47 protein-coding genes and 1 tRNA gene (1 of these 48 running past the window's edge) are annotated in these 57,671 nt (G+C 61.9%); 20 read left to right on the top strand and 28 right to left on the bottom strand.

Annotated features, from left to right (window positions below; translation table 11 throughout):
- Window positions 1-946, bottom strand: partial view of a glucose-1-phosphate adenylyltransferase gene (gene glgC / locus KW821_RS17355; RefSeq protein WP_218292324.1) — the 5' portion only. Its footprint begins 329 nt before the window's first position; only the first 946 of its 1,275 coding nucleotides appear in the window; the start codon lies at window positions 944-946; the stop codon falls past the left edge of the window.
- Window positions 947-1,133: 187 nt separating this feature from the next.
- Between glgC and KW821_RS17350 the strand changes: the two genes are divergently transcribed.
- Entirely contained in the window at window positions 1,134-2,771 is a 1,638-nt protein-coding gene (locus KW821_RS17350) for an EAL domain-containing protein (protein WP_218292323.1), read from the top strand.
- Here KW821_RS17350 and KW821_RS17345 read toward each other — a convergent pair.
- From KW821_RS17345 to KW821_RS17285, 13 genes are all read right to left on the bottom strand, one after another.
- Window positions 2,734-3,228: a hypothetical protein gene (locus KW821_RS17345; protein ID WP_042653539.1), complete on the bottom strand. Its 495-nt coding sequence runs from the start codon at window positions 3,226-3,228 to the stop codon at window positions 2,734-2,736. The genes KW821_RS17350 and KW821_RS17345 overlap by 38 nt on opposite strands.
- A gap of 177 nt (window positions 3,229-3,405) precedes the next feature.
- The gene (locus KW821_RS17340) at window positions 3,406-3,768 is read right to left on the bottom strand and encodes a DUF2750 domain-containing protein (protein ID WP_042653538.1); all 363 of its coding nucleotides are present in this window, start codon (window positions 3,766-3,768) and stop codon (window positions 3,406-3,408) included.
- A gap of 292 nt (window positions 3,769-4,060) precedes the next feature.
- Window positions 4,061-5,365 (bottom strand): inosine/guanosine kinase, encoded by a 1,305-nt coding sequence (locus KW821_RS17335; RefSeq protein ID WP_042653537.1) that lies wholly within the window; start codon window positions 5,363-5,365, stop codon window positions 4,061-4,063.
- Between the two features lie 186 nt (window positions 5,366-5,551).
- A complete protein-coding gene (locus KW821_RS17330; protein WP_033130257.1) occupies window positions 5,552-5,944 on the bottom strand; it encodes an MAPEG family protein in 393 nt (130 codons plus the stop codon).
- Between the two features lie 103 nt (window positions 5,945-6,047).
- Window positions 6,048-7,022 (bottom strand): ferrochelatase, encoded by a 975-nt coding sequence (hemH, locus tag KW821_RS17325; protein ID WP_218292322.1) that lies wholly within the window; start codon window positions 7,020-7,022, stop codon window positions 6,048-6,050.
- A 105-nt stretch (window positions 7,023-7,127) separates the two neighbouring features.
- A complete protein-coding gene (gene adk, locus KW821_RS17320) occupies window positions 7,128-7,772 on the bottom strand; it encodes an adenylate kinase (RefSeq protein WP_042653535.1) in 645 nt (214 codons plus the stop codon).
- A 257-nt stretch (window positions 7,773-8,029) separates the two neighbouring features.
- Window positions 8,030-9,943 (bottom strand): molecular chaperone HtpG, encoded by a 1,914-nt coding sequence (htpG, locus tag KW821_RS17315; protein WP_218292321.1) that lies wholly within the window; start codon window positions 9,941-9,943, stop codon window positions 8,030-8,032.
- Between the two features lie 146 nt (window positions 9,944-10,089).
- The gene (gene recR, locus KW821_RS17310; RefSeq protein ID WP_218292320.1) at window positions 10,090-10,692 is read right to left on the bottom strand and encodes a recombination mediator RecR; all 603 of its coding nucleotides are present in this window, start codon (window positions 10,690-10,692) and stop codon (window positions 10,090-10,092) included.
- Between the two features lie 173 nt (window positions 10,693-10,865).
- Window positions 10,866-11,687, bottom strand: coding sequence for a formate dehydrogenase accessory sulfurtransferase FdhD (fdhD, locus tag KW821_RS17305; RefSeq protein ID WP_218292319.1), 822 nt, complete (start codon window positions 11,685-11,687; stop codon window positions 10,866-10,868).
- 12 nt (window positions 11,688-11,699) lie between these two features.
- A complete protein-coding gene (locus KW821_RS17300) occupies window positions 11,700-13,811 on the bottom strand; it encodes a sigma 54-interacting transcriptional regulator (RefSeq protein ID WP_218292318.1) in 2,112 nt (703 codons plus the stop codon).
- Between the two features lie 338 nt (window positions 13,812-14,149).
- Entirely contained in the window at window positions 14,150-14,548 is a 399-nt protein-coding gene (locus KW821_RS17295; RefSeq protein WP_218292317.1) for a hypothetical protein, read from the bottom strand.
- A gap of 82 nt (window positions 14,549-14,630) precedes the next feature.
- Window positions 14,631-16,775: a formate dehydrogenase subunit alpha gene (gene fdhF, locus KW821_RS17290; RefSeq protein ID WP_218292316.1), complete on the bottom strand. Its 2,145-nt coding sequence runs from the start codon at window positions 16,773-16,775 to the stop codon at window positions 14,631-14,633.
- A 74-nt stretch (window positions 16,776-16,849) separates the two neighbouring features.
- A complete protein-coding gene (locus KW821_RS17285) occupies window positions 16,850-17,446 on the bottom strand; it encodes a 4Fe-4S dicluster domain-containing protein (RefSeq protein ID WP_042653527.1) in 597 nt (198 codons plus the stop codon).
- Window positions 17,447-18,069: 623 nt separating this feature from the next.
- Here KW821_RS17285 and KW821_RS17280 point away from each other — a divergent pair.
- The 19 genes from KW821_RS17280 to hypB all read left to right on the top strand — a co-directional run bounded on the left by KW821_RS17280 (window position 18,070) and on the right by hypB (window position 39,983).
- Window positions 18,070-19,161 carry a DUF4236 domain-containing protein gene (locus KW821_RS17280; protein ID WP_218292315.1) on the top strand — a complete coding sequence of 364 codons (1,092 nt, stop codon included), beginning with the start codon at window positions 18,070-18,072 and terminating at the stop codon, window positions 19,159-19,161.
- A 623-nt stretch (window positions 19,162-19,784) separates the two neighbouring features.
- Entirely contained in the window at window positions 19,785-21,653 is a 1,869-nt protein-coding gene (gene kup / locus KW821_RS17275; protein ID WP_218292314.1) for a low affinity potassium transporter Kup, read from the top strand.
- A gap of 524 nt (window positions 21,654-22,177) precedes the next feature.
- On the top strand, window positions 22,178-22,840 hold the full coding sequence (locus tag KW821_RS17270; RefSeq protein ID WP_218292313.1) for a 4Fe-4S dicluster domain-containing protein: 663 nt from the start codon (window positions 22,178-22,180) through the stop codon (window positions 22,838-22,840).
- Window positions 22,840-24,729 carry a hydrogenase 4 subunit B gene (gene hyfB / locus KW821_RS17265; protein WP_218292312.1) on the top strand — a complete coding sequence of 630 codons (1,890 nt, stop codon included), beginning with the start codon at window positions 22,840-22,842 and terminating at the stop codon, window positions 24,727-24,729. The genes KW821_RS17270 and hyfB overlap by 1 nt, the downstream gene beginning before the upstream one ends.
- The gene (locus KW821_RS17260) at window positions 24,729-25,682 is read left to right on the top strand and encodes a respiratory chain complex I subunit 1 family protein (protein ID WP_042653521.1); all 954 of its coding nucleotides are present in this window, start codon (window positions 24,729-24,731) and stop codon (window positions 25,680-25,682) included. Before hyfB ends, KW821_RS17260 begins: the two co-directional genes overlap by 1 nt.
- Before the next feature lie 62 nt (window positions 25,683-25,744).
- Window positions 25,745-27,463, top strand: a complete 1,719-nt coding sequence (locus tag KW821_RS17255; protein ID WP_218292311.1) for an NADH-quinone oxidoreductase subunit C — start codon at window positions 25,745-25,747, stop codon at window positions 27,461-27,463.
- 9 nt (window positions 27,464-27,472) lie between these two features.
- Complete coding sequence (locus KW821_RS17250) at window positions 27,473-28,012, top strand: formate hydrogenlyase complex iron-sulfur subunit (protein WP_042653519.1); 540 nt, start codon at window positions 27,473-27,475, stop codon at window positions 28,010-28,012.
- Window positions 28,012-28,827, top strand: a complete 816-nt coding sequence (locus KW821_RS17245; RefSeq protein WP_033130241.1) for an NADH-quinone oxidoreductase subunit B family protein — start codon at window positions 28,012-28,014, stop codon at window positions 28,825-28,827. Before KW821_RS17250 ends, KW821_RS17245 begins: the two co-directional genes overlap by 1 nt.
- Entirely contained in the window at window positions 28,820-29,233 is a 414-nt protein-coding gene (locus tag KW821_RS17240) for a formate hydrogenlyase maturation HycH family protein (protein WP_218292310.1), read from the top strand. Before KW821_RS17245 ends, KW821_RS17240 begins: the two co-directional genes overlap by 8 nt.
- On the top strand, window positions 29,233-29,727 hold the full coding sequence (gene hycI / locus KW821_RS17235; protein ID WP_218292309.1) for a hydrogenase maturation peptidase HycI: 495 nt from the start codon (window positions 29,233-29,235) through the stop codon (window positions 29,725-29,727). Before KW821_RS17240 ends, hycI begins: the two co-directional genes overlap by 1 nt.
- Before the next feature lie 188 nt (window positions 29,728-29,915).
- Window positions 29,916-30,007: transfer RNA gene (locus KW821_RS17230), tRNA-Sec, on the top strand.
- 203 nt (window positions 30,008-30,210) lie between these two features.
- On the top strand, window positions 30,211-31,605 hold the full coding sequence (gene selA, locus KW821_RS17225) for an L-seryl-tRNA(Sec) selenium transferase (RefSeq protein WP_218292308.1): 1,395 nt from the start codon (window positions 30,211-30,213) through the stop codon (window positions 31,603-31,605).
- Window positions 31,606-31,609: 4 nt separating this feature from the next.
- On the top strand, window positions 31,610-33,550 hold the full coding sequence (locus KW821_RS17220; RefSeq protein WP_218292307.1) for a SelB C-terminal domain-containing protein: 1,941 nt from the start codon (window positions 31,610-31,612) through the stop codon (window positions 33,548-33,550).
- Window positions 33,547-35,946 (top strand): carbamoyltransferase HypF, encoded by a 2,400-nt coding sequence (gene hypF, locus KW821_RS17215; RefSeq protein WP_218292306.1) that lies wholly within the window; start codon window positions 33,547-33,549, stop codon window positions 35,944-35,946. The genes KW821_RS17220 and hypF overlap by 4 nt, the downstream gene beginning before the upstream one ends.
- 9 nt (window positions 35,947-35,955) lie before the next feature.
- Window positions 35,956-36,207: a HypC/HybG/HupF family hydrogenase formation chaperone gene (locus KW821_RS17210; protein WP_033130236.1), complete on the top strand. Its 252-nt coding sequence runs from the start codon at window positions 35,956-35,958 to the stop codon at window positions 36,205-36,207.
- The gene (gene hypD / locus KW821_RS17205) at window positions 36,201-37,313 is read left to right on the top strand and encodes a hydrogenase formation protein HypD (RefSeq protein ID WP_218292305.1); all 1,113 of its coding nucleotides are present in this window, start codon (window positions 36,201-36,203) and stop codon (window positions 37,311-37,313) included. The genes KW821_RS17210 and hypD overlap by 7 nt, the downstream gene beginning before the upstream one ends.
- Window positions 37,314-37,404: 91 nt before the next feature.
- Window positions 37,405-38,409 carry a hydrogenase expression/formation protein HypE gene (hypE, locus tag KW821_RS17200; RefSeq protein ID WP_218292304.1) on the top strand — a complete coding sequence of 335 codons (1,005 nt, stop codon included), beginning with the start codon at window positions 37,405-37,407 and terminating at the stop codon, window positions 38,407-38,409.
- 25 nt (window positions 38,410-38,434) lie between these two features.
- Entirely contained in the window at window positions 38,435-38,776 is a 342-nt protein-coding gene (hypA, locus tag KW821_RS17195; protein ID WP_033130233.1) for a hydrogenase maturation nickel metallochaperone HypA, read from the top strand.
- Between the two features lies 1 nt (window position 38,777).
- Entirely contained in the window at window positions 38,778-39,983 is a 1,206-nt protein-coding gene (hypB, locus tag KW821_RS21920; protein WP_218292303.1) for a hydrogenase nickel incorporation protein HypB, read from the top strand.
- A 338-nt stretch (window positions 39,984-40,321) separates the two neighbouring features.
- Here hypB and KW821_RS17185 read toward each other — a convergent pair whose 3' ends face one another.
- From KW821_RS17185 to tssI, 14 genes are all read right to left on the bottom strand, one after another.
- Window positions 40,322-40,957: an ATP-binding cassette domain-containing protein gene (locus KW821_RS17185; protein WP_218292302.1), complete on the bottom strand. Its 636-nt coding sequence runs from the start codon at window positions 40,955-40,957 to the stop codon at window positions 40,322-40,324.
- Between the two features lie 198 nt (window positions 40,958-41,155).
- Window positions 41,156-41,947 (bottom strand): ATP-binding cassette domain-containing protein, encoded by a 792-nt coding sequence (locus tag KW821_RS17180; protein WP_218292301.1) that lies wholly within the window; start codon window positions 41,945-41,947, stop codon window positions 41,156-41,158.
- A gap of 276 nt (window positions 41,948-42,223) precedes the next feature.
- Window positions 42,224-43,036 (bottom strand): ABC transporter permease, encoded by an 813-nt coding sequence (locus KW821_RS17175; RefSeq protein ID WP_218292300.1) that lies wholly within the window; start codon window positions 43,034-43,036, stop codon window positions 42,224-42,226.
- Window positions 43,026-44,036 carry an ABC transporter permease gene (locus KW821_RS17170; RefSeq protein WP_218292299.1) on the bottom strand — a complete coding sequence of 337 codons (1,011 nt, stop codon included), beginning with the start codon at window positions 44,034-44,036 and terminating at the stop codon, window positions 43,026-43,028. Before KW821_RS17170 ends, KW821_RS17175 begins: the two co-directional genes overlap by 11 nt.
- Entirely contained in the window at window positions 44,021-45,601 is a 1,581-nt protein-coding gene (locus tag KW821_RS17165; protein WP_218292298.1) for an ABC transporter substrate-binding protein, read from the bottom strand. The genes KW821_RS17170 and KW821_RS17165 overlap by 16 nt, the downstream gene beginning before the upstream one ends.
- A 105-nt stretch (window positions 45,602-45,706) precedes the next feature.
- Window positions 45,707-46,216: a hydrogenase-2 assembly chaperone gene (hybE, locus tag KW821_RS17160; RefSeq protein WP_218292297.1), complete on the bottom strand. Its 510-nt coding sequence runs from the start codon at window positions 46,214-46,216 to the stop codon at window positions 45,707-45,709.
- Entirely contained in the window at window positions 46,198-46,728 is a 531-nt protein-coding gene (locus KW821_RS17155) for a HyaD/HybD family hydrogenase maturation endopeptidase (RefSeq protein ID WP_218292296.1), read from the bottom strand. Before KW821_RS17155 ends, hybE begins: the two co-directional genes overlap by 19 nt.
- A complete protein-coding gene (gene hybC, locus KW821_RS17150; protein ID WP_218292295.1) occupies window positions 46,728-48,431 on the bottom strand; it encodes a hydrogenase 2 large subunit in 1,704 nt (567 codons plus the stop codon). The genes KW821_RS17155 and hybC overlap by 1 nt, the downstream gene beginning before the upstream one ends.
- Entirely contained in the window at window positions 48,428-49,615 is a 1,188-nt protein-coding gene (gene hybB, locus KW821_RS17145) for a Ni/Fe-hydrogenase cytochrome b subunit (RefSeq protein WP_042653504.1), read from the bottom strand. The genes hybC and hybB overlap by 4 nt, the downstream gene beginning before the upstream one ends.
- Window positions 49,608-50,627 (bottom strand): hydrogenase 2 operon protein HybA, encoded by a 1,020-nt coding sequence (hybA, locus tag KW821_RS17140; RefSeq protein WP_218292294.1) that lies wholly within the window; start codon window positions 50,625-50,627, stop codon window positions 49,608-49,610. Before hybA ends, hybB begins: the two co-directional genes overlap by 8 nt.
- Before the next feature lie 2 nt (window positions 50,628-50,629).
- Window positions 50,630-51,763 carry a hydrogenase 2 small subunit gene (gene hybO, locus KW821_RS17135; protein ID WP_042653502.1) on the bottom strand — a complete coding sequence of 378 codons (1,134 nt, stop codon included), beginning with the start codon at window positions 51,761-51,763 and terminating at the stop codon, window positions 50,630-50,632.
- A gap of 1,366 nt (window positions 51,764-53,129) precedes the next feature.
- Window positions 53,130-53,555: a hypothetical protein gene (locus KW821_RS17130; protein WP_218292293.1), complete on the bottom strand. Its 426-nt coding sequence runs from the start codon at window positions 53,553-53,555 to the stop codon at window positions 53,130-53,132.
- A complete protein-coding gene (locus tag KW821_RS17125) occupies window positions 53,545-55,923 on the bottom strand; it encodes a glycoside hydrolase family 104 protein (protein WP_218292292.1) in 2,379 nt (792 codons plus the stop codon). Before KW821_RS17125 ends, KW821_RS17130 begins: the two co-directional genes overlap by 11 nt.
- Window positions 55,924-55,932: 9 nt before the next feature.
- The coding region (gene tssI / locus KW821_RS17120) for a type VI secretion system tip protein TssI/VgrG (protein WP_218292291.1) at window positions 55,933-57,671 on the bottom strand (1,739 nt) is incomplete at its 5' end.

Raw genomic sequence — 57,671 nt, 5'->3', positions numbered from 1 at the left:
ACTTGGCGGGCGGGGTCATGGTCTGGCTGGTCCAGATGGGCCAGTTCTCGTCATAGATGTCGAGTTCGGGCACCACTGAGGCGAGATCCATGTTCGCCTCCCAGAACGAATCCAGGGTCCCCACGTCACGCCAGTAGGGTTTCTGCCCCTCCTTGGCCCCGACACAGGACATAGTGAAGGGGTGGGCGAAGGCCTTGCCCTCCCCCACGATGCGCGGGATCACGTCCATGCCGAAGTCGTGCTTGGACTCCTGATTGTGGATGTCCTCCTCCAGCAGCTGATACAGGTACTCCGCCTCGAAGATGTAGATCCCCATGGAGGCCAGGGAGACCTGATCGTTGCCCGGCATGGCGGGCGGATTAGCCGGCTTCTCCACGAAGGCGCGGATCTTGCGCTGCTCGTCGATGTCCATGACCCCGAAGGCAGACGCCTCGGCCCGCGGCACCTCGATGCAGGCCACCGTCACCTTGGCGCCGAGGCGCACGTGATCGAGCAGCATGGCGGCATAGTCCATCTTGTAGATGTGATCCCCCGCCAGCACCACTATGTACTTGGGACCGTAGTCGCGGATGATGTCGACGTTCTGGTAGATGGCGTCGGCGGTGCCGCGATACCAGTGCACCTCGTCCACCCGCTGCTGGGCGGGCAGCAGGTCGATGAACTCGTTCATCTGGTAACGCAGGAAGGACCAACCGGATTGCAGGTGACGCAGCAGGCTGTGGGACTTGTACTGGGTCACCACACCGACCCGGCGGATGCCGGAGTTGATGCAGTTGGAGAGTACGAAGTCGATGATGCGGAACTTGCCGCCGAAATGAACCGCCGGCTTGGCGCGGTTGTCGGTCAGCTGCTTCAAGCGGCTGCCGCGTCCCCCTGCGAGCACCAAGGCCATACTCTGGTTCAACAATTGCCGTGCTTTGGCAGTATTTTCGGGTTCTAGCAACATAATTACCTCGGCCTTGTTGGAGCTGTTTTCAACCCATCTTCGCCTTTTTTACGGGTTGTGAAAGTGTTTTCACTCACATTTAGTCGCTTTCCACCGGCGCTTTTCCAGGAGTTGCGTGAGTACTCATGCTTTGTCCCGCCAGCTTGGTTAGAATTTAGCCATCACAGACATCATCAAGGATGACACGATGTTGAATAAGTTCGAGGGGAACCTGCTGCTGGTCAGCGCCATGGTCTGCATGCCCCTGCTGCTGCTGCAAGGAATCTGGCTCGCCCCCCCGGTCCCGCCACTCACCCTGCTGCTGGTCATGGCCACCACTGTCATCGCCCTTGCCTTGCTGTTCCTGCTCATCCGCGCCGCGCACAAGGCGGAGCGAACGAGGCAGGAGCAACGCTGGCTGCAGGCACTGCAACAGCAGGATCCCGAGCTGCTGGAGAGTCCGCGGGCACAAGCGGCACTGCGCCAGCTGCTGGTCTCTTTCAGTGAAGCCGAACTCGATGCCCACCGCCAGATCAGCGAGCTGCACAACCAGGCCACCCAGGACGAGATGACCCGCTTGCGCAATCGCCACGCGTTCCGGCGCGATCTGACCGAGCTGTTGCAACAGGAGGATACCCAGACCGCGATCCTGGTATTGATCCGCGCCACCGAGCTTGGCAAGCTCAACGCCCAGCGCGGCTTCCAGTCCGGCGATGCCTACATCAAGGACATCGCCAACCTCATCACCCACACGGTGAGCCGCTTCCCCGGCCATCAGGTCTATCGCATCTCGGGGGCCGACTTCGCCGTGCTGGTGCCGCCGGTCGCCAACATACCGCCGCACCTGCTGGGGCGGGATCTCAAGCTCGCCTTCGATCACTATCAGCGGCAACACGGGCTGGAGAGCGCGGCCTATTCCGGGATGACCCGGCTGAGCAGCGAGCAGAAGATAGAGGCGATCCTGGCCCGGGCCGATCTGGCGCTGGCGCGCGCCCAGACGGAGGCGGTCAACGGCTGGGCCATCCAGCAGAATGACGACGTGGTCGAGTTGCAGGGCCAGCGCCACTGGACCCAGGTGCTGACCGATCTGATGGAGCAGGAGCATGTCAGCTTCACCTGCCAGCCCATCATGCCCCTGCACCCCGGCATGCTCGCCTACCACGACATCTATGCCCGCTTCAGCAGCGTCGATGGCACTGTGCTGCCCAGCGATACCCTGCTCGCCATGGCCCAGCGCCTGGACATGGTGATGCGGCTTGAGCAGATGGTGATCCTGAATATCATGCGCCAGTACCGGGCCTTCGGCAGCCACAACGGCCGCTGGGGCATCGGCCTCTCGGGCAACCTGCTGCAGAACAGCAGCTTCCTCATCTGGCTCGATCACCAGTTGCAGAAAGATCCCGACACCAGCGCCAACCTGGTGTTCGAGCTGGACGAGGAGCAGCTGGAGCGCAACTTAACGGGGGCCAGACGGCTGTTCGAGCTGCTCAGGCGGCACGGCAGCCGCTCCGCCATCTGCAACTTCGGCAAGGGGATAGGCTCGTTCAGCCTGTTTCGTGAACTCAAACCCGATTACATCAAGCTGGATCCCGCCCTCATCACCGAGCTGGAGCAGGATCTCACCAACCAGCAGTTCGTGCGGATGATCGTCGATGTGTCCCATCGCATGGGCTGTCTGGTGATCGCGGAGGGGGTGGAGCAGCTCGCTCAGAAGCAGCTGCTGCAAGGCATGTATGTGGACGGGCTGCAGGGCTATCTGATCGCCAAGCCCCAGGAGCTGAGGCCGGACATAGGTCAGCTCGGATTGTTTACTGAGGACGCTTCAACTTCAGCAAGGTCAGAATGATGTCGTTGAGCTGGCGGTAGCGCTCCAGCTCCTTCTGATCGTAGCGGGTCGCCAACATGGTCGGATTGTGGCGATTCTTGAGGTAGCGGTTGATCTGCAGGCGATTGAAACCGGCCACCCGATACACCTGTCCCAACAGGGCGTTGAGCTCATCGTCCGCCAAGCCAGCCCGGGTCAGGTAATCCTCCTGAGCCGGACTCTCCAACTGGCAACTCTGCTTGTCGATGTGGCCAGTCTCCTGCAGGTAGGCGAGCCACTGCTCGACATAGAGCGGCTTGCAACCGGCCAGCAGATTGAAGAAGCCCACCGCATCACAGCGGCAGCCGGTGAGCAGCACCAGCGCCAGCTCATCGCTGTCGCAGCTGAAGGTGACGGGCCCGCTCTGGCCCCAGTCCAGCGCCTGCACGCGGATCTCGGCCCGTGCTCCCGCTCGTCCGCTCACGTCGAATACAAACATGGCACCTCCCTTCTGGCAAAGGATTGATGATGGCTCATAGCGCCGTCAGCGCCAAGCCAAATCGCCTTTTCATTCAATATTCTGCAATGCGGGCCATAAAAAAAACCGACAGCCTCGCGGCTATCGGTTCTGGTGGCATTCCATGGTCCCAAATGCGGGCCATCAATGCAGAACTGTTCAGGCATCCAGTTCGATCAGGGCCTTGGCCAGCTCGATGGGTTCGAGCTCCTGGCCTTCCAGATCGGCGTTCCAGTTCGGGCCGACCAGCACGTCGTCCTCGTCCAGATCGTTGATCCAGATGTCGAGGAACTCTTCCAGCTCGATCACCTCAGGCTCGTAGTCAGCCCACTCGTCCACGCAGTGGCGACGGGCATCGGCCTCGGCGGACCAGAGCGGCATCACGTCGGCGTCTTCGAACTCGGCAGAGCGGCAGACCACCCAGTCCTCACCGTAGCGCAGACCCCACACCTGACCCGACTCGCGGACTTCTTCGATAAACAGCTGGAAATTGGCGTCAAGATTGTCAGTTAGTTTGCTCATGGGGGTCTCTCTCCTGCAGGCGGTCGGCCAATGCTGGCCAATAATGGGGCTGATGGTGTCCCAAAAGCCCCGCAGACTCAAGCCTTATCCCCAAAAAGGAGGGGATCAGGCCCATAGGGTACGATATTGGGCGATCCGGGCCCTCAACATGTCGCCGGCGTGGGCGAGATGGTCCACCGCCTGCCCGATCAGCCGGTGCCGGGCCGGGGGATTGGCCGCCAGAAAATGCTCCGGCCCCGACATGCACCAAGGCGCCCGCAGGCGCCTTGGTCTTCTTCAGCAAAAGCCGCGATCAACGCTCCCAGTACACCTCTTCCAGGCTGTCTTCCTTCTCGGGCAGACCGCGGGAGAGGCGCGGGCTGCTCTGGGCCAGCACCTCGTAGCTGACCCGGTTGGCGTACTTGCACACCTGGGCCAGGGAGGAGTAAGTGAGGAACTCGGACATGTGCTTGGCGGAGTTCGGCACATTCATGCGGTGATAGGCGTTGGCCACCATGTCGTGCAGCACGGCAGACAGGGCGCCATCCCCCGCGCCATTGGTGTTCTTGATCTTCTCAGGCCCGCCCATGTAAGGGGATATGTGGGAGTAGATGCGCGCCGGCTTGCGGCACTTGGCACGGGCCATGGGGCGGCTGAACTCATACATGTTGAACTCGGGGATGACTCCGGGCAGCAGGGTATGTGTGGTCTCGCGCTTGTAGTCCTCCTCGGTGTAGCTCGCCATGTAGAGGCCGATGGGGCCGGCGGTGCAGAGCACCATGTCGGCCCAGTCGAGGGCCTTGTCGGCGGCGCCGAGGGGATCCTTGATCCCGGTCAGGGCCTCGCCCTCGTCCTCGTTCATCGCCAGCACTGTCACGTTCTCGGCGATGAAGTCGCGCCACCACTGGGGATTGTCGGCGATGACGAAGCGGGTGCCCAGGGTCAGCACCACAGGCACCCCGGCCTCGCGGGCGTAGCGCACCGCGCTCATGGCGGCCTCTTTCATGGGGTCGCCATCGTCACCGCGCACCAGGTAGGCGGTGATCACCAGGGCGGAGGCCCCCTTGATCACCTCTTCCGGCACATGGTGCACATCCAGCTGGTTCATCTTGCCGGCGTTGATGCCGAAGCTGCGCTCGCCACACTCGGTGATGAAGGTGAAGCAGCGACCGACCGGGCCGTCGACCGGTTGCAGGTAGTCCAGGTTGACGCGGGAGGAGGTGTTGCACAGATAGCGGTAGGCGTAGCTGCCGATACGGATGTCCTGGCTCATCACCCCGAGCAGGATGGAGTGGGAATCGGCCAGCACAGAATAGTTGTGCATGGTGTTGCCAATGGTGCCACCGGCGAACTCACTCACCACCATGTTGTTGGTCTTGAGCTCTTCGTAGACCCGCTCGGCCACGTCATCGCTGATCACCACCGAGTGGCCCTTGCTCAGGCCATAACGGTTCAGGAAGTCCTCGTCCACATGAGCTTCGATGTCCACCAGGGTCTGATCGATGCCCACTACATAGGCCTTGCCCAGTTCGGTGAGCAGGGGATTCTGCGGGATCAGGGGATCACGCCTGTCGACCGGGAAGTAGTGTTTGGACTTGCGCTGACCGGGAAATTTCATGGCAATGTTCTGTGCTCTGGGGGGAAGAGGGGCGGGATTTTAACACAATCCGCCTCGCCGAAAAGTCGCCCGATTAAAATATGGGGTCAGTATAGACAAGGGCTGGCGAGGCAAACGTTTGATCTTGGAGCCAAAAAAAACCACCTCGCGGGGAGGTGGTGTTTCGCTGTCTGCCGGGGCCAGGCCTCAACCGAATGACAACCCCTGCACCAGGGCCAGCACCGAGAAGATCCCAAGCGACAACCAGAAGCACAGGGTGCCGAACAGCCGGGGCTTGTTCGGTGCCTCGGGCAGCTGGATGCCGATGGCGTGCAGTATCCGCCCCACCAGCAGCAGCGAGCCGCCGAGGTGCAGCCAGAAGGCACCGACCCCGGCCAGCTCGCACAGGGCCATCAGCAGCAGGGTGAGCGGCACGTATTCGGCGAAGTTGCCGTGGGCCCGGATCGCCGCCAGCATCTCGGGTGCGTCCCCTGCCCCTATCTTGACCCTGAACTGGCGCCGACGCTTGACCACCCAGCAGGAGAGCAGCAGGAACAAGAGCCCCAAGAGGCCGGCGTAGATCAGCGTGATATGCATCATCATGACACTCCTTATCGTTGGATCCTGAAAGCAATGTGGCTCATGCCGGCTCGCGGCAAATAATGGGCGACACCATCAGCCGTGCGCGACATGGAGCGCATCATCATGCCAGCTCGCGGCAGATGAGTGACACCATCATGCGGATATGGGCCTGATCGCTGTTGAGCGCGGGAATGTAGTGGAACTGCTCTCCCCCCCCATCGATGAAGAGGGCGCGGTTCTCGACCTGGATCTCCTCCAGGGTCTCGAGGCAATCGGCCGAGAACGCCGGGCAGATCACATCGAGCCGCTTGATCCCCTGCCCCGCCAGCGCCGTGATGGTGGCATCGGTATAAGGCTTGAGCCACTCCTGCTTGCCGAAGCGGGACTGGAAGCTGGCGCTCCACTGCTCGGGGGCCAGGTTGAGTGCCTCGGCCAGCAGGGTCGCGGTGCGGCGGCACTGGTGACCATAGGGATCCCCCTCGTCCTCGCAGCGCTGGGGGATGCCGTGGAACGACATCAGCAGGTGCTCACCCTGGCCCTGCTGCTCCCACTGGCGGCGCACGCTCATGGCGAGCGCCTGAATGTATTCGGGGTGATTATGGTAATCACGGATGAGGCGCATCACCGGCAGGTGGCGCTCGCCCTGCATCACCCTGGCCCAGCCGTCGAACACCGCGGCCGTGGTGCTGGCGGCATATTGGGGATAGAGCGGCAGCAGTATCACCCGGTTGACGCCCTGTGCCTTGAGCGCCTGCCAACCATCGCTGAGCGAGGGGCTGCCATAGGTCATGGCGAGCACCACGGGCACATCCACCCCTTCGCGCTTGAGCTCCTGCTCCAGGGCATCGCGCTGACGCTGGCTGATGGCCATCAGCGGTGAGCCTTGCTCGGTCCAGACCTGCTGGTAGAGCTTGGCAACCCTGGGGGCACGGAACGGCAGAATGGCGAAGGTGAGCAGCGGCGACCACAGCAGGCGGGGTATCTCGACCACCCGCGGGTCCTGGAGGAACTGGCTGAGGAAGGCCTTGACGGCCGCCGTGGTCGGTGCGGCTGGCGTCCCCAGATTGACTAGCAAGATCCCGGTTTTCGTGGTCACGTTAGCTTCCTGTCGTTCTATTTTTGTCGTTCTTGTTTTAATGCAATAAAGGGCCCTGGATGGACCCTTTCTTCAGGCTGTCTTGTCAACCGACAATGGGCAGACTTAGCCCAGGATGGCCGCCAGCTGCTGGCTGACGACGTCCACCGGCTGAGTGCCGTCGATCTTGACGTAACGGGTGTTGCCCGCTTCCGCTTCCTTGCCGTAGAAACCGATCAGCGGCGCAGTCTGCTGGTGGTAGACATCCAGGCGCTTGCGCACCGTGGTCTCTTCGTCGTCGGCACGGATCACCAGATCCTCGCCGGTCACGTCATCCTTGCCTTCCACTTTCGGCGGGTTGAACACCAGGTGGTAGGTACGACCGGAGCCGGAGTGAACACGGCGACCGCTCATGCGCTTGACGATCTCTTCGTCCGGCACCGCGAATTCCAGTACGAAGTCCACCACTACACCGGCTTCCTTCATGGCTTGCGCCTGGGGAATGGTGCGGGGGAAGCCGTCCAGCAAGAAGCCGTTGGCGCAATCCGGTTGGGCGATACGCTCTTTGACCAGGCCGATGATGATGTCGTCGGAGACGAGCTGACCTGCGTCCATCACGGCCTTGGCCTTGAGGCCCAGCTCGGTGCCCGCCTTGATCGCCGCACGCAGCATGTCGCCGGTGGAGATCTGCGGAATACCGTGTTTTTCCATGATGAACTGAGCCTGGGTACCTTTACCGGCACCCGGTGCTCCCAACAGAACAATGCGCATACACGCTCCTAATTGATTGGTTATTCAATTCTTGAGAAGGCAAAAAACTACACGGTTTCGCCCGTTTTAACAAGCTTGCCCCGTGTGAGTGCCCACATTATCACCATGTGTACGCGCTGGCGATGCGACTTAAGGCGCAGGGCCCGTACACAAAAAGTGATTGAAAATGCAGCAATCCATCAACTGACGAGGCGCTCGCCCCATCGGCAGCGAGCGCCCAATAAAAAGGCCCACTGCATCACAGTGGGCCTGCGCCATCACGCCTGGAGTAGCAGACGGTTGACTCGAGACACGAAGCTGGCCGGGTCATTGAGACCGCCCTGCTCCGCCAGCTGGGCCTGCTCGTGCAGCAGGCTGACCCACTCACCGAACAGATTGTCGTCGGTGATGGTGTCGAGCTTCTTCACCAGCGCATGGTCCGGGTTGAGCTCCAGGATGTACTTCTGCTCCGGTACCGGCTGGCCGGCGGCGCGCATCAGCTTGATCATCTGGGTGCTCATGCCGTGGTCGTCGGTGACGATGCAAGAGGGTGAGTCGGTCAGACGGTGGGTGACACGCACCTCTTTCACCGCCTCGCCGAGGCTGCTCTTGACCCGCTCAACCAGACCGGCGTTGGCCTTCTCGGCCTCCTCCTGCGCCTGCTTGGATGCTTCGTCCTCCAGCTCGCCCAGGTCCAGCTCGCCACGGGTGACTGAGACCAGCTGCTTGCCGTCGAACTCGGTGAGGTGGCTCATCAGCCACTCGTCCACCCGCTCCCACATCAGCAGCACTTCGACGCCCTTCTTGCGGAAGATCTCGAGGTGCGGGCTGTTCTTGGCCGCGGCGAAGCTGTCGGCGGTGATGTAGTAAATCTTCTGCTGGCCTTCCTTCATGCGGCCAACGTAATCCTCAAGGGAGACGGTCTGGGCTTCGCCCTCGCCGGCGGTGCTGGCGAAGCGCAGCAGCTTGGCGATCTCCTCGCGGTTCGCGTAATCCTCGGCCGGGCCCTCTTTGAGCACGTTGCCGAACTCGCTCCAGAACTTGGCGTACTTCTCGCCGTCATCCTTGGCCAGCTTGTTGAGCATGGTCAGGACGCGCTTGGAGCAAGCCTTGCGCAGGGAGGCGGTGACCTTGTTGTCCTGCAGGATCTCGCGGCTGACGTTGAGCGGCAGATCGTTGGAATCCAGCACCCCTTTGACGAAGCGCAGGTAGGTCGGCATAAACTGCTCGGCGTCATCCATGATAAAGACGCGTTGCACGTAGAGCTTCAGGCCGTGCTTCTGCTCGCGGTTGTAGAGATCGAACGGTGCGCGGGCCGGCACGTAGAGCAGGCTGGTGTACTCCTGCGCCCCTTCCACCCGGTTGTGACCCCACAGCAGCGGATCCTCGAAATCGTGGGCGACGTGCTTGTAGAACTCCTGGTACTCCTCATCCTTGATGTCCTTCGGATTGCGGGTCCAGAGTGCGGTGGCGCGGTTGACCTGCTCCCACTCGCCCGGGGTGCCGACGATGGTTTCACCGTCTTCTTCCCGATCCGGGGTGCCCTCCTTGTACATCTCCACCGGCACGCTGATGTGGTCGGAATACTTGGCGACCACGGCGCGCAGGCGCCAGTCGTCCAGGAACTCTTCTTCCTCGGCACGCAGGTGCAGGATGACGTCAGTACCACGGCCTTCTTTGGTCACATCGGCCACGGTGAAAGAGCCTTCCCCTTCCGATTCCCACTGCACGCCCTGGCTCGGCTCGGTGCCGGCGGCGCGGGAGATCACGGTCACCTTGTCGGCGACGATGAAGGCGGAGTAGAAGCCGACCCCGAACTGACCGATCAGCTGGGAGTCCTTGCCCTGATCGCCGGACAGGTGCTTGAAGAAGTCGGCGGTGCCGGACTTGGCGATGGTGCCAAGGTGCTCGATCACCTGATCCCGGGTCATGCCGATGCCGTTATCCGAGATGGTCAGGGTCTTGTTCTCTTTGTCCACCACCAGGCGCACGCGCAGCTGGCCGTCGTTTTCGAACAAAGAGGCATCGGAAAGCGCCTTGAAGCGCAGCTTGTCCGCCGCATCTGAGGCGTTGGAAATCAGCTCGCGCAGGAATACTTCTTTGTTGGAGTAGAGGCTGTGAGCCATCAGGCTCAGCAGTTGTTTGACTTCGGTTTGAAAGCCGTGGGTTTCGGCGTGAACACTTTGGGTCATCGACCAATCCTCAAAACGTCGGTTGAACAGATTCCTAACCTAGATGGGGCTGGCCCACCAAATATCAAGGGGCGAGTGTGCAATCTTGCTCACTCGCCCCTCATCACGACCTCGGCTGCCGGTTTTTTGGCCGGCTCCCAGACCGGTTATTTCAGCCGCTGCCGTCCCATCAGGGAGTGGGACAGGGTGGTGCCATCCACCAGCTCCAGCTCGCCCCCCACCGGCACGCCGTGGGCGATGCGGCTCACCTCGACGCCGGCGGCGCGGGCCATGTCGGCGATGTACCAGGCGGTGGCGTCCCCTTCGATGGTGGGGTTGGTGGCCAGGATCAGCTCGCTGATGGACTCATCCTTCAGACGGCGCTCCAGGATCTCGAGCCCCAGCTCCTCCGGTCCTATGCCATCGAGCGGTGACAGGTGCCCCATCAGCACGAAGTAGCGGCCGGAGAACTGGCCGGTGTGTTCGATGGCGGCCACGTCCGCCGGGCTCTCCACCACGCACAGCAGGCCGCTCTCCTCGCGCTTGGGATTGGCGCAGATCTCGCAGCGATCGTTCTCGGTGAAGGTGCGGCAATGGCTGCAGTGACCTATCTCGGTCAGCGCCCGATTGAGCAGCTGGGCCAGGCGCAGGCCGCCGCTGCGCTCGCGCTCGAGCAGGGTGAACGCCATGCGCTGGGCCGACTTGGGGCCGACGCCCGGCAGCACCTGCAGCGCCTTCATCATCTCATCGAGCAGGGGACTGAATTTCATGGGATATCCTTTGAAGCCGCGTCGAATGGGCAGAGGCCGTGACCGCTGGCGGGCGGGCACAGGCTCGGCCATCCGAACCTATCTTGTTGGCGCAGGACTATACCCGAGCCGGCCCCGAGCGCCAATCACCTGACGAGACGGGGCCGACGAAACGGGGGAGCTGTTTGTGCGGCTTAGTCCAGGCTGATGCGCTGGCGACCGCTGTAGATCTCGGCCCGGCCGGGGCGACAGAAGCCCACCAGGGTGAGGCCGGTCTGCTCCGCCCGCTCCACCGCGAGCTCGGTGGCCGCCGAGATGGCGAGCAGGATCTCGATGCCGGCGCTGGCGCATTTCTGCACCATCTCGAAGCTGGCGCGGCTGGTCACCAGGATGGCGCCATCGCGCCGACCGCTGCGGCACAGATGGCCCACCAGCTTGTCGAGCGCGATGTGGCGGCCCACGTCCTCGCGAATGGCCAGGATGTTGCCCGCCGCATCCAGGTGCACGGCGGCATGGGTGGCACCGGTGCTCTGCCCCAGCAGTTGCAGGGGGCGCAGGGTCTCCAGCACCTTGTCGATCAGGGTCACCTCGAGGCGCTGACTGTCGGGCAGTCGCGGCAGGGTGCGCACCACCTGATCCAGGCTCTCGCTGCCGCAGATGCCGCAGCCGGTGCGACCGGTCAGGGTGCGGCGCTTCTCCTTGAGGCGATGGACGCAGCGATTGGCCAGGGTGACATGCACCTCGATGCCCTGACAGCTGGCGACCTGCTCGATGTCGTGGATGTCCTGCAGGCTGTCGATGATCCCCTCGGACAGCGAGAAGCCGATGGCGAAATCCTCCAGCTCGGTGGGACTGCACATCATCACGGTGTGGGCGATGCCGTTGTAGACCAGCGCCACCGGGGTTTCGCAGGGCAGCAGCATGGCGCTGTCCGTGGTGACGCCACGCCGCTGATAGTGAACCACCTCGCGCCGCGCGCACAGCTCGTGCAGCGGGGTTTCGGTATCTGACAACATCTAGGGTGCCCCTTAGTCGAGGATCTGGGGGGCTTTCGCCGAGATACCGAGCCGCTTCATCTTCGACAGCAGGGTGGTGCGCTTCATGCCGAGCCGCTGGGCGGCGCCCCGCTCCCCGGCGACGATGCCGTTGCACTCGCGCAGGGTGTCGATGATGCGCTGGCGCTCATCCCCCTCGTCAGACTGGCCCTGGCTCTCCCGGAACAGGGTCGGCGCCAGCTCGTCATAGACCAGGGTCTCAATCTTGTGGTAGCCCTTGAGCGGCATCAGCTCGTCGGGGGAGAGGTTGAGCACATGGCCGCGGGTCATCACCACGGCCCGCTCTATGATGTTTTCCAGCTCGCGGATGTTGCCGTACCAGGGCAAGGAGACCAGCATCTTCATGGCATCGGCCGGGATCGAGGTGATGTTGCGCCGCATCCGCCTGGCGATCTTCTTGATGAAGAAGTTGACCAAGAGCGGTATGTCCTCGCGCCGCTCGCGCAGGGGCGGCAGCTCGATGGGGAAGACGTTGAGCCGGTAGTAGAGATCGCTGCGAAAGCGCTTGTTCTTGACCATGGAGAGCAGGTCGCAGTTGGTGGCCGCCACCAGCCGCACATCGATGGCGATGGGGTTGCTGTTGCCGACCCGCTCCAGCTCGTGCTCCTGCAGCACCCGCAGCAGCTTGGGTTGCAAGTCGAGCGGCATGTCCCCCACCTCGTCGAGGAAGAGGGTGCCCTTGTGGGCCCGCTCGAAGCGGCCGATGCGCTGGGTCAGGGCGCCGGTGAAGGCCCCCTTCTCGTGGCCGAACAGGTCGCTCTCGATGAGGCCGGTGGGGATGGCGGCGCAGTTCACCTTCACCATCTCCTGCTCGCGGCGGGTACTCAGGGCGTGAATGGCCTGGGCGATCAGCTCCTTGCCGGTGCCTGTCTCCCCCAGGATCAGCACCGAGCAGTCGCTCTGGGCCACCAGCCTCACCTTCTCCAGCACCGCCTCCATGGCGGCGCTCCGGTAGATGATGTTGGCAAAGTCGGCGCTGGACGGCAGCTCGGCGACCCTGATGGTCTTCTCCTTAGCGCCGTTGGTGTTGGAGATCTCCTGCTGCGCCTGCACGTTGTTCATGGCAATCGCCGTGCGCGCCGCCACCTGCTCCAGCAGGGAGATGTCGATGTCGGCGAAGAAGTCCGCCTGGGGATGGGAGAGGATCAGCACCCCCAGCAGGTTGCCGCGATAACGCAGCGGCAGTATGCAGGAGCTGTCCGCATCGGCCGGCAGGATCTGGGAGGTGAAGCGGCAGCTCGCGTTGCAGCCGTGGCCCTGCTCCCGGTAGATGAAGAAGGGCTCGCTGTGGCCGAGGGCCCCCTGCAGGCAGTTCTTCTCGAAGCAGGAGTGGTTGATGATGCCGGGCGCATCGCAGGCCTGCTGATTGACCAGATAGCTCTTGAAGCTGTCGGAGGTGGCGTTGTACTCCGCGAGGCAGAGGCTGCTGATGGAGAAGTGGTGCTGCAGTATGGTGAACAGGCTCTTCGGCAGCTCGGCGATGCGCACCAGCTTGATCACCGCATTGGTGACGTCCACCAGGATCTTGCAACTGTCGCGCTCGAGGCGCAGGGAGTTGGCCTGCTCCAGGGTGCGCTCCTTGTCCAGCACGTTCTCCAGCGCGATGGCGACGATGGCCGCGAGCTGGGTCAGCTTGGCCAGGGTTTCCATCGGGAAGGCGTTCGCCTCGGTGCTGATGAACTCGATGCCGCCCAGGTGGCTGCGGGCCGTGGTGATGGGCAACTGGCAGTAGGATTGCAAGCCGTCGTAGACAGGGGTGCTGGCGAGCTTGGCGCAGCGATTCATGAAGCGGGCCGCCGGCAGTATGATGGCCTGCTCCTTGGAGAAATGCAGATCGGCCTTGTGGCAGATCAAGTGCTGTGGCCCCTGCCCCCCCATGAAGTAGCAGACCGCCTCCTCCCCGGTGCCCAGGTTGAGGATCAGGTTGACCCGGGTCACGCCGCCGAAGCAGGCATCGATCCGGTTCAGCTTCTTGATGAAATCATCCAGGGTGACGGCGGAGAGCAGGTTCTTGGAGAGAGAGAGAAAACCGTCATCCCAGATGGGTGAGATGTCGGTCAACGGAATGGCACTCACATTCAGCATTCTGGCCTCGCATTACATCTGTATAAGCAACAAGTTGCAGGCAAATTGCGGTCAGCGACGACGGTAAACAATAAGTCAGCCAACTCCGTCAGATGTTATAATTAATTTTTAAAAAATTAACGCTTAATTATAAAAACTAACATATCTAGAAATAGCATCGCGCTGGTGTTCGCATAATAAAGTAGCCCCGCCGTCATTACAACCAAGCGGCCCTGGGCAATATTCATCAGCCGTCACAGCTATTTATTGGCAATCATCAATATATCGCCATCATGAATGTGGTAAGCGGCCGGCCCTGGCCGGATGATTCCCGTTCCCAACTCCTGCCGTCGTCGCCCTCAAGAGGAGCTCAGCTGGTAGTTGTGGAGCTTGAGGCCGCCGAAGATGAAGCCGGCCGACAGCAGTTGGAAGGCGACCAACAACCCACTGATATTATCGGATATTTCTTCAGATACCGCCTGATGACTCAGGTAGATAACCAGCGCAACCAGGCCCATCAGCAGGCTGTTGATCAGGGTGGTGGAGAGGAAGGCGATGAGCCAGGCCACCTGCACGCTCAGCGACGCCAGCACGGCCCCCATGGCGATCCGCGCGGCGATGAAACAGCCGAAGAATCCAAAGCCCAGCAAGAATATCAATTCGTCGTACCACAGATAGCAGCCGACCCCCAATAACATCACCAATAAATAGGCGGAAACGTAAAAGATCCCGAACGAGACATTTAATTCATTTTTCATGATGGACACCTGCCCGCTGAAAAAAGGATGAGGGGATCCGGGCCCTGTGAACAGAGCCTGGATCCACTTTATTTAACGCTGATTAGCCTTTGGCGGCGCTGCGCAATTTCGCCTTGAGTGCACTGTATTCAGTCTGGACATAATTCTCCGCCTCAGGCTGATTCTCAATACGCTCAATTTTCACCGCGCAGTACTTGTACTCTGGGGTGTAGGAGACCGGGTCCACGTGCTCTATGGTGAGCTCGTTGCAGGCCCCGATCCACCACTGGTAGGTCATGTAGACCACACCGGCGTTGACCCTGTCGTTGTAGTTCGCCCTGGTGATCACCTTGCCGCGCCGGGACGAGATCCAGACCAGCGCCTGATCCTTCACCCCGAGCTTCTGTGCATCGCTCGGGTGGATCTGCACATAGCCAGGCTCATCGGCCAGGGTCTGCAGCGCCGAGCAGTTGCCGGTCATGGAGCGGCAGGAGTAGTGACCCACCTCCCGCACCGTGGAGAGCACCAGCGGGTAATCCGCACAGGGCTGCTCCAGCGGCGGCCGCCACTCGGAGGCGATCAGCTGCCCCTTGCCACTCGGGGTGGTGAACACATTGCCCTCGAACAGGGTGCTGGTGCCCGGGTGATCCTCGGTCGGACAGGGCCACTGCACACTCTTGAGATCCGCCATCTTGTCGTAGCTGACCCCGGTATAGAGCGGGCAGAGCGCGCGCATCTCGTCCCAGATCTGCTGGGTGTCGCGATACTCCATGGGATAACCCATGGCGCTGGCCATCAGCGAGAAGATCGCCCAGTCCGGCTTCACGTTGTCGGGGGGGGTGACCGCCTTGTAGAAGCGCTGGAAGCCGCGATCCGCCGAGCTGTAGACCCCCTCGTGCTCGCCCCAACTGGTGGCGGGCAGGATGACGTCGGCCATCTCGGCGGTCTGGGTCATGAAGATGTCCTGCACTATCACCAGCTCCATGCCGCCCAGGGTGCGCCTGAACTGGGCCAAGTCGGCTTCAGTCTGGGCCGGATCTTCGCCGAAGATGTAGAAGGCCTTGCACTTGCCCTCCTCCACCTTGTGGCTGAGCTCGGTCAAGCGATAACCCGGTTTCTGGGATAGCGATTCCACGCCCCACGCCTTGGCAAACTTGGCGCTGATGGCAGGATCGGCCACGGACTGATAGCCCGGGAACTGGTGCGGCAGCATCCCCATGTCGCAGGTGCCCTGCACGTTGTTCTGACCACGCACCGGGCCGCAGCCGGTACCGCGACGACCGAAGTTGCCGGTCAGCAGGGCCAGCCCCGCCAAGCCTTTCACCACGTCCACCGCCTGACCGTACTGGGTCACGCCCATGCCCCACAGGATCATGGAGGCGGGTGACTCGGCATAGGTGCGAATGGCCGCGCGGATATCCGCCGCCTTGAGGCCGGTGATCTCCTCCACGTATTCCGGGGTGTACTTGGCCACGGTGGCCTTGAAGGTATCGAAACCTTCGGTGTAGTTGGCGACGAACGCCTTGTCGTAGAGCCCCTCGGCGATCAGCACGTTGGCGAAGGCATTGACCAGCGCCATATTGGAGCCGTTTTTCAGCGGCAGCCACTGATCGGCGATACGGGCGGTTTCCACCATGCGCGGATCACAGACGATCACCTTGGCACCCTTGGCTTTCGCCTTGAGGATGTGGCGCGCCACTATGGGATGGGAGTCAGCAGCATTGTAACCAAACACCAGCAGGCACTTGGTCTCTTGAATTTCGGGAATGGCGTTGCTCATGGCGCCGTTACCTACAGTTGTCTCCAGACCGGAGACTGAGGGTGCGTGTCACACCCTCGCGCAGTGATCGACGTTGTTCGTCCCAATCACGGCGCGGGCAAATTTTTGCATCACATAGTTGGCTTCGTTGCCGGGACCGCGGGCGGAGCCTGTGGTCATGATGGCGTCGGCACCGTACTTCGCCTTGATGGCGGAGAGGCGGCTGCTGGCAAAGCCGATGGCCTCATCCCAGGAGACGGCTTCGAGCTTGCCACCGCGCTCGCGGCGGATCATCGGGTTCTTGAGACGGGGGGTCAGCAGGTTGGTATCGTTGAGGAAATCCCAACCGTAGTAACCCTTGAGGCAGAGTTGCCCCTCGTTGGTCCGGCCGTTGGCGCCTTCGGCCCCCACCACCTTGTCGTTTTCAACCAGCAGGTTGATCTTGCAACCGGTGCCGCAATAGGGGCAGACGGTAATGACTTTTTTCATGAGTCGCACTCTTGTTTGTTAACGATAAACGGCGGGATGGCGGCCCAGTGAGCACCATCCTCCGGCTCTGGGCCTTATGCCCGCTGACTGGACGGCATGGCCTCGGCGCTGGCCAGCTGCTTCTGCCGGTTCAGGGAGTCCAGCGACGCGGGGGTCACCAGCCGCAGCGCCTGGGTGGGGCACACCTCGACACAGGCCGGGCCCCCCTCGCGATGGCTGCAGAGATCGCACTTCAAGGCCAGCGCCTTGGTTTGCACCCCCTTGAACAGCGCACCGGCCGCGGGGGCCACCTCTTTCACCACCACGTTCATGGCGCCGTAAGGGCAGGCCACCACACAGGACTTGCAGCCGATGCAACGCGCCTGATAGACCTTGACGTGGCCATCCTCGGTAACGATGGCGTTGTTGGGGCAGGCCTTGGCACAGGGCTTGTCTTCACACTGGCGGCAGAGCACCGGCGTGGTCACCTTGCTGCCCACCACCACCTTCAGGCGGGGCTGAAAATAGCTGTCTTTTGAGACCAGATGTCCATCTTCGATGGCAAGACGCAGACCGCCCTCCCGCTCAACGGTGCCCGCGCAGGACGCTGACTGGTGTGACACGGCGCAGGCCACCTCACAGGTACGACACCCAATGCAGAGACTGGGATCGGCAATCACGAAGCTGTTCATAGAGAGGGATCCTAAATGTTTCGTTACACCCTGCCGGCCAGGCTCACAGGGGAGACAGGCCAGCCATCCCACTAGGCATTAATCAGACCAACTCAGGCCAGACGTGGGATAAAGTTCACAAGCAGCTGAAAATAAAGGAGTAATCAGGATGGCAGCCCTGCTTTATTCGGAGGGTGACGATGACGACAGGGACCAGACACGGCGATCGACACGACAAAAGTGACGAGCTCGACACAGAGTGACATGCCCCTGCCCCGGCTGATGACCGGAAGAGGAACGGGAGAGGCTCAGGAACTAAGTCGCTATCGGCCAGAGGAAATACAGAGGTGAAAAACGGGCCATCAATGGCCCTTGCATTGCCACAGCAGGGGATAAAGCAGCGACCCGTGGTTTAGCCCGGTTCTCTGCTGTGAGAGGTATGCAAAGCCAAAGCAAACGGAAGAGCCCCTCTACTGACAAATTTATTGAACTGGAGCCGGTTTTTAACCTCTCCCACTTCTATTTTTTATCCGGCCAGTTAGCATGTCTCACATGGCATCTAGCTCTGCAAGGGGCGTGTTCATGCTGCTAACCCTTTCGCAGGGCGCTATGTCATAAATGTGTTATTTTAAGTCGGAGTGAACATGGGGATTTATACAAGGAAGAGTATTAGCGTTGGTCCTTTTCGTTTCAATTTATCACAATCTGGGCTAGGGGTATCTGCTGGCATTAAAGGTTTAAGGATTGGCACTGGTCCGAGAGGAAACTATGTCAGAATAGGTGCGCGAAGTATTTATTATCGTTCAACTATTCCTAGTGGTTCATCTGACAGAATTCCAACTAAAAACATTGAACCAATTTATGAAGATTATGATCAGGCTCCAACTCACGAGCCGTTAAATGAAATTGAGTCAGCACATGTCACACAGATCGTAGACTCGTCTTCAGCAGAATTGCTTAAAGAGTTAAATGATAAGAAAAAGAGAGCTAGAACTTGGCCTTTTATTTTTGTTGCATTCTTATCCCTAACATACCTTTTTAACTATATTCAGTTCCCTGAGTGGGTAGTAATATCAACCCTTGTATTGGGTCTAATATTCACTTGGCTGTCTCATATACGAGATATGTTGACTAAAACAACAGTGTTATTCTATGACTTTGATTCCGAGATGGAGTCTATATATGACAAACTATTCCAAGCCGCTGAACGCTTGGAAAAATGTAGCAAGTCTTGGCATGTATCAGCTGCAGGAAAGGTCATTGATAAAAAATATCATGCAGGAGCCAGTAATCTTGTCGACCGAAAACCGACAATAATTCGTATCACTGATCCTCCATATTTAAAAACAAACGTAAGAACAGTCTCACTTGCAGTTGGTCGTCAAACTTTGCATTTCTTCCCTGATCGCGTATTGGTTTACGATGCCGCGGGGGTTGGTGCTGTAAGCTATCAAAAATTAGTTGTAACGATTCGTGATAAAAGATTTATTGAAGACGAGACGGTTCCAAGTGATGCCTTGATTATTGATAGAACGTGGAAATACGTAAATAAATCTGGTGGTCCTGACCGTAGGTTCAAGGACAATCATGAGCTGCCAATTTGTTTATATCAAGAAATTTCTTTCACCAGCTCTACTGGTCTAAATGAGTTAATTCAATTGTCTAGCTGTGGTCCAGCAGAGGACTTTAAAATTGCACTTACAGCCCTAACAACTAGCTTGCCAAAAGAGGCATAAAACAATATGAGTATCGTAGGATGTAATGAGCTCAGCGTATCGCGCCGCTTTAAGATCTTGGGTAATTGGTACAATTCACTTCGTTCATTACACCCTAACTTTACATCCTTTATTTATCTCTTCCCTTTATCATGACCGCCTTTATTACGGTCACTTCTCTTCCCCTCCACTGCCATGCCATGCCATGCCATGCACTAAATAAAGACTCCATTGCCTCCCCGCGCCCCACTCTTTGCGACGCGAGCCGGTAATTTATTGGCCAGCATTTTATCGTCTATTTTTCAGCCAGATTGATAGGAAAAACTAGCCAAAATGGATACTCAGAGAAAACAAACGCTTGCTCGCTGCCCAGGGGTTTATGTCAATCACAGAGTAATTAATAATCTCGTTCAAAAGCCCTTTTTGATTATTTATACCAGCACCTATTCCCACAGACTCTGTGTCATCATGAGCTGAATCGCAGATGAACAGACTGTGCCCCATGATGAACCTATTCCTATCCAGTTGATTCCCTTTCCCATCACCATTCATTGATCCCCTCCCGATCGACTCTCTGTGTTAGCTGATAGCTCGGGGCCCCTGTGCTGGCAAATATGTCCGCATCAAACTGACAAGACAACTTCATGAACTGCAATAACAAACCCGCCCTGTCCGGCGTCACCCTGGCGGCGATCGGCGTGGTCTATGGCGATATCGGCACCAGCCCGCTCTATACCCTGCGCGAGTGCCTGTCGGGCCAATTCGGGTTCGGGGTCGAACCCGCCTCCATCCTGGGCTTTCTCTCGCTGATCTTCTGGCTGCTGATCCTGGTGGTCTCGGTCAAGTACCTCTCCTTCGTGATGCGGGCCGACAATGCAGGTGAAGGGGGCATCCTGACCCTGATGTCGCTGGCGACCCGCAACAGCCCCGAGAGGCTGGCCCCTGTACTGATCATTCTGGGGCTGATTGGCGGCAGTTTCTTCTATGGCGAGGTGGTGATCACCCCGGCCATGTCGGTGATGTCGGCCATCGAGGGGTTGAAGATAGTGGCCCCCTCGCTGGATCCCTACATAGTGCCGCTCTCGGTACTGGTGCTGACCCTGCTGTTTGCCATTCAGAAACACGGCACCGCCACCGTGGGCAAGCTGTTCGCCCCCATCATGCTGACCTGGTTTCTGACCCTGGCGGTGCTGGGCCTGCGCGGCATCCTCCAGAATCCCGAGGTGCTGGGCGCGCTCAACCCCGTCTGGGCCCTGCGCTTCTTTATGACCTACCAGACCACCTCCTTCTTTGCCCTCGGCGCCGTGGTGCTGGCCATCACCGGCGTTGAAGCGCTCTATGCCGACATGGGCCACTTCGGCAAGAACCCGATCCGGCTCGCCTGGTTTGTGGTGGTGCTGCCGTCGCTGGTGCTCAACTACTTCGGCCAGGGCGCGCTGTTGCTCGGCAACCCCGAGGCCATCGCCAACCCCTTCTTCCTGCTCGCCCCCACCTGGGCGCTGCTGCCCCTGCTGTTGCTGGCGACCATGGCGACGGTGATCGCCTCGCAGGCGGTGATCTCCGGGGTCTTCTCCCTCACGCGGCAGGCGGTGCGGCTCGGTTATCTCTCACCCATCCGCATCGTGCACACCTCCGAGCAGGAGTCGGGCCAGATCTATATCCCGGTCATCAACTGGATGCTCTATGTCTCTGTGGTGATCGTCATCATGAGCTTCGAGCACTCCAGCAATCTGGCGGCCGCCTATGGCATCGCCGTGACCGGCACCATGGTGCTCACCTCCATCCTCTTCTGCTCGGTGGCCAAGAACAGCTGGCACTGGCACCCCTATCTGGTGGCCGCCCTGTTCGCCCTGCTGCTGGCCATCGATGTGCCGCTCTTTGTCGCCAACCTCGCCAAGATCTTCTCCGGCGGCTGGCTGCCCCTCACTCTGGGCGCGGTCATGTTCACCCTGATGACCAGCTGGAAGAGCGAGCGCTTTCAACTCATTCGCCGCCTTAACGAGCACGGCAACTCGCTGGAGCCGATGATCGCCTCGCTGGAGAAATCCCCGCCGACCCGGGTGGCGGGCACCGCCGTCTATATGTCGCGGGTGGTCAATGTGATACCCCATGCGCTGCTCCACAACCTCAAGCACAACAAGGTGCTGCACGAGCGGATCATTCTGCTCACCCTGCGGGTGGAGGACGTGCCCTACGTCCACAACGTGCGCCGGGTCTGCATCGAGCAGCTCTCCCCCACCTTCTGGCGGGTGGTGGCCAGCTATGGCTGGCGCGAGACCCCGAACATGGAGGAGATCTTCCATCGCTGCAATGCGGAGGGCCTGAGCTGCCGCATGATGGAGACCTCCTTCTTCATGGCCCACGAGTCGCTGATCATGAAGGAGCGCCCCTGGTACCTCTATCTGCGCGGCCAGCTGTTTATGCTGCTGCAGCGCAATGCCCTGCGGGCGCCGGATCAGTTCGAGATCCCGCCCAACCGGGTGATCGAGCTGGGCTCGCAGGTAGATATTTGATCGCATTCTGATGGCATAAAGAACGCCAGCAAGAGAGAGGGAGGCATTGCCTCCCTCTTTTTTTGCCGTTAACCGAGATTGCCTGCCCCCTCATCCCCAACCCTTCTCCCGCGAGGGGAGAAGGGAGCGTACCGCTGATATCGCAAGGTTGCTTTCCCTCTGACGGGATGTTCGCGTTCTCGTGCGTCCGATGACGCTGCGCTAATCGAACCTGCTTGCGGTCCCTGGCAAGTACACCTGAGACACAAGAGGGAGGCATCGGCCTCCCTCTCTTTTCCCCGTTAGCCGAGATTGCCCTCCTCATGCTCCTGCGCCCCTGGAGTGACGAACCCTGTCCGGCCCTTCGTCACAAGTGACGAACGTCACGGTTCGACAGCTGCCCGCCTCTGTGACACACCCCTAGACAAAATTAAAATACACATGAAAACAGTCAGTTAAACTCATTCCCAGCGCCACACACAATCTGGCCCGCATCTTGCCATCCTGCCCCTACTTTCTCCGTTCGCGACACGACAAGGTAGGCTATGAACCGCTTCGTTATCGCTGATCCCAAACTTTGTATCGGTTGTGGCACCTGTATGGCGGCCTGCAGCACGGTTCACAAGGCCAAGGGTTTGCAACAGGCCCCCCGATTAACCGTCATGCGACACGAGCAGGCGACCATGCCGGTTCAGTGCCGTCACTGTGACGACGCCCCCTGCATCAAGGTGTGCCCGGTCGAGGCCATCTGCCAGACCGAGGATGCGGTGCAGCTGAACGAGTCGCTCTGCATCGGCTGCAACCTGTGCGCCGTGGCCTGCCCCTTCGGCGCCATCAGCAGCGGCGGCAGCCGTCCGGTGGCCATGGCCACCAGCTATGACAGCTACATCCCCTGCTCGGTGCGCTCCAGCAACCCTTCCACCTCCGCCGGCCTGCGCTGCTTCGGGGAAGATCTGCTGAGCTGGGAGCCCGGCGTGCGCGCCATCGCGGTCAAATGCGATCTCTGCGCGTTTCGCGAAGAGGGCCCGGCCTGCATCGATGCCTGCCCCTCTCAGGCGCTGACCCTGGTGAGCGAGGACGACAGCGCCCGCTCCGCCCGCGAGCGTCGCCTGCAGGCCGCCCAATCCCATCCGGAAGGGGCCCCCGCATTCAGTGCCACGGCCTCGCCCTCTTCACCGCACTCATTGACAGCCAAGGGAGATCGCTGATGCTGCCCCCTCTTCTACTGGGCACCCTGTTGCTCCTTCTGGTAGGCGCACTGCTGGGCGCCGCCGCGGGCTGGCTGCTGAACAGTGCCGCCCTCGCCAACCGCCTCAACAGCGGCTTCGCCCTGCTGGGCTCCCTCTGCGGTGTCATGGTCGCCGGGCAGACCCTGATGCGGGGCACCCCCATTGACGGCACCCTCTGGCTGCTGGGCTCGGTGCACCTCGACATGCTGGCGGCGCTGATGCTGCTGGTGATCACGCTGGTCGGTGTGGCGGTGGCGCTCTACTCCTTTGCCTACATCAAGGAGTACCAGGGCAAGGGGGACGTCAGCATAGGCGTGCTGATGAACCTCTTCCTGTTCGCCATGGTCGCCATGGTGCTGTGCGACAACGCGCTGGGCTTCCTGCTCAGCTACGAGCTGGTGACGCTCACCAGCTACTGGCTGGTCAAGACCAACCCGGACGCCGCCAAGCAGAGCCGCCTCTATCTGGTGATGAACCACATCGGCATGGCGCTGGTGCTGGTCGCCTTCTGGCTGCTCTGCCAGGGCAGCGGCAGTCTGGAATTCAGCGTGCTGCGCGAGCATCACCTCGGCGGCGCCCTGGCCTCACTGGTGTTCCTGCTCAGCTTCTGCGGCTTTGGCCTGCGCGCCGGCTTCGTGCCGCTGCACGGCTGGTTGCCGGTGGCCGAGCCCGTCGCCCCTTCCCATATCTCGGCGCTGATGTCCGGGGTCATGGTGAAGCTGGGCCTCTTCGGCATCTTGCGGGTGGCCATCGATTTTCTCGGCGCCAGCCAGCTCTGGTGGGGCTACATGGTGCTGATCTTCGGCGCCTGCTCGGCGGTGCTCGGGGTGCTGTTTGCGCTCGCCGAGCACGATCTCAAGCGGCTGCTCGCCTACCACACGGTGGAGAACATCGGCATCATCCTGATGGGGATGGGGATCGGCATGATTGGCCTGGCCAACCAGCAACCGACCCTGGTGGTGCTGGGGCTGCTCGGCGCGCTCTATCACCTGCTCAACCACGCCATCTTCAAGAGCCTGCTGTTCATGGGCACAGGATCTGTGATGTTCCGCCTGCACACCCGTGACATGGACAAGATGGGTGGCCTCGCCAAGCTGATGCCCTGGACCGCGCTGGCGTTCCTCATCGGCGCCATGGCCATCTCGGCGCTGCCGCCGCTCAACGGCTTCGTCAGCGAGTGGTTTATCTATCAAGCGCTCCTTTCCATGACCAAACTCGGCACCTCGGTGGTGGCCCCGTTGGCGGTGGTAATGCTGGCGGTGACCGGCGCCATGGCGGTGATGTGCTTCGTCAAGGTCTATGGCATCTGCTTCTGCGGCGCCCCGCGCAGCGAGAAGGCGAGTCAGGCCCGCGAAGTGCCCAGCACCATGGTGGCGGGCACCCTGCTGCTGGCGGCGGTCTGTCTGGTGCTGGGGCTGGGCGCCCCCTGGATTGCCCCCCTGGTCAACGGCTACGGCCAGGCGCTGATCGCCGAGCAAGTGGCGAGCCAGGTAGCGACCGGTGCCACCCTGCTGCCGCTGGATAGTGCTCAGGCGATCCTCTCCCCGCCGGTGATTGCCCTCACTCTGCTCGGCCTGCTGCTGGTGCCGCTGCTGATCCTGGCGCTGTTCAAAGGGCCCAAGCTCGGTCGTCGCCACGCCGGCACTCCCTGGGCCTGTGGTTACGCCTATGAGGAGCGCATGAGCCTCACCTCCGGCGGTATCACCCATACCCTGCGCCAGATCTGCGCCCCCCTCTATCGGCAGCGTCCGCGCCTCGATCTCGCCAGCTCGCTGCAAGGGGTGAGCGCGGCGCCGTCCTCCGCTGGCTGGCTGCTCCATGGCCTGGTGCTGGTGCTCTTTATCCTGATGGCTGTTGGAGTTCAATGATGCCCGCTCTCGAAATGCCAAGCTGGGGCATGCTTGCCCTGGCCCTCACCCAGGCCATCGCCATGCTGGCGCTGGCTCCGCTCGCCACCGGCTTCAACCGGGTGCTGCGTGCCAAGATGCACTCGCGCCAGGGACCCGGCCTGCTGCAGGATTACCGCGATATCGGGAAACTGCTGCGCCGCCAGGAGGTCACCCCCGAGCCTGCCGGCATCATCTTCAACCTGATGCCGGCGGTGCTCATCGCCGCCTTGCTGCTGGTAGCCATGGCGCTGCCGACCCTGACCCATGAATCCCCCTTCCCCATCGCCGGGGATCTCATCACCGACATCTACCTGTTCGCCATCTTCCGCTTCTTCTTCTCCCTGGCGGGGCTCGACAGCGGCAGCATGTTTGCCGGCATAGGTGCCCGCCGCGAGCTGACCCTGGGGATCCTGGTCGAGCCCATCCTGGTGCTGGCCTGCTTCATCATGGCGATGATGGTGGGCAGCTCGGATCTGGGCAACATCAGCACCTACGTGGCCACCCAGCCGCTGGCCGCCCCGGTCGCCACCCTGCTGGCGGGCGCCGCCTGTGCCTTCGCGGTCTTCGTCGAGATGGGCAAGCTGCCCTTTGACTGCGCGGAAGCCGAGCAGGAGCTACAAGAGGGGCCGCTCACCGAGTATTCCGGCGCGGGCCTCGCCCTGCTCAAGCTCGGCCTTGGCCTCAAGCAGCTGGTGGTGGTGCAACTCTTCCTGGTTATCTTCCTCCCCTTCGGCAAGGCGGCGGACTGGAGCCTGCCCGCGCTGGCGGTGGCAGCCCTGATCCTCGCCTGCAAGCTGCTGGTGGCCTTCGCACTGGCGGGCCTCATCGAAAACGCCATGGCCCGCACCCAGTTCGTGCGCACCCACAAGCTGACGCGCTATGGCCTGGGGCTGGCCCTGCTGGCCCTGCTCGCCTATCTGGTCGGGGTATAAGCCATGCCCGCCACAGCCGCCTTTTCCGATTTCATATTTTCCGATTTTAAAGTGAGAACTGCATGACCATCGCCATCATGGATCGCATCGGTTGCGACTACATCCAGCAGCTGCGACAGCAACTGCCCCACGCCATCATCGACGAGCAGTGGCAGACCGTCGATCAGGCCACCCTGACCGTCAAGCCCACCGATCTGGTGGCCCTCACCAGCCTGCTGTTCCACAAGCTGGGCGGCTGGCTGTCGGTCTCCTTCGCCAACGACGAGCGCAGCCTGAACGGCCACTTCGCCGTCTACCACGTCTTCTCCATGGAGGGGGAGACCAAGAGCTGGATCACCGTCAAGGTGCTGGTCGAAGCCACCTCGCAGGAGTACCCCTCCATCACCCCCACCATTCCGGCGGCGGTGTGGGGCGAGCGGGAGATCCGAGACATGTACGGCCTGCGGGCGGTCGGTTTGCCGGACGAGCGCCGGCTGGTGCTGCCCGATGACTGGCCGGAAGACATCCATCCGCTGCGCAAAGACGCCATGGATTACCGCCAGCGCCCCATGCCCACCACGGACACCGAGACCTACCCCTTCGTAAACGAGCTGGGCAACGAGGCCAACCGCATAGTGCCGGTGGGCCCGCTGCACATCACCTCGGACGAGCCGGGCCACTTCCGGCTGTTCGTGGATGGCGAAGACATCATCGACGCCGACTACCGGCTGTTCTATGTCCACCGTGGCATGGAGAAGCTGGCCGAGACCCGCATGGGCTACAACGAGGTGGCCTTCCTCACCGATCGGGTGTGCGGCATCTGCGGCTTCACCCACAGCGTCGCCTACACCACCTCGGTGGAGAACGCCATGGGCATCCAGGTGCCGGAGCGGGCCAAGATGATCCGCGCCGTGCTGCTGGAGGTGGAGCGGCTGCACAGCCACATCCTCAACATCGGCCTGTCGAGCCACTTCACCGGCTTCGACACCGGCTTCATGCAGTTCTTCCGGGTGCGGGAGAAATCCATGACCCTGGCCGAGCTGCTGACCGGGGCGCGCAAGACCTATGGCCTCAACCTCATCGGCGGGGTGCGTCGCGACATTTTCAAGGAGGATCGCATCAAGGGCACCCAGCTGGTGCGCGAACTGCGCGACGAGCTCAAGCCCCTGGTGGCCATGCTGCTCGATACCGCCAACATCAGCTCCCGCCTGGTGGGCATCGGCCGGCTCGATCCGCAAGTGGCCCGCGACTTCAGCTGCGTCGGCCCCATGGTGCGGGCCAGCGGCTTCAAGCGCGACGTGCGCCGGGTGCACGACTTCGCCGCCTACCGCGAACTGCCGATGGAGATCCAGACGCTGGCGGGCTGCGACGTGCAGTCCCGGGTGCTGGTGCGCATCCACGAGCTCTACGACTCCCTCGACATGATCGAATTCGGCCTGCAGCACCTGCCGGAAGGGCCGCTGCTCACCGAGGGCTTCACCTACCAGCCGGGCAAGTTTGCGCTGGGCTTCACCGAGGCGCCCCGCGGCGAGAACGTGCACTGGAGCATGACCGGGGACAACCAGAAGCTGTTCCGCTGGCGCTGCCGCGCCGCCACCTACGCCAACTGGCCCGCCCTGCGCTACATGCTGCGGGGCAACACGGTGGCGGATGCGCCCCTCATCATCGGCAGCCTGGATCCCTGCTACTCCTGCACCGATCGGGTCACCCTGGTCGATCCCAAGAAGGGCAAGTCCACCGTGGTCTCCTACAAGGAGATCGAGCGCTACGGTATCGATCGCAAAAACTCTCCGCTCAAGTAAGGGGTCATCATGATCAAGCTGTTCAAGACCATACTCCGGGCCGGCACGCCGACCGCCAAGTACCCCTTCGCCCCCTATGAGGTGAACCGGGATTTTCGCGGCAAGCCCGAATACCAGGCCGACAAGTGCATCGCCTGCGCCGCCTGCACCAAGGCCTGCCCGGCCAATGCGCTGATCATGGAGACCGATCTGGAGACCGGTGAGCGGCGCTGGGAGCTCTCCATAGCCCGCTGCATCTTCTGCGGCCGCTGTGAGGAGGTGTGCCCGACTCGCGCCATCGCCCTCTCCCCCAACTTCGAGCTGGCGGTGACCAACAAGGCCGATCTCTATGAGGAGGCCCGCTTCCCGCTGGCCCCCTGCTCCCTGTGCGGCACCTACTTTGCCCCGGCCCGGCTGGTGGCACTGGTGGAAGACACCCTGGCGCTGGCGGCCCAGCCGCTGGCCCACCCACAGCGGTTGCACCACTGCCCAGACTGCAAACGCAAACAGAGCATGCTGAGCCAGCCCGCATCAGGCGCCGCCACGCTCACCCAACAGGAGTCGATGTGATGAGCAAGATCAAAGGCATAGAAGCCGTTGTCGGCGATGCCCATACTCGCGCCGTGCCGCTGGCACAGGATCCGGAGATCACCCGCCTCAAGCAGACCCTGCTCAAGGACATTCGCCGCTCGGCCTATGTCTATCGGGTGGACTGCGGCGGCTGCAACGCCTGCGAAATAGAGATCTTCGCCACCATCACCCCGCTGTTCGATGCCGAGCGGTTCGGCATCAAGGTGGTCGCCTCCCCCCGCCACGCCGACATCCTGCTGTTCACCGGCGCCGTGACCCGGGCCATGCGGGTGCCGGCCCTGCGCGCCTACGAGGCGGCCCCGGATCCCAAGATCTGCATCGCCTACGGCGCCTGCGGCTGTGACGGCGGCATCTTCCACGATCTCTACTGCGTCTGGGGCGGCACCGACAAGATAGTGCCGGTGGATGTCTACATCCCCGGCTGTCCGCCCACCCCGGCCGCCACCATCTACGGCTTCGCGGTGGCGCTCGGCCTGCTCGAGCAGAAACTCAAGGCCACCAGCCACGAGGTGCAGGCGGGCGAGCGGGTGGAGCTGCGCCACACCGGCATCCCGAGCGAGATCCGGGTGATGATAGAGCGCGAGGCGCGCCGTATGGCGGGTTACCGCCAGGGTCGCATCATCGCCGACGAGTTCATGGCGCTGCTGGAGGGGGCCACCCAGCAGGACGTGGATCTGCGTATCCAGGGCTACCTTGCCCAGCATGACGACCCACGCCTCTCCGAGATCGTCAACAACCTGGCCAACGCCTGCCTCAACCGGGTGGCGGGGAAAGCAGAGGTCGCCCATGGCTGACCAGGTGTTCTTCTATCGCCTCTCCCGCAAGTTTGTGGACGAGCAGTTCGACGTGCCCGAGGAGGCGAAGGAGGTGATGTACTACAGCCTCGCCATCGGCCACCACCTCGGCATCGTCGATTGCCTCAGCGCCGATCTGGTCTGCCCCCTTGCCGGCTATCGGGACTGGGTGGCCAAGCTGCCCGCCGGTAGCGAGGCGCGCCGCAAGATGGAGGGCTTCCTCACCTTCGGCGAGATCACCGTCTATCGGGAGCACTGCCACATGCTGGCCTGCGCCTTCGACCGGCTGCGCCAGGCCGAAGGCGCCTTGAACGAGCAGGAGCGGGAGTGGACCGACACTTTCATGAACCAGCTCACCGCCCTGCATAACGATCCTCATATGTACCTGATGGTAAGGAGCCGCTGATGGGCTGCAATCTCGTGTTGACCGTGGGCAATGCCATGATGGGTGACGATGGCGCCGGCCCCTATCTGGCCGAAAAGCTGCAGGCCGCCCCCCTGCCCGGCTGGGTCCATATCGACGGAGGCATAGCGCCGGAGAACAGGGTGCACCAGGTGCGGGAGCTGCGCCCGGATCGGGTGCTGCTGGTGGATGCCGCCGAGCTCGGCGAGAAGGCGGGCACCCTCAAGGTGATCCCCCCCGACACCATAGCCGACATGTTCATCTTCTCGACCCACAACATGCCGCTGAACTTTCTCATCGACGAGCTCAAGCGCTTCGTGCCAGAGGTGATCTTCATCGGGGTGCAACCCGCCATCGTCGCCTTCTCCTTCCCCATGACCGGGATGGTGAGCGGTGCCATGGATTACCTCCATCAGCATCTGGATACCGCCAAGGATACCAAGTTGTTAATACGCCAGCTCGCGCAGTGGAATAAGGTCAACGATGCGGCACTATAATTTACCGAGTTGTTAAAAACGGCCAGTCAGGAATTTAATCGGCGCCCGATGTTAAAATAAAAACATCGGGCTAATCGCCCTATTTTTGATATAAAACAACTCTCCGTTAAATAATATAAATACCGTTTTTATATGGCAAAAAAAGCGTTGTCAGCCAGGGGGCCTTGCCCCAAAATGGCGGCCACTGCGGAAGTTGATGGGGTCTGGTGGCCTCCTCGGTCTTCAAAACCGATGTGAGCCGAGAAGGCTCGGGCAGGTTCGATTCCTGCCTCTTCCGCCACTTTCCTATATTGGATGCATCGACTAGATACCGCTTGCCAATATTATTCCGGGATGGCTTCCTCGGTCGTAAATTAATTTGTCAGAACCGTTTCAGCATTAACACTCTGTGCAAGTTGTCCGCCCGCAAATAACCGCCAGCCCCGTCAATCTATCGGCAAACCGGTGTGCATCCGTCATCCACGCACTGCCCTGGTAACCCCCATGCCGAACCAGTCACAGCCTCAAGCGTCCGCCATCGACCAGCCAAGCCATCGCCTGCCACAGGTCGAACAACTGCTGCAGCAAGCCTTCCTCGCCCCCCATATCGCCCGTCTGAGTCGGCCGCTGGTGACCCAGCTGGTGCGCGACACCTTGAGCGAGCTGCGCCAGAGCGAAGGCTTTCGCCAGCACGGGGTGGCGCTCGCCCGGCTTGAGGGGCTGATCGACAGTCGCTGCCAACAGTGGGTGCGCCAGCGCCAGACCCGGCTGATCAACGCCACCGGCACGCTCGTTCATACCAATTTGGGGCGCTCGCCGCTCTGCGCCGAACTGTGGGACGAGGTGCGCGAGCTCAACACCGGTTACAACAACCTGGAGCTGGATCTCGCCACCGGCAAGCGCGGCGGGCGCAAGGGGCTGATCGCCCCCCTGCTCGCCTGCCTGACCCAGGCCGAAGACTCCCTGGTGGTAAACAACAACGCGGCCTCGCTGTTTCTGCTGCTGCAGGAGATAGCCAAAGGGCGCGAGGTGATCGTCTCCCGGGGCGAGCAGATCCAGATAGGCGGCGGCTTTCGCATCCCCGACATACTGGCGTTGTCCGGCGCCAAACTGGTGGAGGTGGGCACCACCAACATCACCACGGCCCGGGACTACCTCGACGCCATCACCGATCAGACCGCGCTGGTGCTGATGGTGCACAGATCCAACTTCGCCATTCGCGGCTTCACCGAGTCCCCCGACATCGGCGAAGTGGCCCGCGCCCTGCCGGATCACATAGTGCTGGCGGTGGATCAGGGCTCAGGCCTCACCACCGAAGAGTTCGCGCCGGACGAGACCTCGGTGCGCCAGTACCTCAAGGCGGGGGCGGATCTGGTCTGCTACTCCGGCGACAAGCTGCTGGGGGGGCCCCAGTGCGGCATCATCGGCGGCCGCGCGGATCTCATCAAGCGGCTGGAGAAGCACCCCATGATGCGCACCTTCCGCCCGAGCCGCATCGTCTACTCCCTGCTCGAGCGCCTGCTGATCCACAAGCTCAACAAGTCCCCCACCGGGGCCGGCATCGCCCAGCGCACCCTGAGCTCCCCCGCCGCCATGCAGGCCAGGGCCGACCAGCTGCTGGCCGCCCTGCCCGGCTGCTTTATACAGGTGCCCGCCCAGCTGGTGGTCGGCGGCGGCACCCTGCCGGACGAGTTCTACCCCGCCCCGGCGCTCGAGTGCCGCGACCCGCGCCCGGCCCAGCAACTGCTCGATGCCCTGCGGGAGCTGCCGGTGCCGGTGATCGCCACGGTGCGCCAGCAGAAGGTGCTGCTCAACGTGGCTAGCCTGCTGGCGGACGACATGCCGCTGCTGATCGCCCAGCTGAGCGAGCTGCTCATGCCCGCCGCACAGGAGCCCTGATCCCATGACCTCCTACCGCGCCGTCATCGGTCTGGCCGGCCACGTGGATCACGGCAAGACGCTGCTGATCAAGGCCCTCACCGGCATCACCACGGCCCGCGCCCACGAGCAGGCCATCGGCATGACTCAGGATCTCGGCTTCGCCCACTTCGACGACGGCCAGGGCAACACCATAGGGGTGATCGACGTGCCCGGTCACGAGCGCTATGTCCGCAACATGGTGGCGGGGCTCTGGAGCCTGGATCTGGTGCTCTTGGTCATCGCCGCCGACGAGGGCTGGATGCCGATGACCGGCGATCACCTGCGCCTGCTCAAGGCGATGGGGGTGCCGCGCCTGCTGGTCTGCATCAACAAGTGCGATCTGGTGAGCCCCGACGAGCTTGAACTGCTGGAGGAGACGCTGCTGGAGCGGGTGATGGACGAGAGCGGCATGGTGCCCGACATCGTCTGCGTCAGCGCCAAGAGTGGCGACAACATCGACGGCCTGCACGCCGCCATCGTGGGCCAGCTTGCCGATGTACAAGAATCGCAAGCTGCCCGCGAACAGGGCGCGCCGCGTCGCTCTCGTGAAGAGGCGCCACCGCGCCTCTATGTGGACAGGGTCTTCACCGCCAGCGGCACCGGCACAGTGCTGACCGGCACCCTGCAGCAGGGCAGCCTCAAGGTGGGGGACAAGCTGCGCCTCTACCCCGCCGATCGGGAGGTGCAGGTGCGCTCCCTGCAGGCCTATCACCAGAGCGTCGACGAGATAGGCGCCGTCTGCCGGGTGGCGGTGGGGCTGAAAAAGGTGCCCCACAAGGAGGTGGCCCGTGGCCACTGCCTCGGCAGCGCGGCCGGGGACTGTCAGGCGGCGACCCACCTGATAGTGCGCCTGGAGGCCGATGGCCAATCCAGCAAAGAACTGCGCACCTCTCTGCGCAACAAGGAGGTCGAGGTGGCGCTGGGCAGCTGGCATGGCCGGGCCCAGCTGATCTATATCCGCGGCGCTGACGCAGAGGATGCCGATCACCCTGGGCTCGCCCGCCTCGTCTTCGCCAGTCCCCTGCCCTGCTTCTTCGGCCAGCCGCTCGCCATCATCCGCCACGGCAGCAGCGAGTTGCTGCACGGCGCCCGCATCCTCTGGTGCGGCGACATCTCCCCCGCCAGGCGCAAGGCGCTGCACGCCCTGCTGCGGGCGCTGCCGGAGGATCTGGCGGGCCACAACCCCGCCACCCTGCAGCTGGGGCTCAATGGCTATGCCCCCGCCGACCGCTTTGACGCGCCTCCCGCCGGGGCGGTGCAGCAGGGCGAATGGATGATGAGCCGGTCCTGGCTGGCGCAGACCCGCGAGGCCATGCTGGCCGCCCTGCAGGCCGAGCCATTGAGCGGCGCCGAGCTCGCCGGCAGGCTGCGCATCGACCCCGAGGCTACCCAACAACTGTTGCTGGCGCTCAAGGCCGAGCAACGGATCCGGCTGCACCACGACAAGTGGCAGCCCGGCGGTGGCGAGTCGGAAGACGATCTCGGGGAAGAGGCACTGTTGGTGCTCAAACTGGTGCGAGATCAAGGCAAAGAGGGCTACCAGCCCGGTAAACTGGGCCCCGGCGGTGTGGAGATAGACCCGGTGCGTCATCTCACCCTGCCAGCCGGTTTACGGCAAAAGGGGGCACTGCAAAAGCAGTTGCGCAATCTGGCAAGGCTCACCTACCTGATACAGCTGGAAGGTCCCATCTACTACGATGCCGAACTCTATCACCACATGGTACGGGCCGTGCTGGCAGGCCAGCGGGTCGGGGATCTGATCGACATGGGCTCGCTCAAGGAGATCACCGGCCTGTCGCGCAAATACGCCATCCCCTTCTGCCTGCGCATGGAGATGGACGGCTGGGTACGACGGGAAGACAACGATCGCCGGGTGCTGCGCCTGCCCGAGGGCAATCCCCTGGCTGACGAGACGCCGGCATGACGGCGCCCACAACCCCGGTGACCCAGCCGCCAGCGGCGAGCACCCCGCTGCGCCTCGAGTTTCAGATCAACGGCATAGTGCAGGGGGTCGGCTTTCGCCCCTTCGTCTATGGCCTGGCCCTGCGCCATCGCCTCACCGGCTATGTGCTCAACGACGCCAGCGGCGTCACCATAGGGGCGCAAGGTTCTTCCGAACAGCTCGCCGCCTTTGGCCGCGACCTGCGGGCGCTGGCACCGCCGCTCAGTCGCATCGACAGCTTCGACCAGCGGGCGCTGCCGCCGACGAGCGACCCCGCTTTCGATGGCCAGTTTCATATCAGGGCCAGCCAGCAGCAGAGCGCGGCCACGGTGGCCATCTCGCCGGATCAGGGGATGTGCGAGGCCTGCGCCCGGGACATCGCCAATCCGGCGGATCGCCACCATCGCTACCCCTTCACCAACTGCACCCACTGCGGCCCGCGCTACAGCATCATTCGCCGCCTCCCCTACGACAGACCCCACACCGCCATGGCCAGCTTCGCCATGTGCCCGCGCTGCGCTCGCGCCTATGAGGATCCCCTGGACAGGCGCTACCACGCCCAGCCGGTGAGCTGCCCCCAGTGCGGGCCTCATCTGACCTGGCGCACTGGCAAGGGTGATGCCCTGGTCGAGCGCGAGGATGCCCTGAAAATGGCCGCCCAGGCCCTGCAAGCGGGAGCCCTGGTCGCGGTCAAGGGGATGGGGGGCTACCACCTGATGTGTGATGCCCGCAATGAACTGACCGTGGCCCGGCTGCGCCAGCTCAAGCGCCGCGCGCGCAAGCCGCTGGCGGTGATGATGAGATCCCTCGAAGAGGCGCGCTTGCACGTGACCGGCAGCGAGGCCGAGTGGGCCCTGCTGCAATCCCAGCCAAGACCCATCACCTTGCTGCGCAAGCGGGAGCCTGACCAGCGGTCGCCCGACACCCTACCGCTCACAGACGCCATCGCCCCCGGCATCCCCTACCTGGGGGTCATGCTGCCCTACACCCCGCTGCACCAGCTGCTGCTGGAGGCCTGCGCCATGCCGCTGGTGGCCACCAGCGCCAATGGCCGCGGCAGCCCGATCCTCATCGAATGCGAGGCGGTGATAGCTGAACTCGGGAACCGGATCGACGGCATCCTGGACCACGATCGCCCCATACTGCACCCCTGCGACGACAGCCTGGTACAGTGGGCCGGCGGCACGCGCCAGACTCTGCGCCTCGCCCGGGGTTATGCCCCCTGCACCCCCAGCCTGAAAGAGCCGGTCAGCACCCCAGTGCTGGCGGTCGGGGCGCAGCAGAAGAACCAGCTGGCGCTCGCCTTCGGCCGCCAGCGCATCTACAGCCCCCATATCGGCGATCTGCACAGCCTGCCGATGCAGGGGCACTTCGAGCAGACCCTGGCCACCTTCCGCGAGCTCTACGATCTCAACCCAACCCTGCTGGTGTCGGACCGCCACCCGGGTTATCTGAGCCACCAGTGGGCCAAGGACTATTGCGCGGAGCAGGGTGCGACCCATCTCGAGGTGCAGCACCACCACGCCCACCTGCTGGCGGTGATGGCCGAGCATGACCACAGCGGGCCCGTGCTCGGCTTCGCCTTCGATGGCACTGGCCTCGGCGACGACGGCACCCTCTGGGGCGGCGAGCTGCTGGTCGCCGACGTACGGGGGTTTGAGCGAGTGGCGCACCTGCGGCCATTTCGGCTGATCGGCGGCGAAGCCGCCATCCGCGAGCCGGTGCGCCAGCTGCTGGGGCTGCTGTTTGAATCCGCGACCCCGGGCGAGATCGGCGAGCTGAATATTGCGGTGATCGACCAGCTGCCCGCCGATCGGATCAATAACCTGCACCAGCTGTGGCGCCTCGGTCGCAACGCCCCCCACACCAGCTCCATGGGCCGACTGTTCGACGGGGTCGCCGCCCTGCTCGGCTTGATCGATACCCCCGACTACGAGGGCGAGGCGGGGCTGCTGCTGGAGGCAGCGGCGCTGCGACTCGCACCCGGTGCCGCGCCCTGGCCGCTGCAATTCGGGATCACCGAACAAGAAGACGGCCCCCTGCTGATCGAATGGGCGCCGCTGCTGGCCGAGCTGCTGCAACGGCACGCCAGCGTCGAGGTCGCCAGGCTGGCCGCCGGCTTTATCCGCGCCATCGGCGAGCTCATCCTCACCCTGAGCCAGCGTTTCCCCGCCCACCCTGTGGCGCTGGGGGGCGGCGTCTTCCAGAATCGCGTGCTGATGGACCAGCTCCTCCCCCGCCTCGCCGAGGCCGGGCGCGAGGTCTTGATAAGCCAGACCCTGCCCCTCAACGACGGCGGCATCGCCGCGGGCCAGCTCTGGTTTGCCATCCACCATGTTGCGAAGGAGAGGGCCAAGCCCCTCTCCCCCGCCATTTAGGAGTCTCTCATGTGCCTTTCCATTCCCTCTCAGGTGGTGCAGCTGCACCCCGAAGATAACTGCGTCACCGTCGACACCCTGGGGGTGCAGCGCCGGGTCAGCTGCATGCTGCTCGAGGATCCCCTGGCCCTCGGGGATTATGTGCTGCTCCACATCGGCTTCGTGATGAGCAAGATTGACGAGGAGGAGGCCCAGGCCAGCCTGGAGAGCTTCCGCCAGATGGTGGCGCTGATGCCCAAGCAGGACATACTGCCATGCTGACGCTCAATGACCTGTTTCAGGGCTTTCGCCAGCCCGAGGTGATCCGCGCCCTCGCCGCCCAGATCCACGAGCTGGCCAAGGATATGCCCGAACCCCTGCGGGTGATGGAGGTGTGCGGTGGCCATACCCACACCATCATGAAGTACGGCCTGCCCCAGCTGCTGCCGGACAGCATCGAATTCGTCCACGGCCCCGGCTGCCCGGTCTGCGTGATGCCCAAGGAGCGCATCGATCAGGCCATCGAGCTGGCCGGTCAGCCCGATGTCATCCTGGTGACCCTGGGGGACATGATCCGGGTGCCGGGCTCCAAGGGATCCTTGGCCCAGCAGCGGGCCAGGGGCAGCGACATCCGCCCCGTCTACGACCCGCTCGATGCGCTGCGCATCGCCACCGAGAACCCGGACAAGACGGTGGTCTTCTTCGCCATCGGCTTCGAGACCTCCACCCCCATGACGGCCGCGCTGCTGGCGGCGGCTGACGCAGCGGGGGTGAATAACCTGCTGTTTCATATCAACCATGTGCTGGTGCCCCCCGCCATTCACGCCGTGATGGCCGATGGGGTCGCCAAGGTGAACGCCTTCATCGGCCCCTCCCACGTCAGCGTCATCACCGGCGCCGACATCTATCTGCCGATCGTCGAGCGCTATCGGGTGCCGGTGGTGGTGAGCGGCTTCGAGCCGGTGGACGTGATGGAGGCGCTGCTGATGATGGTGCGCCAGAAGGTCGAGGGACGCTGCGCGCTGGAGGTGCAGTACAGCCGCGCCGTCACCGCCAGCGGCAACCAGGCCGCCCAGCGGCTGGTGGCCCATTATTTCGAGACCCGCGAGCACTTTCGCTGGCGCGGCCTCGGCGACATCAACGCCTCCGCCCTGCGCCTGCGGGACGCCTTCGCCGCCCGCGATGCGGAGCGCCACTTCCAGCTCAGTCAGACCCCCATCGACGATCACAAGGCGTGTCAGTGCGCCGACATATTGCGCGGGCTGGCCAAGCCGAACCAGTGCAAAGTCTTCGGCCGGGGCTGCACCCCGACCCAGCCCATGGGCAGCTGCATGGTCAGCTCAGAGGGGGCCTGCAACGCCTACTACCGCTATATGGGGATCCAATGAGCATGAGAGAAATTCAACTTAGCCACTGTGGCCGGGTGATGGGGCGAGATGAACCCGTCTGCTTCTATCACGGTCTGGAGACCCGGTCACGATGAGAGAGATTCAACTTAGCCACGGTGGTGGCGGCGTCGAGATGAACCAGCTGATCAACCAGCTCTTCTTCCGCCACTTCGGCAACGAGATCCTGCTGCGCGGTGAAGACGCGGCCCTGCTGCCGGTGCAAGGCCCCGTCGCCTTCACCACCGACAGCTTCACCGTCTCCCCGCTCTTCTTCGAGGGGGGCGACATCGGCAAGCTGGCCATCGCCGGCACCGTCAACGATCTCGCCATGATGGGGGCCAGGCCCGAGTACCTGAGCTGCAGCTTCATCATCGAGGAGGGCTTCCCCTACGCCGATCTCGCCCGCATCGTCGAGTCCATGGCCTCCGAACTGACCAAGAGCGGCGCCCGCATCGTCTGCGGCGACACCAAGGTGGTGCCGAGAGGGGCGGCGGACAAGCTGTTCATCAACACCAGCGGGGTCGGCACCTTCCCCCTGCCTGAGCAGAGCCGGGGGATCTCGGTGCGCAACCTCAAGCCAGATGACGCCATCCTGGTGTCGCGGGATATCGGCAGCCACGGCGCCTGCATCCTGATGGCCCGCGACGCCCTGCAGCTGGGCTCCGCGCTCAAGAGCGACTGCACCACCCTCTGGCCGCAGGTCGAGGCACTGCTGCAAGCGGGGCTCACCCCCCACGCCCTGCGCGATGCCACCCGGGGCGGGCTCGCCGCCGTGCTCAACGAATGGAGCACCGCCTCCGGGGTCGCCATCGAGCTGGAAGAGTCCGCTATCCCGGTGTGCGATCCGGTGCGCGGCCTGTGCGAGCTGTACGGCTTCGAGCCCCATGATCTCGCCAACGAAGGCACCATGGTGCTGGCCCTGCCCGCCGAGCAGGCGGACGCCGCGCTGGCGCTGCTGCGCGCCTTCAACCCCTCCGCCAGCCGGATCGGGGTGGTGAAAGAGAGCGCCCAGCACAAGGTGATCCTCAACAACCCCTGGGGCAGCCGCCGTTATCTCGAACTGCCACAGGGGGAGCTGCTCCCCCGCATCTGCTAAGCACCCGACCAAAGGATCCCTGATCATGCACGAGATGTCCCTTGCCATGGCGGCCATCGATCTGGCGGCCGAGCAGGCCAGCCAGCGCGGCTTTACCAGGGTCACCGCACTCTGGCTGGAGGTCGGCAGTTTCTCCTGCGTCGACCCCGATACCATCGCCTTCTGTTTCGAGGCCGCCGCCAAAGGCACGGCCGTCGAGGGCGCCAGCCTGCATTTTCAGCACCAGGCCGCCGAGGGCTGGTGTTACGACTGCAGCAAGACGGTGACCCTCACCGAGCGCGGCCAGGCCTGCCCCCTGTGTGGCGGATACAAATTACGAGTCGCGCAGGGCGATAGCCTGCGCATCACCGACATCGAGGTAAGTTGATATGTGTAGCGTATGCGGATGCGGCCAGGCACGAATCGCCGGGCACGATCAGGATCATGAACATGAACACCAGCACGAACACCAGCATCATGCCGAGCACAGCCATGAGCATGCTCATCGGCAGCCAGCGCCGCGCACCCTGATCATTCACCACCACTACCACCATCAGGGGGATGTCCATCACCACTACCACGGGGTGGGCACTGTGCAGGCCGGCCAGCCCCAGGCTCACGGGCATCATCATGCTCACTCCCACGACCACGCCGACGACCATGGGCATCATCACGCTCACCCCCACGATCACGCCGCCGACCATGAACATCATCATGAACATGAACATGAACATGAACATGAGCATGAGCATGAGCATGAGCATGAGCATGAGCATGAGCATGAGCATGAGCATGAGCATGAGCACCATCATGCCCACTCCCATGATCACGGCCACAAGCACGAGCACGAGCACGAGCACCATCATAAACAGGCTCACCAGCATGCCCATCAGCATGCGGATCTGCACTATGGCAAGGGCGCGGCGGGGCTGTCGGTGCCGGGCATGGGCCAGCGTCAGCTGATCGCCATCGAGATGGATGTGCTGGCCAAGAACAACAAGCTGGCGGTCCACAACCGGGAGCACTTCGACCAGGCCGGTCAGCTGGTGCTGAACCTGGTGTCGAGCCCGGGCTCGGGCAAGACCACCTTGCTGTGCGAGACCCTGCGCCGACTGGAGGGCCAGCGCTCCTGCGCCGTGATCGAGGGGGATCAGCAGACCAGTGCCGATGCGGATCGCATCCGGGCCACCGGGGTGCCCGCTATCCAGATCAACACCGGCAAGGGTTGCCACCTGGATGCCAAGATGGTGCACGACGCCTGCCACCAGCTGCCCGCCAATGAAGGGGGCATCCTCTTCATCGAGAACGTGGGCAACCTGGTCTGCCCGGCCGGCTTCGATCTCGGCGAGAAGTACAAGGTCGCCATCCTCTCGGTCACCGAGGGGGAGGAGAAACCGCTGAAATACCCTGACATGTTCGCCGCCGCCCAGCTGATGATCATCAACAAGACGGATCTGCTGCCCCATGTCAGCTTCGACGTGGCGCGCTGCATCGAGAACGCCAAGCGGGTCAACCCCTACATCCAGGTGATCCAGCTCAGCGCCACCACCGGTGAAGGGATGGACGCCTGGCTCAACTGGCTCGCCAGCGCCTGAGGTTACGAGCGTCCGATTACGCTGCGCTAATCGAACCTACCGTCACCAAGGTGCCGGGAATGTTGATAACAAGAGAGGGAGGCATAGGCCTCCCTCTCTTGTTATGTTCGAACCTTGCATGGCTATCTGCGCCAAACTGCCCGCTTCTCATATGCGTCGTCCCCTCACCCTGGCCCTCTCCCCAGGGAGAGGGGACTGCATCTTTGCTCATACCTGACCACCTCTCACCACCGCGACTGGCACAACTCGTTCAAGCGAAGAGATCATCCGAGGTCGCCATCTGCACTCCCTTCTCCCCTCGCGGGAGAAGGGTTGGGGATGAGGGGGAACGCCTGCGCTCAGGCTGCGCTGCTCACGACGGACGCCTGCTCGGATGGCCCCTCGCCGACGCGGATCAGCCGGTGGCATACCTGGCGCAGCAACGCCTGCTGGTGGCTGAACACCAGCATGCCGAGCCCCCGGTTCTCGCACTCCCTCATCAACTCCTGCCAGATGTGGCGCTGGATCTGCGGATCCAGCTGGGCGGTCACCTCGTCGGCGATCAGCAGCCGGGTGCGGGGATCGAGCGCCCGCAGCAGCGCGATGCGTGCCAGCTCGCCGCCGGAGAGCTGACCCGGCTTGCGGCCGAGCCACTCGGGCTTGACCAGGAAACGCGCCAGCATGGCCTCGTCCGGTCGCCACACGTCCCACAGCGCCTGGCCGGTGCTGCGATAGGGGTTGAAGCAGAGCTCGGGGTGCTGGGGCACCAGCTGCACCGGGTGATAGCCCTTGAGTGGCAGAGGCTGGCCATCCAGCAGGATCTGACCCCCCTCTCCCGCCGGCTGCCAGCCCGCCAGCACCCGCCCCAGGGTGGTCTTGCCATGGCCGCTGGGGGCCGCGAGACCGAGCCGCTCACCGGCCTTGATCGCCAGCGTCAGCCCCTGCCAGAGGGGGCGTTCCCCTTGATGGAGGCTGAGATCCCGTACCTCGAACATCAGCAGACCTCCGGTGCAGATAAGAGTGAATTGAACCCCGGCAGCAACTGCCACCGGCCACCCGCAGCCAGAGAGAAGGCCAAAGATTGCGACTCAATCATCAAGAAACCTCCGGCGTGCAAAAGAGTGAATTGAACTCCGACAAGGCCTGCCACTGAATGCCCGCAGCCTGAAAAGCGATCCGTTCCAGCGACGCCATCATCGGGAAGCCTCCGGCGTGCAAAAGAGTGAATTGAACTCCGGCAGCGCCTGCCAGTGGGCGCGCAACATGGGACTGCCCTGCCCCTGGCGCAGCTGCTGGCTGCTCAGGCTGTCGCTCACCCGCCCCTGATGGAGCGCCACTATGCGATCCGCGAAGCGGGCCGCCAACGCCAGATCGTGGGTGACCCAGAGGATGCCGCTGCCCTGGCGGGCGAGCTCGCGCAGCTGGCCCAGCAGCAGGCAGGCCAGCGCCTCGTCGAGCCAGGCGGTGATCTCGTCCGCCAGGATGAAGCGCGCCCCGCCGAGCGCCGCGGCGCAGGCCAGGATACGCTTGGCCATGCCGCCGGAGAGCTGACGCGGATAATGCACCAGGGTCGCTGGCGGCAGCTGGTAGCGCTGCAACTGCTGGCAGAGCCGCTCGTGGGAGCCGCTCTGGCCGCTGAGGCGGGCGGCGCGACCGAGCTGGCGCTCCACCGTCAGCAGGGGGTTGAGGGCACTGACCCCCTGCGGCACATGGCAGAGGGTGTGGCCGCGCAGGCGGGCCCGCCCCTCGTCGCACAGCGGGGCGCCATCGAGCGCTATGGTGCCGCTCATGCGCAGGTTGTCCGGCAGCAGGCTGAGGGCGCTCTGCAGCAGCAGGCTCTTGCCCTCGCCGCTGCCCCCCACCAGCGCCACTATCTCGCCGGGGGCCAGTTGCAAGTTGATGTCGCAGAGCAAGGGCTGCCAGCGGCGGCGCCCCAGCCAGTTGTAACGGGCCGCCTCTATGGTGACGTTGTCGAAGCTCAGCATCGCTCATTGCTCCCAAACCAGAGCTGCTGCAGGGCGCGCGAGTAACCTGATCGAACCGCAGCACCAGCGACAACATCATGAAACTGAGGAAGAGCGCCAGCCAGACTGTGCTGACGCCAGATGGCGGTTTCAAATATCAGCATGGTTCACCCCCAAACCAGAGCTGCTGCAGGGCGCGCGAGTAACCTGATCGAACAGCAGCGCCAGCGACAACATCATGAAACTGAGGAAGAGCGCCAGCCAGACTGTGCGGACGCCAGGTGGCGGTTTTAAATATCAGCATGGTTCACCCCCAAACCAGAGCTGCTGCAGGGCGCGGGTAGCCTGATCGAACAGCAGCACCAGCAGCAACAGCATCAGGCCGGGGAAGAGCGCCAGCCACCAGCCGCCCCCCGCCAGATAACGCAGGGCATCGGCCAGCAGCAGCCCAAGGGAGGCCTCGTGGGCCGCCAGCCCAAACCCGAGAAAACTCAGGGCGGCGCTGTGCAGCACCGCATGGGGGAACATCAGCAGGGTGCCGATGAACCACTGGGGCAGCAGGCCGGGCAGCAGGTGGGTACACCAGCGCCGCAGCGGCCCCATCCCCTGGCAGCGTGCCAGCACCACGTAGTCGCTGCAGGCGATCCGCCTCGCCTCGGCCCGCAGGATCAGCGCGAGCTTGGGCCAGTGGGTGAGCGCCACCGCCAGGATCACCCCGTGCAGGCCGCCCCCCAGGGTGAAGCAGATGAGGATCAGCAGCAGCATGTGGGGCAGCGCCAGCATGGCGTCGATGAGCAGCCGCACCAGATAGTCGCACCTGGGGTGCAGCAGCGAGAGGCTGGCCGCCACCATGGCCAGCAGGCCGCTGCACAGGGCGGTGCTGACGCCGAGCTCCAGGCTGGTGAGGGTGCCGAGGAAGGCGCGCTGCCAGAGATCCCGTCCCATCTGATCGGTGCCGAACCAGTGCAGCGCCGAGGGGGCCTGCTGGCGGGCCAGCAGATCCATGGGCACGTCCTGCACCGACAGGCTCCAGCCATAGCAGGCCAGCAGCCCGAGGCAGCTCAGGGCCAGCGCGAGGCGCAGCAGGGAGGGTAGCGGATTAAACAGCATGCGGACCCTCCCAACCCCGGTTCATGCGGGCCACCAGCAGGCGGGCGACGCCGTTGCCGAGGAACACCAGCAGGGTGCAGAACAGCACTATGCCCATCAGCAGGGGAATGTCCCCCCGCAGCCCGGCGTCCACCGTCGCCTGCCCGAGCCCAGGGTAGGCGAACACCTTCTCCGCCAGCAGCGAGCCGCCGATAAGCTCTCCCAAGGAGGCAAACTGCAGGCAGAGCGCCGGGGTCAGGGCGTGGCGCAGCACGTGAAAGCGCAGCATGGGCCAGCCGCCGTCCCCCTGGGCGCGAGCGTAGCGGATGAAGTCGCTTGCCAGCACCTCGGCCACCCGCCCCCGGGTGTGCAGGGCTATGTTGCCCATCCCGAGCAGGGCCAGGGTGGTGATCGGCAAGATGAGGTGGCGCAGCCGCTCGGCCCAGTCCACCTGGTCCGCGCCGAGGCCCGGGGTCCAGGCGCAGCAGACCGGCAGCAGCGGCCAGTGCACCGCGAACAGCGCGAGCAGCAGCAGACCGACCCAGAAGGTGGGCAGGGAGGCGAGCAGGTAACTGAGGCCGCAGATGAGCCTGTCCGGCCAGCGGTTGAGATAACGGCCGGCGCACAGGCCGAGCAGGATGCCGGCGCCGCCCGACAGCAGCCAGGCCCCCGCCAGCAGCGCGAAAGAGGCGGCGAAGCGGCTGCCGATCACCTCGGTGACAGGCGCGTTGTAGAGCATGGAGTAGCCGAGATCCCCCCGCAGCACCTGGCCGAACCAGAGCCAGTAGCGTAGCCACAGCGGCTGATCCAGCCCCCAGCGGGCGGCAATGCTGGCGTACTGCGCAGGGGGCACGTGCAGCAGATCGTTGCCGATATAGGCCTTGATGGGATCGATGGGGGAGTAGCTGAGCAGCACGAAGGTCGCGGCCGACACCAGGCAGAGCAGCCCCGCCAGCCGCAGCAGGGCTTTGCCCAAGGCTTTACCCGATGTGCTCAGGGGTGAGGCTACCGGCACGTCCACCGCCAATCCTGCAGGTTGTTCAGCAGGGACCAGCTGCCGTGGATCTCCGGCGCCCCCTTGCCGAGATCGACACAGGCATTGGTCAGGTAGGTGTGCTGCACATTGAGCAGCCAGGCCCAGGCCGCGTCCCCCTGCACCCCGGCGCCTGTCTTGCCATCCCACTCGACCTGTTGCCAGAACGGCAGCGCCGCCCGCCAGTCGGGGGCATCCAGCGCCTGCTTGAGATGGCCATCCACCGCGGCATTGCGGTAGTAACCCGGGTTGTAGAACTCGACCCCGCCGGCGTCGCTCTGGTAGTGGTGATAGAGCTCCATGGGATCCAGGCTGCCCCAGCCCATCATCACCGGATTGGCGTGCATCTCCCGCTCCACCTGCTCCCAGCTGCCGGATTTGAGTCCTACATCGAGGCCGATGGGCCTGAGCATGGCGCGCACCGCCTCGGCCAGATCCCGCCGGGTGCTGTCCCCGCTGGTGTACCAGAGGGTGAAGGCGGCGCGCAGCCCGCCCTTGTGGCGGATGCCGTCACTGCCCCGCTGCCAGCCCGCGGCCTCGAGCAGGGCGTTGGCATGGGCGGCATCCCCGTCCTTGAAGGCGCTGGCCGGGTTGTACCAGGGCAGCCCCTGCACCGCGCTGTAGGCGGGGATGGCGTGCCCCTCCAGCAGCTGATCGGCCAGCAGCTGGCGATCGATGGCGTAGTTGATGGCGCGGCGCACCGCCACGTCCGAGGTTATGTCGTTGCCGACGGGGTTGCCCTTGGCATCCTTGCCGCCGGCGGGCGGAATGGGGAAGACGATGCCGCGGTTCTCCACGCTCGGGCGCACCCAGAGCCTCAGCGATGCCGGCACCGTCGGCGCCAGGGAGGGGGCGATGCGCACCACGTCGAGCTGGCCGCTCTGGGCGGCGGCATAGGCGCTCTCCTCGTCGATGAAGACGAACACCAGCCGCTTGAAGTCGTTGTGCTCCCCGGCGTAATAGGGGTTTTCCTCCACCACCAGCTGCTGGCCGGGCAGGAAGCTTCGCAGCCGGTAGGGGCCGGCGCCTACCGGTTGGCGGGCGTAGCGCTTGGGATCGTAATCCCGCTTCGACACTATGCCCAGCGACCCCAGCACGTTGACGAAGGTGCTCTGGGGGGCGCTCAAGCTGATGGCCACCTCCCGCGGGGAGACCACCCGGGCGGCGACGAAGTTGCCCATGTCGATCTTGCCACCGCCCTTGGCGGCGCTGTTGTAGGTGAAGGCCACATCCTCGGCATCGAGCGGCGCGCCGTTGGAGAACTTAAGGCTGGGCTTGAGGCGGATGAGCCAGCCCTTGCCATCCTCGCTCGGACTGACCGACTCGGTCAGCAGATTCTGCCAGCTCAAGTCGGCCCCCTGCTTGAGCAGCGGGCTGTGCAGCAGCAGGTAGCTGCCGTGGCTCCAGCCGAGCAGCGGATCGAAGCCCTCGGTGGGCTCGCTGCCGATGGCGAGCTTGAGCTCGGCGGGCATGGACTGGGGGGCGGCGCTCTGCGCGCCGGCGCCCATCGAGAGGGCCAGCAGCACGGCGGCGCCAAGGGGTCGGATCGTCATCAATGTTCTCGTCTCTTGCTGCCACCCGGGAAGAAAAGTGGCCACCACTAAAAGCGAATGAGGGGCCTGATGGGCCCCATGTCTATCTTTGCCGGTGCTGGCAGGCTAGCGCTCTCTCGCGCCAAACAGCCGCCTGCGCCCCAGATCCACCGCCCCTGTGCCCTGTTGCAGCGGCAGGGAGTGCAGCATCCTGAGGGTGCCGGCCACCAGCGCCCTGCCCGTCTCGGCCTCCAGGTGCGGGTCGAGCGGCGACATCAGCGAGCAGGCGAGCAGCTGGCCTATTTCGGGCAGCTCCCCCACCATGAAGGTCATGTCACCACAGGGCAGTTGCAGGGCGAGCCGCTCGCCGCTGCCGCGCCTTGGCCAGCGCTGATCCGGCCCGGGCAACACCACCACGCTCAGCATCCAGGGGGTGAGCACGCAGCCGAGCCACTGATCTTCGAACAACACACACTCGGCCACTATGGGCATGGCGGTGTGGTAGAAGGGCAGATCGGCCATCTGCTCGCGGGCGATGCGCTCGTACTGGGCCACCAGCAGGGGGGCGGGATCGGCGGCGAAGCCCGCAAGCTCCTCCACCGCGTCCGCTGCCTCGGTCAGATGGGATTGCGCCATACGCCCTCCTGCTCTCGTGCGGCCCTTTCCTGTTCGGAGAGGGGAATGGCCGGGCAACCGGCCTCGGCCAGCAGGTTCAGGATCCGCGCCCTCGCCTCCCCCATCGCCGCCGCCACCACAGAGGTGAGGCCGATGCGGGGTTCGAGGGATTCGGGTTCGACCCCGATCAGGCTGAGCCGCCTGGGCGACTCCCCGGTCATGTGCAGCGCCGACAGCACGTCCGCCAGCCCGAGCTGATGGGGGGAGATCTTGCGGCCAAACAGGGTCGGGATCTCCTCGCCACTCAGGGTGACGACGGTGCCGGGCGGGTTGCCGCTGCGCACCGCGTCCACCAGGATGAGGTGGTCGCGGTTCGCCATCTCCTCGAGCAGCTCCATGCCGGCGGTGCCGCCATCGAGCAGGTCGATGCCGGGGGCGAAACGGTATTCGCGCTCCAGCGCCTCGACGATGCGCACCCCGACTGCCTCGTCGCTCAGCAGCAGGTTGCCGACCCCCAGGATCAAGGTGTTCATCACAGCACCTTCACCTGGGTCACTTCCCCGTTCTGGGTGTCCACCACGTGCACCGCGCAGGACATGCAGGGATCGAACGAGTGGATGGTGCGCACCACCTCGAGCGGCTTGGCGGGATCCGCCACCGGGGTGCCGACCAGCGCCTGCTCGTAGGGGCCGGGCTCGTCGTTGAAGTTGCGCGGGCCCGAGTTCCAGGTGGAGGGCACCACCGCCTGATAGTTCTCGATCTTGCCGCCCTTGATGACGATCCAGTGGGAGAGCATGCCGCGCGGCGCCTCCTCGAAGCCCACCCCGCGAAACTCCTTGTCCGCCGGGATCTCGGCCTTGATGTAGGCGCTGAAGTCCCCCTTGCCGATGTTGTCGATGAGCGCCTGCCACTGGTGAGACAAGGTGTCTTTCAGCACGCAGCAACGCACCGCCCGGCCTATGATGCGGCCCATGGTGGAGTGCAGCTGCGCAGGCTTGATGGCCGAGCCGGACAGCGCCTGGTAGATGCCGTTGAGCTGATCGAAATGGGTCACAGTGCCCGGGTGCTTGGCCGCCAGCTTCACCAGCAAGTCGGCGAGCGGGCCCACTTCGACCACCTTGCCGTAGAAGGTGGGGGATTTGACCCAGGAGTACTTGCCGTCATCCTGCCAGCCGGTGTAGTTCGGCTCCGTCTTGCCCTCCCAGGGCTTGAGCGGGGCATCGTCCTTGTACCAGGCGTGCTTGTTGCTTTCGGCGATGCCCTCCATCAGCCAGGCATCCTGGTGACTCTCGATGGGGCGGTAATTCGCCAGATCGCCGTTCTCGATGTAGCCACCCGGCATCAGGAAGCTGCCACCGTCGGCATCGGTGGGGAGCTCGGGCACGCTCAGATAGTGCTTGGCACCTTGCCCCAGCGCCAGCCACTCGGGGTAGTGGGCGGCGATGATGGCGGCATCCACCTTGTAGACCTGCTCGATAAACTCGCCGAGCCGATCGATGAAGGTTTTCACATAGAGCAGCCGCTCGAGGTTGAGCACGCTGGGCGCATCCAGGTTGATGGGGTTGGCCACCCCGCCCACCGCCAGGTTCTGGATGTGGGGGGTCTTGCCCCCCAGGATGGCGACGATGCGGTTGGCATCGCGCTGGCACTCCAGGGCTTGCAGGTAGTGAGCCACGGCGATGAGGTTCACCTCAGGGCTCAGCTTCATCGCCTTGTGGCCCCAATAGCCGTTGGCGAAGATGCCGAGCTGGCCGCTCGCCACCAGGGCGCGGATCTTCTCCTGCACCTTGGTCAGCTCCTCGGCGCTGTTGAGGGACCAGGTCGACACCCCTTTAAGGATGCCCGCCGCTTTTTGCGGATTGGCCTGCAGCGCCGCCGTGATGTCCACCCAGTCCAGCGCGGAGAGCTGGTAGAAGTGGACTATGTGATCGTGGATGTTGTGGGCCGCGATGATGAGGTTGCGGATGAATTGTGCGTTGACCGGCACCTTGGCGCCGATGGCATTCTCCACCGCCCGCACCGAGGCGATGGCGTGGATCGAGGTGCAGACCCCGCAGATGCGCTGCACTATCATCCAGGCATCGCGCGGATCGTTGCCCTTGAGGATCTCCTCCATCCCGCGCCACATGGTGCCGGATGACCAGGCCTTGGTGACGACGCCGCCGTCGATCTCGCAGTCGATGCGCAGGTGACCCTCGATACGGGTGATGGGGTCTATGGTGATACGTTGGCTCATACGTTGGCTTTCCCTCGGGCCTGATAATCTTGGTGAACACGTTCCAGCGATGGCAGCACCGGCAACAGCCGGATCAGCAGCAGATAGGCACAGACCTCGATGGCGACGAAGCCAAGGGAGATCAGCACCTCTTCGGCACTGGGGAAGTAGTGATAGCCATTGCCTGGATTGAAGGCGAGCAGGGAGTAATCCAGTCGCCAGAGGGCGGCGCCCAGCAGCATGCTGAGGGCACCCAGGAACAACATGCGGGAGTCCCGACGGCTCTTGTCCCAGTGGAACACCAGCAGCGGGAAGATCATCAGCGCGATCTCGCTCCAGAACATGATGGCGTAGCGGTTGAACTCGGAGAGGTACTCCGACTTGTCGTTGATGACGATCTCGGCGAAGCGCAGCGCCACAAACAGGATCAGGAAGATGTCGATCACCTGGGTCAGCTTGTAGAACAGCGGCTTCTCGTTCGGCCCGCGTCCCGCCAGGCCCGCCTGCACCAGGGAGCCCTCAAACACCACTATGGAGAAGCCCATGATGAAGGCGGTCAGCAGGGAGAAGACCGGCAGCAGCTCATAGCTTTGCCAGAGCGGATGGATCTTCTCCCCCGCCACTATCATCAGGGATCCCATGGAGGACTGGTGCATGGTGGGCAGCAGGGCCCCCAGCGCCAGTACGAAGAACATGATCTTGTTGAGCCGGATCAGCGACGCCTTCCAGCCGAGTTTCTCCAGCAGCACGGGGGCGAACTCCAGCGCCATGACCCCGATGTAGATGGTCATGCAGACCGCCGTCTCGAACAGCACCGAGGAGGTGTTGAAGAAACCCGGAATATAGAAGTAAGGCAGGTTCCAGTAACGGCCCACGTCTATGGTGATGGAGAGACCGCCCAGCGAATAGCCAAACAGGCTGGCCAAGAGCGCCGGTCGCACCAGGGGGTGATATTCGCCCTTGTTGAAGACATAGACGGCCCAGGCCAGGGCCCAGCCACCGCAGGCAAAGCCGGTGCCGATCAGCAGATCGAACGAGATCCACAACCCCCAGGGGTAGCCGCCGTTCAGATCCGTCACCGAGCCCAACCCGAAGATGAGGCGCTTCAAGATCAGGATGCCGCACAGCACGGCAAAGGGCGCCAGCACCAGCACGGGCCAGCTGACCAGCTTGCCGCCGAGCGGATGCGCTTTATGTTCACTCATGGTCGTCGCCTCCCTTCTCTTTGCCCTGGCCCTGCTCGGGATCATGGTCCTTTTCCTGCTTCTTGGCATTGCGCCGGATCAACACGGAGAGACCGGTCAGCACCACCATGGGCAGCACCATCCCCTTGTAGAGGGTGTGCTGGATATGCTCGGAGCGCGCCCCGGAGGAGAGCTCGGGCAGGTCAGGCATGTCGAGCTTGGTGTAAGGCACCCCGGCCAGCACCAGCACCTGGGTGCCGCCCCCCTCCTTCTCGCCATAGACGTAAGGCTGATAGTTGGGCACTTCATGCCGATAAGGATCGTTGGCCACCAGGGTCTGGCGGGGATAGGCGTATTCACTGCCGGGGGTGGCCAGCAGCCGGCGCTTGGCCTCGGCCATCAGATCCTCGCGGGTACCGAAGATGACGGCGCCGGTGGGGCAGACCTCGACGCAGCCGGGCAGCTTGCCCTGATCGATGCGCTCGAGCCCTTGCTGGTTGCACAGCTCACACTTGTGAATGGCGCCGAGCGGGTTGTCGTAGTCGTACTTGGGCACGTCGAACGGGCAGCCCACCATGCAGTAGCGGCAGCCGGTGCAGACGCTCGGATCGTAGTGAACTATGCCGGTCTTGGGATCCTTCTTGAGGGCCTGCACCGGACAGACCGAGACACAGTTGGGATCGACGCAGTGCATGCACTGCTTCTTGATGTAGGCATAGCCATCCACCAGCTGATCCTTGTGCTCGCCGCTGCCGCTCTTCCAGATCTGGATGATGTTGTTGGTGAAGGGAGTCAGCTTGTCGTTGGTGGACCAGGTCTGAGCTCCCTCCGGATTGGCCGGGTTGCCGTTGAGACGCTGGCACTCCGCCACGCAGGCCTGACAGCCGACGCAGAGGGTGGAGTCGTAGAGCATGCCGAGCGAGCCGGGAATGGGCGGCTTGTTCTTGGCGGCGGCCATGGCCGTGCCCGGTACGGCCGTGCCTGCCGCCAGCGCCCCGACGGAGGCAAACTTGAGGAAGTTGCGTCTGTTCACGGTCACTCCTCCCGTGATGGGTGCTGCCCGGCTTCGTGGCGCTTCTGCTGACGACCGAGTTCACGCACCGTCATCAGGCTCACCCCCACCAGCACCCCGAGGGCGCCGCCGATGAGGCCGGTGGCGGTGGGCGAGGTATAGCCCCCCTCCTGGATGGCCACGTCGGGTTTCTCCACCCGCGGGGTCGGATTCTCGACCTTGGCGAGCTGGAAGATCCCCTTGCTAAAACCCACTCCCTGCTCGTTGCAGCCATAGCAGGGGTGGCCTATGCCCACCGGCCAGATACCGCCGCCCACGTCGCAGAACTCCAGGGTCGAACAGTTGCCGTAGGTCTCAGGCCCCTTGCAGCCCAGATGATAGAGGCACCAGCCCTGCCGATGGCCCTCGTCGCCAAACTCCTTGGCGAAGCGGCCGGCATCGAAGTGCGGGCGACGCTCGCAGTTCTCGTGGATCAACCGCTCATAGGCAAACAGCGGCCGCTTCTTGGCATCGAGCGCCGGCAGCTTGCCGTAGGTGATGTAGTAGGCCACGGTGGTGAGGAAGTTGTGGGGGTTGGGCGGGCAGCCCGGAATATTGATGATGGGGGCGCTTATGCTGCCGAGGGCCTCCTCCAGGCTGACGGCACCGGTAGGGTTGCTGCCGCTGGCGGGCACCCCGCCCCAGGCGGAGCAGGAGCCGATGGCGATGACGGCGGCCGCGTCGGCGGCGGCGCGCCGAATATGGTCGACGATGGGCTCACCGGCCACCATGCAGTAGACGCCACCATCCTTGAGGGGAATGGAGCCATCCACCACCAGCACATACTTGCCTTTATAGCGTTCGATGGCGTTGTGCTTGTTCTCTTCCGCCTGATGACCAAAGGCCGCCGAGAGTACCTCGTGATACTCCAGCGAAATGGTATTGAGGATCAGGTTTTCGATGGTGGGGTGGGTTGCCCGCAGCAGCGACTCGGTACAACCGGTACACTCCTGCGCCCCTATCCAGATCACCGGAGGCCGCTCGGGGCTGGTGAGTGCGGTGGCCATCTTCGCCACCGCCTGATTACTTAATCCCAGGGTTGCGGCCATCCCGGCACACAATTTCATAAAATCACGGCGATTAATTCCATGAGCCGATAAAAAATTATCCGCGACCATTCGTCTTATTCCCGTCAGTGAGCATTGTTTGGCAAATGCTTAATTGCGGGAATGCTATGCCTCCCCCCAGGCCCTCATGTTGATCTCCATCAAGTCGCGGGGCATTAGTCGTGGAGAAAACTCATCAACGAAAATAAAAAAACCATATGCAGCAAAGGCTTATCGAAAATCATTCTCAAGCAACAAATACCTATTAGGGGATAGATTTCGATAGCCGTGAATTAACCACATTTAAACTTCGGTCTATTCCCGGTATTCAGTGGCTCAAAATGAAAGCGTTGTCACAGCATTTATCATTCGCAACTGTTATTAGCTTCTTTCCGATTTCCGGCCATAGAGCCGCCCACAGCACGATCGCAGCCAGGGGCCACAAAGCCGTAAATTAATTAATCATGAATCGATATTGGCTGAACTAGGCTGAGGGTTGAAAGACGCTCTGGCCCGATATCGAGCGCCAGGGAGCCTCATACAGATCTTTATAACGACCGGCTATAGCCCCGATTGAGAATATTTAGGAGGGTCCCCTATGGGGCTGGGGAGGAGGGTACTGTTCAAAACAAATGTGATATAGGTCTCGAATAAGACATGAACTCAAACGACATAAAAAAACACCGGCTTGAAGCCGGTGTTCGAGACCACTAGCAAGGGCACTAATCAATTAGGGAAATTGAATTCATTATCTCTTACTACGTTATCATCAATATCGATTATCGCATGACTAGATATATTTTTTCGCCAAATGGATTGCTTACATAGAAATTATCAAGATCTAACTCAACATTGCTTTTATTGACAGTAAGAAATGCCTTTGCATCCAGTGTTTTCTGCGGAACACCAAATATATAATATTATTCACGTTTAAAACCAAAATAAACAGTATATGTTCCCATATCAGTCCATCGTTGAAGTTGGTTTCTATCATCAAAATTTAAAACCAACACCACAGCATCTTTTTTACCAAATCGATAGCTTATTATTATCTAAAAAAATGACACCAACCTTTGTTTTCGTTCATCTATATGACATGCTGCTATTTTTATTTCATCAGATAGACATAAGCTATTATCTTCTCCGTTAGCATGTAACGGCTAACGAAAGTGTTGCTAAAGAAACGAGCATATATAGGTATTTCATTTCAAAACAACCTCATTTATTCATGCCTATACTCACCCCGTACATTCGCTTTGTAATATTATATTATTTCATGTGATTCACTAAAATCATTGATAGTAAAGAATATCGACTTATTATATTTAAGCGATTATAGTGAAATGCTTCTACTACATGGATAATTCAATATAATGTGATAAAAAGCACTGACTATCGCCAGTGCCTCTATAATCTATCAAGAGATGTTAAATACATTTCACTCGCATTTATTTATGACGATATCATTTTTATCACTTAACGCGGAAAAATCAGAGTCTGCTTTCCACATATATTTTGATGTATTTTTTTCGAAAAAGCCCTTCCATGATAACTTCATCTTATCGCCACTTATTACAGCATCGGCAATAGCATTTTTCTTGGAAAATTCATCCCAATTAAGCATCATCCCTCCCCGCCCCAAATCAAGTGGTTCTTCAAGAAAAAACGATAATGAATTATCATTCCGAACTACTGCAGCACCCACTACAATTTGATTTGAGTTAACTATCATCTCCGCTTCATCTTTATTCTTAAAAAGAATATTCCCTATTCCTGATTCACAATCAATGGCCCACCGTTCATTGGCACCAACATTAAATGAAAATAAAAATGTAAAAATAAAAAAATAAATTCTAAAACTCATTTGTCACCCCCAAAGATATTTTTAAGTCCGTTTTTCCATCAAGTTCTTCTTTTAAATATTGATCAAAAATAGACAATGCCTCTCCCATCGTTTTTGATGGTTGCCCATATCGGCCAGGTGGAAGACTTGCCCACTCATAACTTAACTTATCTAATGCTCCCTCAATTTCACCTCGTCTTATTTTATCCAATGTTCCTTCCCTTTTCTTCTTAAATAAGATAAGGCAAAAAATATCTTGGGACAATGGAGAGAAGTCATTTACATTATATTCTTTCCTAGCCTTAACCATCGATGGGTCATCCCACGTATAACCCATTACTTGGTATGCCCCTGCCGCACTGGAAATCAACTTACCAGATTTTATTTTTATTCTAGGATGATCAGCAAAGTCTCGACTGTAATCCTTTATAAATGACTTGCCACTAAAGAGCGTTTCATATCCTTTATCTCCAATAGTACCTTCACCTACTCGTAGCATTCTCATAAAAGCTCTAACTCGAGCATCACTTAACGTCGGTACTAAATTTGTTTGCAAATAAAGTAATGGGTATAGATGCCAAATCTCCTTCTCAAACTTTAACTTGGCAGCACTCTGCATCCACTCCAGCTTATCGATCCGCTGTTTTTCATGATCCACCAGTTGGTCAAAATCGGGCAGACCAATCTTGGCCATCAACTTGTCCAGCCATAGATAACTGCTGGCCGAGGATTTTTCGTACCACTCGCTGGGATGCTTGACGATAAGTTTGTGGAGTTGCTCTGCATTACCGCTGTCTTGCAGTGCTGCCAGGATCTCTTCACTGCTGAGCTCATTATTACCATCGGTATCGAAGCTCTTGACCAGGTCGGTGAAGAAGGTCGGCGGCGCATCGGGATCCAGATAGCCATCGGAGCCAGAGCCATCGACCTTTTTAAAACCAAGCTTCAGCCAGTCATGCTGACTCAGTAGCTCGACTTGCGATTTCTCGACATATTTTCCTGACGAGACGCAGACCCACTCCTTCTTTGCGTCATCTTTCTCCAGCTTGGGCGATTCAATCAGCTCTTCCAGGCTCTTGCCCTCGGTCTTCACCCACTGATCTTTACCGTCCTGCTTCTGCTTCTCATACAAGACAAGCTCTGCCGGTACCTTGGCATAGGTAGCACCGCCTTTTGTATTGGCCTTGTTGGCCAATACATCGTCCAGTCTGGGATCCTGGGTGAATACCTCAAGATGGACCTGATGCTTGCTCTTCCTGCCCCCGATCAGCGAGCCCGGTGTTTCCACCAGGCCGAGATAACCGATGGTCTCCCCCGCCGCGATGGCGACCGGCGAAGACAATACATATAACTCGCCAAGATGAGACGGTGCGCGCGCATTCACCTTGATATATTCATCTTCCACACATACCCAGGCCAAGCCACAACTTCCAGGCACCCCGTCCACACTCGGCATCACATATTTGCATCTGGCCATCTTGCGCGCCTTGTCACCCACCCAATGAAATTCGAGTTGGTGCGCATCATACTGCACTTTAGTGCCCGCTGGCAGGGAGACGCTGCCACTGCCGGCCATCAGGCGACCTGTCTCATTATCAGGAGTAGGATCTGCCCGACCCGCCATATTGGTCAGCAATTCGGCGTCTATCTGATCGAATAGCCAACTTGGCAGATTGGGTTTGATAAAAGTCACCGCATCCGGGCTATTGGCAATCCAGACCGAACTCCCTTCGCTTACCAATACCCCCGCCTTCTCACCCTCTTTGAGCTGTGCACTTGAAAGCTGGCTCTTGATGGTCACCTTGATGAAGTCGTACTCCTTGCCGCCTACCTTTCCTCTCTGCGACGAAGTGCCGCTGTCCATTTCCAGCTCGGTATCCTTGGGCAGGGCGAAACAGGGCAAGACAGCATCTACACGTTTCTGATCCTCATCGGGATTGGCATGGGGCACCGAATTGCGGGCATTCCAGTTCTTTTTCAGCACCAACTTCTCGGTATTCTGATAATGCTGCCAAGGCAGTAGGTGCATATAGAGCGAATAGAAGGTGAACTCGTTTTTCGCCTTTGTCTCTGGATTCATTTCACAATATTCATGCTGCACCAGACAGAAGCAGTTGGAATAGCGCAGGGATTCTCCCTGGAATTCGGAGATCAGGTAATCCTCCATCATCCTGAATGCCACTACCTTGCCATCGGCGATGGCCCTGACGGGGTATTTATCCTTGCACCAAGGGGCGCTCTTGTCGCTGATATGAATGCCACCGTGCCACTTGTTGTGATTGCCGAGCAGATAGTGACCTGACTTTTCCCCATTGATCAACGCTGTCAGCGCCTTGACGTCTTTGAACTCTTCCCCTTTGGCCGTGAGGATGGGAAATGCAAACTTCATGCTGCGTCCTTATTCAGAAAAGAGGTAGAAGGCCGCGGGCTTCTGCTCCTTGAGCAGCGCCTCCATCGCCTTCTCGGTAGGAATGGCTTTGAGCAGCTCTACCGCATCGGGCGCCTTGACCACTTCCACGGCCTTGGGCACCACGGGAGCCTTGCCCGCCCAACCTGAGCCCGATCCTGCGCTGCCACCGGCATTGAGCTTGATGGCGGGGCCGACCAGCTTGATGCCGCTCGGATCGACCTTGACGAAGCTGCCGCCGCCCTTGAGGGTAATTTCGGCCCCCGCCTCCAGCACCAGCTTGTCACCCACCTTGATGTGCACCTCCTGCCCCGCCTCCACCAGCAGGGATTGCCCCAGCTTCTGATGCATAGACGCATCCACGGTCAGCGAATAGTCGGCCTTGACCTGGTCCCGCTTCTCGCCATTCACGGTGAGATGGTCATTGGCCTTGATGCGGGTCACCCGCTCATTGTCAATGTCGGTGTGCTGGTCGTGCTTGATGTGCCAGGCCGCATCGTTCTCAATCAACAGGTTCAGGTCTTTCTGACCGTGAAGGTAAATCTCTTCCTGCCCCGCCTGGTCTTCGAAGCGCAGCTCGTTGAACCCCTCCCCCTGATGGGTCTCGGTACGCAGCACGGTGCGGGTCTTGTGCGCCGGCAGCTCGTAGGGGGGTCTGTTGGTGGCGTGGAAGGTCCGGCCTGTGACTATGGGCTGGTCCGGGTCCCCTTCCAAAAAGCTCACGATGACCTCATGACCGATGCGTGGGATGGCCAGCATGCCGTACTGGCCGCCCGCCCAGCCCTGGCTCACCCGCACCCAGCAGGAGCTCTGGTCGTTGGAGCTTCCGTAACGGTCCCAGGGGAACTGCAGCTTCACCCGGCCATGCTCGTCGCAGTAAATCTCCTCCCCCTCCGGGCCCACCACGGTGGCGATTTGCGGGCCGTCCACCATCGGCTTGTGGGGCGCCTGTGGGCTGCCGATGCGGGCACGCCAGCTGGTGCTGGCCTTCACCACCGCAAATTCGTTGTGGTAGACGGTCGGGCCGCTGCCGCCCTCTTCCTCCAGCGCCTGGGGCTGTAATCCGGTGTGGCTGATGCGCACCACTTGCCAATCGGTGTTCAAGCCGCCGTTCGGGTGTTCGGTCAGCGAAAACGTCTGGCCCGGCAGCAGGGCCGCGCAGTTGGACTTAGCCAAGCCGGTCACCGCGTCATTGCGCAGCGCATCCAGCCGGTGCTGGGTAAAGGCCTTGCCGCTCGGGTCCAGCTTGTAGCGGCCCGGGTAGTCGAAGTGCTGGTAGCTGCCCCGCTGGTGCTCAAGCTCGGCCCCCAGCTTCTTGTGAGACAGGCCATAGGCCGGGGTCTTGAAGCTGTAGTCTTTCAGCTCTACGTCGCTCGGGCGCACCGCCTCCCGGTAGTGGAACTGGCGCACGTAGGGGCCCTGCTCCAGCGAGCGGTTGCCCAGATTGAAGAACAGCTCCGGGCCGGCGGTCAGGGCCGCCGCGTCGTCGGCAAAGACGATGCGGTGCTTGCCCTGCTCGAACTCGTGGAAGTAGAACAGTCCCTCTTCGGCGGCGAGGCGGTTTAGGAATTCAAGGTCCGTCTCCCGGTACTGCACGCAGTACTCCCGCTTGGCATGCTCGTTTTTCAGAGCGAAGGCGTAGTCGGTGATGCCGTGCTCTTGCAGCAGGATGGAGAGGATTTCGTCGGGCTTCTGGGCCTGGAACATGCGGGAGTTCTGGCGCAAGGAGA

The sequence above is a fragment of the Aeromonas sp. sif2416 genome (assembly GCF_019218665.1).
Taxonomy (GTDB): domain Bacteria; phylum Pseudomonadota; class Gammaproteobacteria; order Enterobacterales; family Aeromonadaceae; genus Aeromonas; species Aeromonas encheleia.
This window is presented reverse-complemented; position numbering and strand designations above follow the sequence as displayed.

Bases quoted from the DNA above. Each gene is read 5' to 3' on its own strand.
- KW821_RS17350 (WP_218292323.1), top strand. From the start codon at position 1,134: ATGTTGAATAAGTTCGAGGGGAACCTGCTGCTGGTCAGCGCCATGGTC.
- KW821_RS17345 (WP_042653539.1), bottom strand. From the start codon at position 3,228: ATGTTTGTATTCGACGTGAGCGGACGAGCGGGAGCACGGGCCGAGATC.
- KW821_RS17340 (WP_042653538.1), bottom strand. From the start codon at position 3,768: ATGAGCAAACTAACTGACAATCTTGACGCCAATTTCCAGCTGTTTATC.
- KW821_RS17335 (WP_042653537.1), bottom strand. From the start codon at position 5,365: ATGAAATTTCCCGGTCAGCGCAAGTCCAAACACTACTTCCCGGTCGAC.
- KW821_RS17330 (WP_033130257.1), bottom strand. From the start codon at position 5,944: ATGATGCATATCACGCTGATCTACGCCGGCCTCTTGGGGCTCTTGTTC.
- adk (WP_042653535.1), bottom strand. From the start codon at position 7,772: ATGCGCATTGTTCTGTTGGGAGCACCGGGTGCCGGTAAAGGTACCCAG.
- htpG (WP_218292321.1), bottom strand. From the start codon at position 9,943: ATGACCCAAAGTGTTCACGCCGAAACCCACGGCTTTCAAACCGAAGTC.
- recR (WP_218292320.1), bottom strand. From the start codon at position 10,692: ATGAAATTCAGTCCCCTGCTCGATGAGATGATGAAGGCGCTGCAGGTG.
- fdhD (WP_218292319.1), bottom strand. From the start codon at position 11,687: ATGTTGTCAGATACCGAAACCCCGCTGCACGAGCTGTGCGCGCGGCGC.
- KW821_RS17300 (WP_218292318.1), bottom strand. From the start codon at position 13,811: ATGCTGAATGTGAGTGCCATTCCGTTGACCGACATCTCACCCATCTGG.
- KW821_RS17295 (WP_218292317.1), bottom strand. From the start codon at position 14,548: ATGAAAAATGAATTAAATGTCTCGTTCGGGATCTTTTACGTTTCCGCC.
- KW821_RS17285 (WP_042653527.1), bottom strand. From the start codon at position 17,446: ATGAACAGCTTCGTGATTGCCGATCCCAGTCTCTGCATTGGGTGTCGT.
- KW821_RS17280 (WP_218292315.1), top strand. From the start codon at position 18,070: ATGGGGATTTATACAAGGAAGAGTATTAGCGTTGGTCCTTTTCGTTTC.
- kup (WP_218292314.1), top strand. From the start codon at position 19,785: ATGAACTGCAATAACAAACCCGCCCTGTCCGGCGTCACCCTGGCGGCG.
- KW821_RS17270 (WP_218292313.1), top strand. From the start codon at position 22,178: ATGAACCGCTTCGTTATCGCTGATCCCAAACTTTGTATCGGTTGTGGC.
- hyfB (WP_218292312.1), top strand. From the start codon at position 22,840: ATGCTGCCCCCTCTTCTACTGGGCACCCTGTTGCTCCTTCTGGTAGGC.
- KW821_RS17260 (WP_042653521.1), top strand. From the start codon at position 24,729: ATGCCCGCTCTCGAAATGCCAAGCTGGGGCATGCTTGCCCTGGCCCTC.
- KW821_RS17255 (WP_218292311.1), top strand. From the start codon at position 25,745: ATGACCATCGCCATCATGGATCGCATCGGTTGCGACTACATCCAGCAG.
- KW821_RS17250 (WP_042653519.1), top strand. From the start codon at position 27,473: ATGATCAAGCTGTTCAAGACCATACTCCGGGCCGGCACGCCGACCGCC.
- KW821_RS17245 (WP_033130241.1), top strand. From the start codon at position 28,012: ATGAGCAAGATCAAAGGCATAGAAGCCGTTGTCGGCGATGCCCATACT.
- KW821_RS17240 (WP_218292310.1), top strand. From the start codon at position 28,820: ATGGCTGACCAGGTGTTCTTCTATCGCCTCTCCCGCAAGTTTGTGGAC.
- hycI (WP_218292309.1), top strand. From the start codon at position 29,233: ATGGGCTGCAATCTCGTGTTGACCGTGGGCAATGCCATGATGGGTGAC.
- selA (WP_218292308.1), top strand. From the start codon at position 30,211: ATGCCGAACCAGTCACAGCCTCAAGCGTCCGCCATCGACCAGCCAAGC.
- KW821_RS17220 (WP_218292307.1), top strand. From the start codon at position 31,610: ATGACCTCCTACCGCGCCGTCATCGGTCTGGCCGGCCACGTGGATCAC.
- hypF (WP_218292306.1), top strand. From the start codon at position 33,547: ATGACGGCGCCCACAACCCCGGTGACCCAGCCGCCAGCGGCGAGCACC.
- KW821_RS17210 (WP_033130236.1), top strand. From the start codon at position 35,956: ATGTGCCTTTCCATTCCCTCTCAGGTGGTGCAGCTGCACCCCGAAGAT.
- hypD (WP_218292305.1), top strand. From the start codon at position 36,201: ATGCTGACGCTCAATGACCTGTTTCAGGGCTTTCGCCAGCCCGAGGTG.
- hypE (WP_218292304.1), top strand. From the start codon at position 37,405: ATGAGAGAGATTCAACTTAGCCACGGTGGTGGCGGCGTCGAGATGAAC.
- hypA (WP_033130233.1), top strand. From the start codon at position 38,435: ATGCACGAGATGTCCCTTGCCATGGCGGCCATCGATCTGGCGGCCGAG.
- hypB (WP_218292303.1), top strand. From the start codon at position 38,778: ATGTGTAGCGTATGCGGATGCGGCCAGGCACGAATCGCCGGGCACGAT.
- KW821_RS17185 (WP_218292302.1), bottom strand. From the start codon at position 40,957: ATGTTCGAGGTACGGGATCTCAGCCTCCATCAAGGGGAACGCCCCCTC.
- KW821_RS17180 (WP_218292301.1), bottom strand. From the start codon at position 41,947: ATGCTGAGCTTCGACAACGTCACCATAGAGGCGGCCCGTTACAACTGG.
- KW821_RS17175 (WP_218292300.1), bottom strand. From the start codon at position 43,036: ATGCTGTTTAATCCGCTACCCTCCCTGCTGCGCCTCGCGCTGGCCCTG.
- KW821_RS17165 (WP_218292298.1), bottom strand. From the start codon at position 45,601: ATGACGATCCGACCCCTTGGCGCCGCCGTGCTGCTGGCCCTCTCGATG.
- hybE (WP_218292297.1), bottom strand. From the start codon at position 46,216: ATGGCGCAATCCCATCTGACCGAGGCAGCGGACGCGGTGGAGGAGCTT.
- KW821_RS17155 (WP_218292296.1), bottom strand. From the start codon at position 46,728: ATGAACACCTTGATCCTGGGGGTCGGCAACCTGCTGCTGAGCGACGAG.
- hybC (WP_218292295.1), bottom strand. From the start codon at position 48,431: ATGAGCCAACGTATCACCATAGACCCCATCACCCGTATCGAGGGTCAC.
- hybB (WP_042653504.1), bottom strand. From the start codon at position 49,615: ATGAGTGAACATAAAGCGCATCCGCTCGGCGGCAAGCTGGTCAGCTGG.
- hybO (WP_042653502.1), bottom strand. From the start codon at position 51,763: ATGGTCGCGGATAATTTTTTATCGGCTCATGGAATTAATCGCCGTGAT.
- KW821_RS17130 (WP_218292293.1), bottom strand. From the start codon at position 53,555: ATGAGTTTTAGAATTTATTTTTTTATTTTTACATTTTTATTTTCATTT.
- KW821_RS17125 (WP_218292292.1), bottom strand. From the start codon at position 55,923: ATGAAGTTTGCATTTCCCATCCTCACGGCCAAAGGGGAAGAGTTCAAA.